At 36.4% G+C, this 57,671-nt stretch carries 47 protein-coding genes and 1 rRNA gene (1 of these 48 running past the window's edge); 20 read left to right on the forward strand and 28 right to left on the reverse strand.

What is annotated here, in order from left to right; all coding sequences use genetic code 11:
- Nucleotides 1–81, forward strand: a 5S ribosomal RNA gene (gene rrf / locus AC0INN_RS20200); the annotation flags it as partial.
- A gap of 198 nt (nt 82–279) precedes the next feature.
- Here rrf and AC0INN_RS20205 read toward each other — a convergent pair.
- From AC0INN_RS20205 to AC0INN_RS20225, 5 genes are all read right to left on the reverse strand, one after another.
- Nucleotides 280–951 (reverse strand): hypothetical protein, encoded by a 672-nt coding sequence (locus AC0INN_RS20205; protein WP_273649863.1) that lies wholly within the window; start codon nt 949–951, stop codon nt 280–282.
- A 68-nt stretch (nt 952–1,019) separates the two neighbouring features.
- The gene (locus AC0INN_RS20210) at nt 1,020–2,306 is read right to left on the reverse strand and encodes a spinster family MFS transporter (RefSeq protein WP_273649861.1); all 1,287 of its coding nucleotides are present in this window, start codon (nt 2,304–2,306) and stop codon (nt 1,020–1,022) included.
- Between the two features lie 35 nt (nt 2,307–2,341).
- Nucleotides 2,342–2,845 carry a DinB family protein gene (locus AC0INN_RS20215; protein ID WP_306614848.1) on the reverse strand — a complete coding sequence of 168 codons (504 nt, stop codon included), beginning with the start codon at nt 2,843–2,845 and terminating at the stop codon, nt 2,342–2,344.
- Between the two features lie 23 nt (nt 2,846–2,868).
- Nucleotides 2,869–3,756, reverse strand: coding sequence for a fumarylacetoacetate hydrolase family protein (locus AC0INN_RS20220; RefSeq protein WP_273649857.1), 888 nt, complete (start codon nt 3,754–3,756; stop codon nt 2,869–2,871).
- A gap of 36 nt (nt 3,757–3,792) precedes the next feature.
- Entirely contained in the window at nt 3,793–4,875 is a 1,083-nt protein-coding gene (locus AC0INN_RS20225; RefSeq protein ID WP_306614850.1) for a cupin domain-containing protein, read from the reverse strand.
- A 251-nt stretch (nt 4,876–5,126) separates the two neighbouring features.
- On the opposite strand from AC0INN_RS20225, the gene AC0INN_RS20230 reads away from it, so the two are divergent.
- The 3 genes from AC0INN_RS20230 (at nt 5,127) to AC0INN_RS20240 (ending at nt 10,757) form a co-directional block, all read left to right on the forward strand.
- A complete protein-coding gene (locus AC0INN_RS20230) occupies nt 5,127–5,720 on the forward strand; it encodes a PadR family transcriptional regulator (protein WP_172280977.1) in 594 nt (197 codons plus the stop codon).
- Nucleotides 5,721–5,944: 224 nt separating this feature from the next.
- Nucleotides 5,945–8,845 (forward strand): SusC/RagA family TonB-linked outer membrane protein, encoded by a 2,901-nt coding sequence (locus AC0INN_RS20235; RefSeq protein ID WP_306614853.1) that lies wholly within the window; start codon nt 5,945–5,947, stop codon nt 8,843–8,845.
- Between the two features lie 10 nt (nt 8,846–8,855).
- Entirely contained in the window at nt 8,856–10,757 is a 1,902-nt protein-coding gene (locus AC0INN_RS20240; protein WP_306614854.1) for a SusD/RagB family nutrient-binding outer membrane lipoprotein, read from the forward strand.
- Between the two features lie 55 nt (nt 10,758–10,812).
- Here the strand turns inward: AC0INN_RS20240 and AC0INN_RS20245 are convergent, their stop codons facing one another.
- The 10 genes from AC0INN_RS20245 to AC0INN_RS20290 form a co-directional block, all read right to left on the reverse strand.
- Nucleotides 10,813–11,340: a hypothetical protein gene (locus tag AC0INN_RS20245; protein WP_172280971.1), complete on the reverse strand. Its 528-nt coding sequence runs from the start codon at nt 11,338–11,340 to the stop codon at nt 10,813–10,815.
- A 9-nt stretch (nt 11,341–11,349) separates the two neighbouring features.
- Complete coding sequence (locus AC0INN_RS20250) at nt 11,350–11,880, reverse strand: hypothetical protein (RefSeq protein WP_306614857.1); 531 nt, start codon at nt 11,878–11,880, stop codon at nt 11,350–11,352.
- On the reverse strand, nt 11,877–14,633 hold the full coding sequence (locus tag AC0INN_RS20255) for a COG1470 family protein (RefSeq protein ID WP_306614859.1): 2,757 nt from the start codon (nt 14,631–14,633) through the stop codon (nt 11,877–11,879). The genes AC0INN_RS20250 and AC0INN_RS20255 overlap by 4 nt, the downstream gene beginning before the upstream one ends.
- A complete protein-coding gene (locus AC0INN_RS20260) occupies nt 14,626–15,426 on the reverse strand; it encodes a WxL protein host-binding domain-containing protein (protein ID WP_273649844.1) in 801 nt (266 codons plus the stop codon). Before AC0INN_RS20260 ends, AC0INN_RS20255 begins: the two co-directional genes overlap by 8 nt.
- Nucleotides 15,427–15,522: 96 nt before the next feature.
- A complete protein-coding gene (locus AC0INN_RS20265) occupies nt 15,523–16,101 on the reverse strand; it encodes a hypothetical protein (RefSeq protein WP_273649843.1) in 579 nt (192 codons plus the stop codon).
- Nucleotides 16,102–16,382: 281 nt separating this feature from the next.
- On the reverse strand, nt 16,383–18,731 hold the full coding sequence (locus AC0INN_RS20270) for a phosphocholine-specific phospholipase C (RefSeq protein ID WP_306614862.1): 2,349 nt from the start codon (nt 18,729–18,731) through the stop codon (nt 16,383–16,385).
- Between the two features lie 81 nt (nt 18,732–18,812).
- Nucleotides 18,813–20,288, reverse strand: coding sequence for a SusD/RagB family nutrient-binding outer membrane lipoprotein (locus AC0INN_RS20275; protein ID WP_172280959.1), 1,476 nt, complete (start codon nt 20,286–20,288; stop codon nt 18,813–18,815).
- Between the two features lie 21 nt (nt 20,289–20,309).
- The gene (locus AC0INN_RS20280) at nt 20,310–23,450 is read right to left on the reverse strand and encodes a SusC/RagA family TonB-linked outer membrane protein (protein WP_306614865.1); all 3,141 of its coding nucleotides are present in this window, start codon (nt 23,448–23,450) and stop codon (nt 20,310–20,312) included.
- Between the two features lie 184 nt (nt 23,451–23,634).
- Nucleotides 23,635–25,194, reverse strand: coding sequence for a BamA/TamA family outer membrane protein (locus AC0INN_RS20285; protein WP_306614867.1), 1,560 nt, complete (start codon nt 25,192–25,194; stop codon nt 23,635–23,637).
- A gap of 169 nt (nt 25,195–25,363) precedes the next feature.
- Nucleotides 25,364–26,152 carry an SDR family oxidoreductase gene (locus AC0INN_RS20290; RefSeq protein ID WP_306614869.1) on the reverse strand — a complete coding sequence of 263 codons (789 nt, stop codon included), beginning with the start codon at nt 26,150–26,152 and terminating at the stop codon, nt 25,364–25,366.
- A gap of 418 nt (nt 26,153–26,570) precedes the next feature.
- Between AC0INN_RS20290 and AC0INN_RS20295 the strand changes: the two genes are divergently transcribed.
- The 3 genes from AC0INN_RS20295 to AC0INN_RS20305 all read left to right on the forward strand — a co-directional run bounded on the left by AC0INN_RS20295 (nt 26,571) and on the right by AC0INN_RS20305 (nt 33,044).
- The gene (locus tag AC0INN_RS20295) at nt 26,571–29,459 is read left to right on the forward strand and encodes a SusC/RagA family TonB-linked outer membrane protein (RefSeq protein WP_306614871.1); all 2,889 of its coding nucleotides are present in this window, start codon (nt 26,571–26,573) and stop codon (nt 29,457–29,459) included.
- A gap of 25 nt (nt 29,460–29,484) precedes the next feature.
- Nucleotides 29,485–30,993, forward strand: coding sequence for a RagB/SusD family nutrient uptake outer membrane protein (locus AC0INN_RS20300; RefSeq protein WP_306614873.1), 1,509 nt, complete (start codon nt 29,485–29,487; stop codon nt 30,991–30,993).
- A 224-nt stretch (nt 30,994–31,217) separates the two neighbouring features.
- Nucleotides 31,218–33,044: an alkaline phosphatase gene (locus tag AC0INN_RS20305; RefSeq protein WP_306614875.1), complete on the forward strand. Its 1,827-nt coding sequence runs from the start codon at nt 31,218–31,220 to the stop codon at nt 33,042–33,044.
- Between the two features lie 94 nt (nt 33,045–33,138).
- Here AC0INN_RS20305 and AC0INN_RS20310 read toward each other — a convergent pair whose 3' ends face one another.
- From AC0INN_RS20310 to AC0INN_RS20325, 4 genes are all read right to left on the reverse strand, one after another.
- Nucleotides 33,139–34,140, reverse strand: coding sequence for a phosphatidylinositol-specific phospholipase C (locus AC0INN_RS20310; protein WP_306614877.1), 1,002 nt, complete (start codon nt 34,138–34,140; stop codon nt 33,139–33,141).
- Between the two features lie 257 nt (nt 34,141–34,397).
- Nucleotides 34,398–35,615, reverse strand: a complete 1,218-nt coding sequence (locus AC0INN_RS20315) for a 3-phosphoshikimate 1-carboxyvinyltransferase (RefSeq protein ID WP_306614977.1) — start codon at nt 35,613–35,615, stop codon at nt 34,398–34,400.
- Between the two features lie 164 nt (nt 35,616–35,779).
- Nucleotides 35,780–36,106, reverse strand: coding sequence for a nucleotide pyrophosphohydrolase (locus AC0INN_RS20320; protein WP_172280945.1), 327 nt, complete (start codon nt 36,104–36,106; stop codon nt 35,780–35,782).
- Nucleotides 36,106–37,512: a hypothetical protein gene (locus AC0INN_RS20325; RefSeq protein ID WP_306614880.1), complete on the reverse strand. Its 1,407-nt coding sequence runs from the start codon at nt 37,510–37,512 to the stop codon at nt 36,106–36,108. Before AC0INN_RS20325 ends, AC0INN_RS20320 begins: the two co-directional genes overlap by 1 nt.
- Nucleotides 37,513–37,697: 185 nt before the next feature.
- Between AC0INN_RS20325 and AC0INN_RS20330 the strand changes: the two genes are divergently transcribed.
- From AC0INN_RS20330 to guaB, 8 genes are all read left to right on the forward strand, one after another.
- Nucleotides 37,698–37,949, forward strand: a complete 252-nt coding sequence (locus AC0INN_RS20330; protein WP_002976190.1) for a type B 50S ribosomal protein L31 — start codon at nt 37,698–37,700, stop codon at nt 37,947–37,949.
- A 588-nt stretch (nt 37,950–38,537) separates the two neighbouring features.
- On the forward strand, nt 38,538–39,698 hold the full coding sequence (locus AC0INN_RS20335) for a GlmU family protein (protein ID WP_273649809.1): 1,161 nt from the start codon (nt 38,538–38,540) through the stop codon (nt 39,696–39,698).
- Nucleotides 39,699–39,796: 98 nt separating this feature from the next.
- Nucleotides 39,797–40,306 carry an RNA polymerase sigma factor gene (locus AC0INN_RS20340; RefSeq protein WP_172280942.1) on the forward strand — a complete coding sequence of 170 codons (510 nt, stop codon included), beginning with the start codon at nt 39,797–39,799 and terminating at the stop codon, nt 40,304–40,306.
- Entirely contained in the window at nt 40,281–40,949 is a 669-nt protein-coding gene (locus AC0INN_RS20345) for a hypothetical protein (protein ID WP_273649806.1), read from the forward strand. The genes AC0INN_RS20340 and AC0INN_RS20345 overlap by 26 nt, the downstream gene beginning before the upstream one ends.
- 62 nt (nt 40,950–41,011) lie before the next feature.
- Nucleotides 41,012–42,295, forward strand: a complete 1,284-nt coding sequence (locus AC0INN_RS20350; RefSeq protein ID WP_172280940.1) for a DUF4252 domain-containing protein — start codon at nt 41,012–41,014, stop codon at nt 42,293–42,295.
- 11 nt (nt 42,296–42,306) lie between these two features.
- Nucleotides 42,307–42,807 carry a DUF4252 domain-containing protein gene (locus AC0INN_RS20355; protein ID WP_273649804.1) on the forward strand — a complete coding sequence of 167 codons (501 nt, stop codon included), beginning with the start codon at nt 42,307–42,309 and terminating at the stop codon, nt 42,805–42,807.
- 26 nt (nt 42,808–42,833) lie between these two features.
- Nucleotides 42,834–43,541: a hypothetical protein gene (locus AC0INN_RS20360; RefSeq protein ID WP_273649802.1), complete on the forward strand. Its 708-nt coding sequence runs from the start codon at nt 42,834–42,836 to the stop codon at nt 43,539–43,541.
- A 167-nt stretch (nt 43,542–43,708) separates the two neighbouring features.
- Complete coding sequence (guaB, locus tag AC0INN_RS20365; RefSeq protein ID WP_172280936.1) at nt 43,709–45,169, forward strand: IMP dehydrogenase; 1,461 nt, start codon at nt 43,709–43,711, stop codon at nt 45,167–45,169.
- Between the two features lie 106 nt (nt 45,170–45,275).
- On the opposite strand, the gene AC0INN_RS20370 is transcribed toward guaB, so the two are convergent.
- The 6 genes from AC0INN_RS20370 to AC0INN_RS20395 all read right to left on the reverse strand — a co-directional run bounded on the left by AC0INN_RS20370 (nt 45,276) and on the right by AC0INN_RS20395 (nt 49,313).
- Nucleotides 45,276–45,452: a bacteriocin-like protein gene (locus AC0INN_RS20370; protein WP_306614884.1), complete on the reverse strand. Its 177-nt coding sequence runs from the start codon at nt 45,450–45,452 to the stop codon at nt 45,276–45,278.
- Between the two features lie 210 nt (nt 45,453–45,662).
- Nucleotides 45,663–46,181, reverse strand: coding sequence for a DsbA family protein (locus AC0INN_RS20375; RefSeq protein WP_273649799.1), 519 nt, complete (start codon nt 46,179–46,181; stop codon nt 45,663–45,665).
- A gap of 5 nt (nt 46,182–46,186) precedes the next feature.
- Nucleotides 46,187–46,651: a redoxin domain-containing protein gene (locus AC0INN_RS20380; protein ID WP_273649797.1), complete on the reverse strand. Its 465-nt coding sequence runs from the start codon at nt 46,649–46,651 to the stop codon at nt 46,187–46,189.
- 110 nt (nt 46,652–46,761) lie between these two features.
- Nucleotides 46,762–46,959 (reverse strand): KTSC domain-containing protein, encoded by a 198-nt coding sequence (locus AC0INN_RS20385; RefSeq protein WP_172280929.1) that lies wholly within the window; start codon nt 46,957–46,959, stop codon nt 46,762–46,764.
- 636 nt (nt 46,960–47,595) lie between these two features.
- Entirely contained in the window at nt 47,596–47,880 is a 285-nt protein-coding gene (locus AC0INN_RS20390) for a hypothetical protein (protein ID WP_306614886.1), read from the reverse strand.
- 362 nt (nt 47,881–48,242) lie between these two features.
- On the reverse strand, nt 48,243–49,313 hold the full coding sequence (locus tag AC0INN_RS20395) for a DUF4407 domain-containing protein (RefSeq protein ID WP_273649793.1): 1,071 nt from the start codon (nt 49,311–49,313) through the stop codon (nt 48,243–48,245).
- 227 nt (nt 49,314–49,540) lie between these two features.
- On the opposite strand from AC0INN_RS20395, the gene AC0INN_RS20400 reads away from it, so the two are divergent.
- Both AC0INN_RS20400 and AC0INN_RS20405 read left to right on the forward strand, forming a co-directional pair.
- Entirely contained in the window at nt 49,541–51,430 is a 1,890-nt protein-coding gene (locus AC0INN_RS20400) for a zinc-dependent metalloprotease (protein ID WP_273649792.1), read from the forward strand.
- Between the two features lie 54 nt (nt 51,431–51,484).
- The gene (locus AC0INN_RS20405) at nt 51,485–51,931 is read left to right on the forward strand and encodes a lipocalin family protein (protein ID WP_273649790.1); all 447 of its coding nucleotides are present in this window, start codon (nt 51,485–51,487) and stop codon (nt 51,929–51,931) included.
- Between the two features lie 3 nt (nt 51,932–51,934).
- Here the strand turns inward: AC0INN_RS20405 and ruvC are convergent, their stop codons facing one another.
- Nucleotides 51,935–52,489 carry a crossover junction endodeoxyribonuclease RuvC gene (gene ruvC / locus AC0INN_RS20410; RefSeq protein ID WP_172280920.1) on the reverse strand — a complete coding sequence of 185 codons (555 nt, stop codon included), beginning with the start codon at nt 52,487–52,489 and terminating at the stop codon, nt 51,935–51,937.
- Between the two features lie 102 nt (nt 52,490–52,591).
- On the opposite strand from ruvC, the gene AC0INN_RS20415 reads away from it, so the two are divergent.
- On the forward strand, nt 52,592–53,083 hold the full coding sequence (locus AC0INN_RS20415; RefSeq protein ID WP_273649789.1) for a hypothetical protein: 492 nt from the start codon (nt 52,592–52,594) through the stop codon (nt 53,081–53,083).
- A gap of 2 nt (nt 53,084–53,085) precedes the next feature.
- Nucleotides 53,086–54,450: a T9SS type A sorting domain-containing protein gene (locus AC0INN_RS20420; RefSeq protein WP_273649788.1), complete on the forward strand. Its 1,365-nt coding sequence runs from the start codon at nt 53,086–53,088 to the stop codon at nt 54,448–54,450.
- Between the two features lie 51 nt (nt 54,451–54,501).
- Here AC0INN_RS20420 and AC0INN_RS20425 read toward each other — a convergent pair whose 3' ends face one another.
- Together AC0INN_RS20425 and AC0INN_RS20430 are read right to left on the reverse strand one after the other, a co-directional pair.
- Entirely contained in the window at nt 54,502–55,023 is a 522-nt protein-coding gene (locus tag AC0INN_RS20425; protein WP_273649786.1) for a 2'-5' RNA ligase family protein, read from the reverse strand.
- Nucleotides 55,023–56,102 (reverse strand): serine hydrolase domain-containing protein, encoded by a 1,080-nt coding sequence (locus AC0INN_RS20430; RefSeq protein ID WP_306614890.1) that lies wholly within the window; start codon nt 56,100–56,102, stop codon nt 55,023–55,025. The genes AC0INN_RS20425 and AC0INN_RS20430 overlap by 1 nt, the downstream gene beginning before the upstream one ends.
- 275 nt (nt 56,103–56,377) lie before the next feature.
- On the opposite strand from AC0INN_RS20430, the gene AC0INN_RS20435 reads away from it, so the two are divergent.
- A protein-coding gene (locus AC0INN_RS20435; RefSeq protein WP_273649783.1) for a pyridoxal phosphate-dependent decarboxylase family protein crosses the window boundary here: on the forward strand, nt 56,378–57,671 show its 5' portion. 116 nt of this gene lie beyond the right edge of the window; only the first 1,294 of its 1,410 coding nucleotides appear in the window; the start codon lies at nt 56,378–56,380; the stop codon falls past the right edge of the window.

Raw genomic sequence — 57,671 nt, forward strand, 5'->3', positions numbered from 1 at the left:
TGTTCCCATTCCGAACACAGAAGTTAAGCCCACCAGCGCCGATGGTACTGCGACAAGCGGGAGAGTAGGTCGCCGCCAGTTTTTATTAAAAGTCTCATACATGAATTTGTATGAGACTTTTTTATTTTATAACTATACCTATACACATCTATACCTACTACACCACACCATAGCAATAAATGATAAACGATAAGGGTCAGTGATCATTTATCATTGATGAATGATAAATGATAAAAGATCATTCATCAAATATCAATCATCATTTATTATTAATGCTATCTATCTAAACTCTTTTCGAAGAAACAATCCAACATTGGTTTTGGTTACAGGGTTTAATCCATACTGATCAAAATCTATAGCAAGTCCATATTGAAAGGCTTTGTTGTCCAATCCTATCCGAAATTGTTGCTGACTTCTACGGTGTAGTTTAAAATCTAACCAGCTGGTAGTGGCCAGTAGCTGGGTAAAGAGCTGATAATCTCGATTGATTGGATACCGATAATTGATCATTACAATAGCTTCCCGCAAAGGAATATTGATTACCATGTAAGAAAGAAGTATTATAGCGGATAATCTTGGAGTACGTTTGGAATATTGTACTGTTAGAAAAGGAGTAATTCCGGTAGTATTAACGAATTTCATTCCGGCACCCGCCGCAAAAGGACCTGCGTAATTATAGGTTACAGCCATATTACTAAATACTTCATCAAAACGACGGTCATCTTTAGTATAGAAGCTGTGTACAGCTGTTATGTTAAGAAGATTAAATTTCTTTTGTCTATCAATTTTTTTTGTAACAATTGTGGACAGCAGTATTTTTCTATAACCTGCATCAATCTCTGTTTGAATTATCGGTGGAGATGGGATACTATCATTGGTGATTTGTGCGTGAAATAAGTATGATAAAAGTAAAAGGCAATAGCTGAAATTTTTTTTATACGAATAAAGCATAGAGATATAAGTTTTAAAATAAACAATTAAAATAGGTTGTATCAAAAACAGTAAGAATAAATCTATCTTTATTCTATTGTATTAATGTCTTTTCTTAGAAGCCCTGAAGCTTTCCAATAAATGATACTTGCTAGCAATGCTACACCTGTTGCAGATAACAATGAATAGCGTATGGCATTAACACTATATGTTTCAGACAAAAGATCATTGAAAAAGCCTGGGACAGAACTGCCAAATCCATGACCGATAAAGTTGCAGGAAATGGTTAATATTGCGGCAGCCAGTGTACGTACTTCAACACGTGTGACTGTCTGAGCTACACCCCACGATACTCCAATATGAAATGCGAGAAAAAATGTTGTCATACCGAGTCCTATAATGGCCATAGCAGCATTTGTGGAAAATAGGAATACAAGAGAAAAGGCGGCACATAAAAATGTTGCTATAGCTGGGATTTGTAAGATATATTTATAATCTTTCTTTCCAAAGGTATTGGAAAGCCATCCTCCAAGAAAGGCACCTGCAAGACCCGTTCCCCCTTTCACCACTCCTACAATCAATCCTATTTGTTTTCCATTAAAGTGATAAATTCTTCTGAGGAAAGTTGCTTCCCACGTACTTAATGCATAAATCACGAAAGCTCCCATAGTGGTTGCGATGAGTACAAGAAGATAACTTTGCCGGCTAAAAATGTCTTTAAGGGCTTCTTTTAAAGGAATTCCAAGCTCTTTTAGTTTGTAATGTTCTTCTGAGCTGCCTCGTAATGGTTCTTTCATTGTTAAACGGATAATGAGAGCAAGTATAAGTCCGGGTGCTCCGGCAAAAAAGAAGGCATAACGCCATCCCAACATTTGGCCTACAAGACCAGCAATGATATAGCCTAACAGTATTCCAATGTGAAGACCTCCGGAATAAATGCTGAAAGCTTTAGGACGCTTTTCTTTCGGGAAAAAATCGGAAAGAAGAGAATGACCAGGAGCAGACCCCATTGACTCTCCAAAGCCAACCATGATCCTGGCAATAGTAAGCTGAAGAGTATTAGCCACAAGTCCGCTAAAAGCAGTCATGGCACTCCATATAGTAAGTCCTGTAACCACAATATTCCTTCTGTTATATCGGTCGGCAAGTCTTGCAACGGGAAAGGTCATGGCAGAATAAAATGCAACGAAAGCGAAGCCTGATAATAAACCCATCACAGTGTCTGATAGGTGGAATTCCTCTCTGATAGGGTCCAAAAGTACATTGAAAATAACCCGGTCCAATAACCCTAGCGCAAATACCAGAGTCAGTAATAGTAGTGCATAATTAGGCTGGGTTTGCCCCAGCCTTTTATGCTCAGAAATTTGAGAGTTCATATAAGTTTTATTTTTTATGTGAATATATTATATCCCTAGTTGATCTGACTCACGACCCTGTTAATTTGAGCAACGTGGATAGCATCATGCTCAACGATAAAATGATCAATAAAATCCCTAAGTTTCATTAATCCGAATTTATGATTCATATGCTGAATTTCCTTTTCTAGGTCGGAAGGGGTCAGCTTTTCAAATAAACGGGTAATTTCGGTATAGCTTTTTTCCAATCTGTCCCGGATTTCTGCTGGTGATGGTTGAATTTTATCCGCTTCTTCTATATTGGCTAAACGAATTGGATTATCCATTTTTCTACCAATAGAAATAGAAGGATCATCCAATACTTTTTGGATTTCGTTTACAAAGAAAATCCGGGCTTCACCAATATGCCAGAATACAATACCAGAAGACCATTCTTCGCTCGAAGGCCTTATATATAGCTTTTGTGTGGGAACAACTTTGTCTAGTAAATCCAAGAATTTTTTTTGGGAATGTTGAAGAGATTCCTTGATCTCCTCAAGAGTTAATGTTGTATTGCTCATAATTTATGTTTTAAGAATCGTATTTATTTAATAGTATTTTGTAGCATGCCGATATTGGTAATTTCTACTTCCACTACATCTCCTCTTTGCATGAATACTTTTGGAGTCCTCCCAAATCCGACACCAGAGGGAGTGCCAGTGGCGATGATGTCTCCGGGATTCAGGGTCATGATTTCTGATATAGCTTCAATAAGGGTGGGAACATCAAAAATAAGATCACCAATAAAAGACTCCTGCATTACTTCTCCATTGAGTCGAAGGGTAATTCTGGAAGCAGCAAGATCTTCTATTTCGTCGGGGGTTACCAGCATAGGGCCTATAGGTCCATGTCCATCGAAGTTTTTTCCCTGCATCCACTGAATAGTTCTAAATTGATATTCACGTACTGTTACATCATTAAAGCATGAATACCCAGCTATATACTCTAAGGCATTCTCTTTTTTTATATTTTTCCCTTTTTTACCGATAATAACAGCCATTTCTGCTTCATAATCTAAAGAGTTAGAGAGGTCTATATACGGAACATCTTGTCTATGTCCGTTTAATGTCGTTGCCATTTTAGCAAATAATACGGGTGTGGAAGGCATTTCTCTTTTCATTTCCATAATATGGTGCTTATAATTCAGTCCCACACATACAATTTTTTCGGGAGATCCTACTATAGGAAGCCATTCAATCTGATCTTCTTTCCAAATCGCATTTTCCGGAAGTTGATTCCAGTTTGCCACAGTATATGCGATAACTTTTTCAGCATCTGATAATCCGGAACTGCTTTTTAGAGATTCTTGTATACTGGGAGGCAGGGAAAGCTTTGCCAGGCGGGCAATTTCATTAAGATCAATGATTTTTTCCTGAACAAAAGCCCCGAATTTGGGCTGTGAAGAGCCCACGGTAAACATTAATAATTTCATTGGATGTATTTTAAAATTTTAAATTGATCAGAAGAATTAGAGAGGACTTTTAAAGACTTCGCGAACGGTTTGATAACCATCGTTTTCGAGATAAGGTTCTTCTCTGTATTTATCGAGTGTCTGCATCAGCGGGGTATCATTTACGGAGAATAGGATTGCATCAGAATCCTCTGAAATGTTACAATGTTCATGATAGGCCCAGGTAGGAATCACAAAGAAATCCCCTTCCGACCAGTTAAATTGTACCCCATCTATCACTGAATAGCCATTCCCTTCAAAAACATAGTATACATTGCTGGAAACATGACGATGGGCTTTGGTATGTACTTTAGGACGGATCATTTGTATTGATGCACCAAAGGTTTTCATGACTGCCTTTCCATTGAATGAATTGACGTATTCCAGGGCAACATCATCATAAGGACTCGCTTCATCTGCTTCTTTAAGATCATTAAGTGCTTTTAGGGTGTCTTTCCATTTAAAAACTGATACCGGAGGATATTCATTATTAGAAGGTTCCCATAAAGGACGGTAATTACCATTGCCATGCTTCAGTACAGACGCATTCATTTTTTTGGTTATTTCCTGTTGATCCAAATGGTAGGATTCAAAAAAATTGGCATTGAGATAGTTGGTAAGCGGAATGTCTAAAGCGTCTAACCAGATCGCATGTTTATCATTGGTAGAGCCATGGTCGTGCCACAGCATGGGGGGATTAAGTACATAATCTCCTCTTTCCAAAAAGATTCTATTTCCTTCAACTGTACTATAAGAACCCTCGCTTCGGATAATGAATCTTGAGGCCTGTGAAATATGGCGGTGTGGAGGAGCGATCTCTTTACCATTTAACCATTGTAATGCCATCCATAAAGTTTCAGTGGCATAAGGTTTTCCATTAAGCCCTGGATTGCTTAATCCTAAAGCACGTCGGTCCCCTCCTTCTTCAAGATTTACGAGCTTTCCGGAAGTTGCTGCCAGTTCATAAAGTTGATCCCATTTCCAAAGCCAGGGGATTGCAGCCGGATTAGGCCGTAGCGGTAATACATCTTGCTCGACAAGCCAAAGAGGAACTAGATTTTGTTCTTTTAGTTTGGAGTATAACGCTGCTTTTTCTTTCATAATATAGTATTTATGATATTATTTTATTTTGTTTTTGCAAAATATGGATTATTGCTTTTATGATGTAAATAATATGGTGATGTTAAATTTAGATATAAATAAATGAATATTCCAAATTAAATTTGAATAAATTTAAATATTTTGATAATGCATTCTTTTTGTATTATTATTTTTAAATAGTATTTAAAGTAATATTTTGAGGTTGATGAAAAAATAGAATTGTAATGAGTATATTTGTATAAAACATCTGTATGTCGACCAAACACATCATTATGTCTATGTTGGAAATAGCCCCTATGACAGGCTACGAAATTGCTCAAAATTTGAGTACTTCAGTAGTTCCGTTTTGGAGTGCTACAGCTAGCCAGATTTATAATGCTCTTAAAAGTATGAAAGAGAGCAACCTGGTAGAAACTGAAAATAGTATCAGGGGAGAAAAAATGAATGTGGAGCAGTATACCCTTACCGACACTGGTCGAAAAGAGCTTGATGATTGGATTCAGGATGATATTCAATATATCCCCATTCGGGAGCCTTTTTTACTTTGGTCTTCTTACATGGAAAAGTGTACTTTAGAACAGGCACTTTCTGTGATAGATAAACATATTGAAAAATTTGAAAAAAGAGCACGCCAGCTTGAAGAAGCTACCTATAAAATACAAACCAATGAGTACAAGCTGATGAAAATGAGATCGGAATCTACTCCAAAAGAGAAGTTTAAAAAAATTCAGATGGCGCGTGCTTTTGCTTATGGTGAAATTGCTGCCAAGGCAAGGTTTGAGGTTGAACAGGCAAAACGAATTCGACAATTTGCCTATTCTTTTTTTTCAGAAAATGATTTGTAAAAGCCTGTTAGGTAAATATTCTGATTTTCCTAATTGTTATAATGCAACAGAAACACGATATTCCGGTTAAAATATAGTGGAATATTTCACTTTGTCGTCATTTTTTTGATTTGAATATAAATGTGTTAGATTCAAATTTATACATTAATTCCTCTTTTTAGATTTTGCTACTTTGTTAAATAGTATTAAAATATTATGTTTGTGTCACATCACATTAATATAATATGAATAAAACACTATTTAGGATTGGTCTACTACAATCTGCATTCTTTTGTTTCAATGGGCTTTATGCACAATCTACAGATTCAATTAAAACTTCAAAAATTGATGAAGTAGTTGTTACTGCATATGGTGTGAAAAAAGAGAAGAAATCTCTGGGATATTCTTTCCAGGATGTTAAAGGACAGGCTTTAGTAGACGCGAAGGAAAACAATGTCACCAATGCACTAACAGGTAAGGTGGCGGGACTTCAGGTTGTAAAGGGCGGATTTGGTCCAGCTTCATCTTCCAGAATCAATATCAGGGGATTCAATTCCTTTGAAGGAGATAGCCAGCCTTTAATTGTCGTGGATGGTATTCCCATTAATAATTCAGCCGGAGTAAAAGGCAGGAGCCAGGACGGGGCAAAGAATAATGATTTGTGGAACCCGGATACTGATATGGGAAATGGTTTAAGTGATATTAACCCTGACGATATCGAAACTATTTCTGTTCTTAAAGGAGGAGCTGCATCGGCATTATACGGAGCAAGAGCTGGAAACGGGGTTATTCTCATCACAACGAAATCCGGCAAAAAGAAAGGAGGAGTAGGCATCACGTACTCCACAAGTTTAGGTTTTGAAAAGATATTTATGAAGCCCGACTTGCAAAGTAACTTTGCTCAGGGAAGCAACGGACTTCCAAATCTGCCAAGTAATCTTGATAATACAAACAGCTGGGGACCTCAGATCGATGGAACAGATATGAAAGTCTATGATAACCTTAAAGGTTTTTTCAGGACAGGTACGAGTGTCCAACATACAATAAGTTTTCAGGAAAACCTGGGCGAGGGAACAAACTTATATACTTCCGGAAATTATTTATACGACAATAGTCAGGTTCCCAACTCGAAGTATGAAAGATGGAATTTTATGGCTAAAATGAATTCTAATTTCGGGGCACAAAAGAGATGGACAACTGATGTGAAAATCCAGTATATAAGTACCAAGGCAAATAATCGTCCTAATGGAGGTTTGGATAATAATACTTATGGTAGTGTCTTATTAATGCCGAGAAATATTGATATAAGAGATTACAAAGAAGGAATGACCGAGAATAACGTTACGCAGAGATGGATAACAAATAACGGAGTTAATCCTTATTGGGCTTCTTACAATAGGTTGAATGAAGATAAAAAAGACCGCTTCTTGCTAAGTGGCTATCTTAAATATCAATTCAATGACTGGCTGAGTGCGGATGTTCGCTTAGGAACGGACTTTTATTCTTTGGATGCCAATGCGAAAACATGGACGGGATCCAGGCTGAATAATTCTTATAATACAAGCCAGGAAAAGTTTTATGAGAATAATTATATAACGAGTTTGAATGCCAAAAAGGACAATATTATTGGAAAATGGGGTGGTTCCTTATCGATATATGGACAAATGATGGAAACAAGGACAAATGCGATCTATCTTTCAGCTCCCAATCTGACTTCTCCCAACTTTTTTAATATCAATAATTCTGTAGGTAATCCCGACATACGGGAAGTTATTTTAAATAAAAAAATCAACTCAGCTTTTGCAGCGGCAGAGATAAATTATGATGGATATTGGTTTATTAATGCTACAGCAAGGAATGATTGGTCATCAACGCTTACGGTAGAAAACCGGTCTTATTTTTATCCTTCTATAAGTACTTCATTGGTTATTACCGATATGCTTGCAAAAATAAACGGGACTAAGCTCAAATTTTTATCTTTTGCTAAAGTAAGAGCTTCTTATGCTGTAACTGGGAACTCGCTGGAAGCCTATGAACTTTACAATACTTTTGAAGTTAAAAAAGATCCTAACGGAAACGTAACAGCAGATCGGAAAAAGATTTTATATGATCCGAACTTAAGGAATGAAAAACTTAAAACATTTGAAGTTGGTCTGGATCTGCGATTATTTAACCGGATTTCACTGGATGTCAGTTATTACAATACCAAAGCAACTGATCAGCTGATCAACCTGCCAATGAATCCTCTTTCAGGGTATGAGAAAAAAAAGATCAATGCAGGAGGTCTGCAGAATCAGGGAATTGAAGTAGTATTCAATACGGATATTGTTAAAAAACAGGATTTTACGTGGAATACGAATGTCAATTTTTCCCAAATGACAAGCAGAATTGATAAGATCGATGGAGAGGTTACTAAATATTCGCTTGGCGGATTTGATGATGTAAGCATATTCGCAGAGGTTGGAAGAAGATATGGTGCTATATACGGCTCCAAATTTAAGAGGGTTGAAGATACAAGCAGTCCTTATTTTGGTAAACTGATCGTAGATGGAAATGGTGCGCCTCAAAAGGAAACCGGTCTTTTCTATTTGGGAAATCAGTCTCCTAAAGCATTATTTGGTTTTACCAATAGTTTTGTTTACAAAAATTTTGGTCTTTCCTTTCAGATTGACGGGCGTATCGGTGGAGAATTTTTCTCAGGAACACAATTAGCATTGCAAAAATCAGGTTTAGCGAAAGATACTGCACCTGGCGGAAAACGCGATAATTTTGTAGTGGACGGAGTCGTTGCCGGAAATAATGGAGGCTTTACAGCCAACACTAAAGAGATTACACAGCAGAATTACTGGGAAGCGGTTACCACAGGAAATTTAGGTATTACAGAACAGAATATTTATGATGCAACGAACATACGACTAAGAAATATTCAGGTTTCTTATAACTTTCCAAAGACAATGTTTGAAAAGTTTGTGATAAAAAGCGCTAAAGTGGCATTCACAGCAAATAATGTTTGGATGATCTATAGTAAGGCAAAGGGAATTGACCCCGAATCAGTGTTCGCTATAAGTTCAAATGCGGTAGGTTTTGAAAACCTTGCCTTTCCGACCATGAGATCATATTTATTTACCATAACCTTAGGATTTTAATACAATACCCATGAAAAAATATATAATTACACTTCTCGTATTAATTTTTGTAGCATTTTCAGGATGTAAAGATTTTGAAGAAATTAATACAGATCCGTTATCTGCCAATATTGATCAGGTGCAGCCTGAATATTTTTTAAACAGTTCAATCTTAGGAGCACAGCAAGATCCCAATATTGCAGAAAGAGTTTTTGTGTTATACTGGAAAACAGCAGCAAGGCAGCATCTCAGTACGGGTATAGCCGGCGGTACGGATAATGATGCGTGGAGTGTGGAATATTGGAAGTATATCTCACAATGGCTGAATAATGCCAATGCTACGATTCAAATTGCCAATGAAAAGAAAGCTAAGGGTCAGGGGCTGCCTCATTATGACAATTTGATTCAGGTTGCCCGTATATGGAGAGCCTATCTAATGAGTGAGTTTTCGGATAATTTCGGACCTCAGCCGATCCAGGCATTTCAGGCAGTTAATCCTGATTTTAATTCTGAAAAAGAAGTATATTACTATATCCTGGAGGAATTAAAAGATGCTGTGGGCAAAATCGATCTTAATCAGCCGGTGCCTGCGGACAATATCTCAAAATATGATCTTGCCTATAAATTAAAATGGAATTTATGGGTTAAATATGCCAATTCGCTTCGCATGAGAATAGCAATGAGAATTTCTGAAGTAGATCCGGCTAAGGCAAAATCAGAATTTGAGGCGGCTGTGGCAACTAATAATTTTATAAGCGTAAGTAGCGAAAATTTTAGTGTCGCAGAAAAACCGGGATGGGATGCTCTTACCGGTGTGATGTCGCGTGAATGGAATTCACAGTTATTATCTGCTACTCTTAACAATCTATATGTTGGATTAGGAGGTATAAATTCTGCAGATCAACTTAGCGCTGATAAGCATAGTGCAATACGGGACGAAGATTATATTGGAATAAGATATGATGAGCAGTTTACAAAACTTACTAATGATCCATCCGCAGGATATTGGCTGGATGGAATTCCGAACAAAATGGATCCTAGGGCATACAAAACATTTTACATTCCCGGTGATTTCAACAATCCTATTTATTCTCTTTATCCTACTTATACCAACGATGCGAAAACCAATTATGGAGAACTGAAATTTTCAGATAATACGACCATTACTGTAAATGCAGTCAATACCTGGAATGCATTTACTATTGGAAACTGGGCCGAAAAAGGACAAAGGAATGGATTACGAGGATTAATTGGCCGTGCACCGGCGTTGGGTAAGCAATACAGGGAAAGCGCTAATTCCAGGATATTTTTTGCGAGCTGGGAATCTTATTTCCTGATTGCAGAAGCTGCTTTGAAAGGATGGTCAACTCCAATGAGCGATGAAGCCGCCTATAACAAAGGGATCCAGGATAGCTTTACTTATAATGGGGTTTCTCAATTTTACGGTCAGTATATTGCTTCTACCGATTATAACCGTGACGGAACTTCTGTTGCATACAGTCATATTTCGGAACCTGGAGCAACACACATAATGAAGTACAAAGATCCGGCGACCAATAATTTGGTCTCAGTCTCTGTTAACTATCCTGTTAATACGATATACAAAAATGGAGCATTTAAAAATGATAAATTAACTAAAATCATTACGCAAAAGTATTTGGCTAACATGCCGTGGCTTCCGCTTGAATCATGGAATGACCACCGAAGGCTGGGATTGCCGTTTTTTGAAAATCCGGCTGTGGAAACTCCCTTAGTTAACTTACCAGCTATTACAACAGGTAATTATATGACGAATTCAATTAAGAATTTTCCTCAGAGACTAAGGTATCCAAGCAGCTTCCGTAATTCGGATCCCGATGGCTATCAGAAAGCTGTACAGCTTTTAGGGGCAGAAGATGCTATACTGACTCCGCTATGGTGGGCAAAACACTAATAAAAATAATTCTTTTTATCCCTGTTCAGACCTTGAGCAGGGATTTTTATTTAAATTATATCGGTCCTATTGTAAAAACTATCCTTGCGTTATAAGTTGCAGCCGGAATTGTTACAGATACTCCTGTTAATTCCAATTGAAGAGGAATATTGCTATATGAGGCAAGAGCTAATACAGCAGTAATTCTGAATAATTCAAGATCAGCTTGGGTAATAGCCTGGTAAGTTGTACCTCCGGTGATGGAGCATAATACGCAAACTGTGGTTCCGTTACCTGTTCTCCTTATATTTAAAACCAGAGAATTATTCCATGTGGGATCCGGTATATAGCGTACCGTTACCTTAGCCGTACCAAGTAATAAAGGGACACTTGCAGCCAGAAGAATTTGATTGGTTGCACTTTCATACGTTCCGGCATAATTTGTTCCTGCTTCAGTGATAGGAGGGATGCTTACGGTCCAGTTGCTGCCACCTACCGTTAAAGATTGTGCATGAGCAGAGCCCGTCAATATGATTAATAAAAAAACACACAGACTACTTATAGCGTGTTTTCCTTTCTTTAAAAAATTCATATTGTATTCCATTTCTTTTTTTTATTCGGTGATGGTATAGGTAATGACTACCGGAGTATTGGTACTCGTTATGCTTCCATAAGTACTGGGAACTAAGCTAATGCTTAGTCTGTGTCCATTGTTAGCTCCGTTTCCGGTAAATGCACCTCCTATGCCTGTAATGATATTAACTGCTGTTGTGGTTAAGGTTACCTGTGCAGCTGGAGTACCCAATGTGCCTCCACCCGAGCCGGATGCAGCAGCAGCTTGTAATCTTATATTGATTCCGGGAATTACCTGGTTAACAGATGCTGTGACTCTCCTTGTGAGGCCACCAGCAGCGATGGCCGAAGTATAGTTGATCCATTTTGTTGTATTTACTGCTGGATTTACCAAAGGCAGGCCTGCTTCAGTAGGGGCTACAAAACTTAATGTGATATTTCCTGCAGGTTCGATATCCAATAATGTTACAATAGGTAATGTCGCAGCAACTGAGATCTGGGAAAAAGCTTTGCCAGATATTGAAATTATTGAAATAAATATCACATAAAATAAGGCTGATAGTGATCTCATTTTTGTTTTTTTATGGTATTATATCCTACTTTTATGCTTTCTTTTTGATACTTAATTTCGGTTTGCTGCTTTACGACATCAATAACAAGGGATTTTGTTTCAGAAGGATGTAAGGTAAAATGAAAGGCATCCATTGATATTTTGTATCGTTTGTCAAGGCCATTTCTATACAACTTAATGTCCCAATCTCCAGGGCGTAAATAGGTGAAATCGAAATTTTCTCCTATATAAGCTATTTTACGATAGGTCTGGTCTCCATTGGAAGCTTCAATAATGATGCTTTCTTTTCTTTTTTTCTCTTTCTTAAGCTGGAACTGAGCAAAACTGAGCTGATTGGGATCCGTAGTTTCCTTAAATTGAATAACTCCCTGAATAGCGGCAGCAGTGGTTAAACCAAAATTAAATATATTCTCTTTATTTGTTAACAATACGGTAGCAGGAAGGCTGATATCCGGAATATCATTAATGTCAGTGGTTGAACGGTCGATTTCTAAAATATAGTCTCCCGGATTTATATTTTTAAAAATGAAATTTCCGTTTTTATCTGTAATGGATAAATGATTTCCCATAGTAAGTCTTATGCCCTCCACTTTTTTAACTCCCAGATTTCCGATATTTCCAGATAGCGTTGTGTACTCTGCAGTTTTTTGTACCGGCATATTCAGACGCCAGGTGTATCGTAATGAAAAAATAAAATCTTTGTTTCCTAATTGTCCTCTCTGCAAAGCATATCTACCTGATACATCAAATTCATGGCCCGGAAAAATCTGCTGATGAAATAAGACCTCAAAAAGGTTGCGGTCATTAAAATACTCTTCAGGGATATAGTTATTCTGATAGAAAATACTAAGATTTGTTTTCGGTGAGAATCTACTTATAACACGGGCACCATAGTATATCTGTTCCTGGTCTTGTAACTGATACCGGGGAGTTATTGCGTAACTTCCAAATACATTGAAGGAGGTTTTCAGCTTTTCAAAAGCCAGATTTACGGTATAAAAGCTGGAATTTCCAGTAAATCCACTCAGGTAATTATCTGTCTTTCCAAATTGCCCCTGAAGATTAACCTGAAAAATACCAATCTGCTGATCAATACTTACCCTTACGAATCTTTCATAATAGTCAAACTGTCTCGGTTCAAGACGATCTTTATATTTCTGATATCCGTTGTATAACATGATAGAACCATTTTTAAGATACCTGTAGCTTATTCCATATTGAAAATAATTTCTGTAAGGAGCTGCTAAAAACAAAGTATCTCTTTGAAAATTTCGGGCATCCTGAACATAATTGGCAAATGCATTGAGCCTGGAGGAGATCTTATACTGGACGTTACCGTTAAATGTGCTTGTATTGCTGAAATATCCTGCAAAATCAGGACTTGATTTCATATACATCAGATTTCCGTTGATTTTCGTGTAGCTGGCAAGAAGCTGAACCATGTAGGCATTTCCTTCCATTCGATCTGTTTTGCTATAGGCTACTTCACCGGAAACATCAAGATTTTTATTCAGTTTGAATTTTCCGGTAGCATAGGGAAGGTGAGCGTTAGAATCTAATCTCAGACCACTGAAACTTAAACTTGTTTTACCGGGTCTTGGAATCTTGTACAAATAACCTGCTGTAATTTCAGATTCTTTATGAAGCCTGAATGTGGAATATACATTGAATTCATCTTTGATATCCCGGAAAAATCTAGGGTGATTGTAAAATCCTCCGATACTGACCTTTTTGAAATTATAACGAATTTCAGCTCCACGGCCATATCGTGCATACTCGGTAAGATAAGAGGAAGAATAGGTCTTGTCTCCCAGATGAACGAAAAATTCATCCCGTCTGTAGTTAATAAAATATTCCTCATATTGGGTGAAGGAATTGAATTCAACCGGGTTGGAAGTTACAGCGTGAAATTCCAATGTCCCTTTATTTTCTTTATCCAGCGTTCCTTTACCATACAATTCACCCTGGAAGCCATCGTGGTATTCTCCTCTGTTTTTCATTCCAATAAAAGCCATCGAGGCGGAAACCGGTAAACGATGGTATATATCATCTTCATCAGGTTTAACAGAAATAATTTTCGTACTGCTGTAAGCCGTTTGGGTTTCTGCCGGATGATCCACTGAATACACGGACAGATTAAGATTTTGATATTCATTTTTACCCAGATCCGGATTTGTGACCTTACTGATGTTGATTACTTTTGCTTCGCCTGGAGGTAAAAGGAGAGTTGCATCGTGATTTACCACGGCATTTTTACTTTCCAGGATCAGTTTTTCAGTAACATTTCCACTGTTTTTAAGTAGAAAAGAGGAGGTGATGGTTTCACCTGCTTTTACGAATTCCGGAGAATTGATTGCCGTTACTGAAAGCTTTCTGACCGGGAGAACATTTATTTCTGCCGTTTTAATAAATTGATCGGTTTTATCACTTCCCAGACCTCGTAATGTTATGGTATATTTTCCCTGCGGTGTTTCTGTGGCTATACGCAATGGGACCAGATATAGGTAAGTTTCGTCGCCTGCAATTGAAACTTGATTCTTCTTTAAAATGGGAATAATGTATTGATTTGAAGTTTCAATGACAATATCATAAACCTTATTCTGAGAAGTCGTATTTTCCAGGGAAAAAGAAATAGAAGAAGCCGTTCCCGGTAGTATACTATCTTTTTTATTGACAATTTCTCTGGATTGTTTTTGTGAAAAAATAAGTACTGGGAATAGTATGAAAAGATATAAGGCCCAATTTCTAGTCATTTTTTACTTCTAGTTCCACATTGATAGCAAATGCGTTTTCATCTTCATCTGTTGCAATGATGACTGCAGTATATTTATCGGGAGGCATTTTACTGATATCAATAGGAAAGGATTTGGAGGTTTGCGGTAATAGTCCCATTGCCTGTGATGAAAATGTTCCTATTTTCTCACCATTCTTTCGGTTGTATATCTCAACGGAAGCCGTTGATCTGCAATAGATTGCTCCCTGGTTGGCGATGGCAATTTTTAATATTTGTCTGCCCTCTTCTTTTTCAACTTTAATATTTTCAAACTTTAGATCCGGTTTTACCTTTTCGGAATCAAAATCAGTTATGATCTGGATGGCATACCTTACAACAGAAGTAATATTAATTCCCTGCTTACTATCACTCGGTTTTATTTCATCTACAGGTTCAACGATGACAACACTCCAGTAACTACCGGGAGAATTTAATTGATTAGGAACGGTAATTTCATAAAAGACCTCTGTTTTTTCTTTAGCCTTTAAAGTAAGAAAGGTTGTATTAAGCCTTATCCAATCCGTATTGGTCCTTTCATTCGTATGCGGAGTTGTATAGTAGATAGAACCATTTGACTGGTAACTGAAGTCCTGTAAAAATATTTTCACATTTTGAGGTTTGTCACCGGTGTTTTGCAAGGCTATTTTTCCTTTGTAAATCTGTCCGTTTTCTACCTTGTAATTATGCGAAAGCCCATTAAGCACAACGATACCCGCATGCAAAAATAGGTAAGGTAAGATCAGGAAAGTAAGAAGAAAGATTCGCTTTGTCATTCTTATTAAAAATTTTAAGTTGAAGATCATGCAATAGATGAACAAGAAGAAACTGACAAAGCGATTTCTTCTTATTCAAATATGTATTTTCAGATATTAATTGTCCGAAATAGTATAAGTCACAGTAGCAACAGTTGTCGCTGTAGCTTGTAGATCAGCGTAAGCTGCAACTCCGCCAGGTCCACTTCCTGCTGCAAGGGCATACGTAAGATTATGGCCGTTATTAGCTCCATTTCCGGTATAAGCACTTCCGATCCCAGAGATAATTGTCTGGTCTGCTGCACTTAATGTAATCAGAGCTGATGGCGTTCCTAATGTTCCCGCACCAGCACCTGTTGCCGCTGCTGCGGTAACTTGAATGTCTATCCCGGGAACTAAAGCATTTAATCGAACGGTAACATTACGGGATGGATCTGCAACTGATTTTATTGAAGAGTAGTTAAGCCAAAGTGTTGTATTGGCAGGGCTTGCAACAATAGGTTGTCCAGCTTCTGTAGGAGCTGTAAATCCTAAAGTAATATTTTTGGTAGCCGCAGGTTCAATATCAACAAGCGCAACTTCCGGAACGGAAATCGTAATGGTGTGATTGTCGGTGTTGGTATCTTGTGCGTTTACATGGGCTGAAATGGCCAACGCAACTAAAGATAATGATAATGGAAGTGTGAATTTTTTCATGGTAGTTAGTTATTATTAATTTTCAAGTGAAGTTAATAAAATAAAGAGAAAGTATAAAAGATTTTATCTTTTTTATGACTCCTTACCTCCTCATTTCTAATGCGAAACATAATGAATTTTTATCACAAAATAGAGAACTATTTGATTGTTGTTATTAATAATAATGCCTAATTTTTTTATATCCGATTAAAAAATAATTCAATATTTGAGAAAATGAAAAAGAAAAAAAGTCTCACAATGCTGTAAGACTTTTGTATATTTTTTTGAAATTTCAATTGAAATTATGCCCAATGTGGATCAGAAATAGAAACTTTTCCTGTCTCTACTCTTCCTGAAAAGTGCCAGATGTGATCGGATGAACTTATTTTTATGTCATACCAGCCTTTGTTCTTTTTCAGGTTAAGGGTTATTTTTTCTTCATCTTTACTAAGCGCAATTTTTTTATAGGTCTTTTCATACAGATCTTCTATATCCATCATGATATTTCCATTTTTCTTCTTTTTAAATATCAATTGAGCTTCATTATTTTTCGTATCATTAAGCATTTGTATCTCTACTTCCGGTTTCTGCTGACCTTTAAATTTCCTGAAGAAACCATTGGGTCCAAAAACTTCATAATCATAATTATCCAGATAAACAGCGTGTGACAATGTTTGTTTTGAGTATAAAGCATAGGAAAAATAATAATTACCATGATCATCTAGCTTTGTTCTGTCGTAGATTAATAATGGAACTCCTGCCTCCTTCAGGTTCTCCATTTTAATACTGTTATCTGCGAGATTAACATGGTAATTGTAAGGGAGTGCATTGGATGGCTTTATCCCTCTCTCCTGAATTTCCAGTAATGCATGAGATAGCTCATGTTCAGAATGCCATTTCAGATCAGGAACAGGCTTATTCTTGGCTGCATTAATGGTTTTGGTATATTCTTTTTGATTCAGATAATCCATTTTTGGGACCGTCACATTTGAATCATTAAAAGCAGAAGTCAAATCTCCACAAATGGCTCGTCTCCAGTCACTGATATTGTCTATGGTGACATCTTTACTGAATTTTTTCCTGATGAATTTCTCAAGAAACTGTAATACAGAAGTATGATCGGAAACCTCAGAATTTACAAAACCCCCTTTTGTCCATGGGGAAGCAATGATCATCGGAACCCTGTAACCAAGTCCAACAGTTCCTTCAATACGTTCATAATCTCTCAATTGAGATGACAGCATATATTCCTGATCTTTATTAACATATTCTACTCCTTCTTTTCCATTCATGTCTACCGGCTGACTTGGATTTAGTGGCGGAGAAAAGGGTAAAACATGATCAAAATATCCGTCATTTTCATCATAATTGATTATAAAAATGGTTTTTTTCCAGGTTTCAGGATCCTTCGTCAAGATATTTAGAACTTCAGAAATATACCATGCCCCATACCAAGGTGATCCCGGATGGTCCGAAAAGTGTTCCGGAGCAACCAGCCATGAAACCAAAGGAAGCTTTTTCTCTTCAACGTCCTTACGGAACTGAAATAATACATCTCCTTTAGGAACTATTAGTTTTTCTCCATGTTCATCATTTCCTGTTTCCAGATTCCAGAAATCAGGGTCTCCTGAATTATTGGTAAATGCTTTTTCATGAAGGTTTTTTTCCATTTGGGATAATTTTGCATAGTTATCAGGATGATACTTTACCTGATCTTCCTTCAGTTCAGCTATAAGTCTCTCCAACCTTTCTTTCTGATTAGGATTCTTCTCGATTTCCTTCTGCAGGTAGCTGATCATATGGGGAATATGCTTATAATATCCTTTAGAGAATTTTACGTTGAATGCCGAAAACCATTCAATGGGATTGTCTGTAAAATTGCTCAGCCAGGCTTCCTGTTCTCCGGACATTCCTTTTGGAAGACTGATTTCATTCTGATATATTTTCCATGAAACATTTTGTTCTTCCAGTATTTCAGGGAAGCTTTTCCATCTTGCCTGTCGGTTACTGTCATAATCAATATTTTCATTATAAACATTTGCTTTTACTTTGCCGTTTTGTTGCTCTCTTAAAGTACCTGACCAATGAAAAAGCCTGTTCGGCGTTGTGCCGGTAAGCGATGAGCAGAAATATTGATCGAATACGGTAAATGCATCTGCAAGCTGGTAATAGAAGGGAAGATCCTCACGATTATAATACCCCAATGTCAGGGGTATATTCTTGTAATCTTTATTTCCAGAAGCCTTAAACTGTAACCATTGATCATATTTTCCTTTGTTAAAAGCTTTCTGCTGGTCGGACCAGGAGTGAGGTAATGAGCTCATCCATGTGGATTTCGTATTTCTTAAGTCTAAACGTGCCGGAGCAGCGTACTTTCCGTCATTTCCTTTCTGAAAAAAAACAGAATGCCCGTCTTGTTTTACAAATGCTTTTTTATCAAGGAATCCTCTTACCCCTTTCAATGATCCAAAGGCGTGATCAAATGAGCGGTTTTCCTGCATCAGAATAACCACATGTTCGGCGTCATAAAATGTAGACAAGGCAGCGGGTTCTATTGTGAGCGCTTTTAAAATGGAAGGGTGCAAAACACTTGAAGTTCCTAAACCTGCCAGTAACAAACCTGATTTCTGTAAAAATTCTTTTCTGTTCATGCTGAAATAAAATAAGAAAGAAACCGCAAGATAAAAGTATTTCCCGCGATTTCTTTCAAGTAAATTAAAAATGTTAGAGTTTTATTGTAACCACCAAGGTTTGGAATTGATATTATCTGTTCCTCCATATTGAGCTGCTAATGCGGCTTTCAGGTTTACACTGTTGTAGTTATACTCACTTTGAGGATATCGGAATCGTAAAGGTGCAGCGACCCCAGTTTGTAAAGGATAATTGGGATAGCCGGTTCTCAGATAATCATAATAAGATGTCCATTGTGACTGGTGGAACATCGTCATGTACTTCTGGGTCATAATTCTTTCCAGTTGGCTGGATAACGATGCGGAATTATCATATGCCACTAAAGGAGTAGCTAAATAATTATTCACATTAAATCCTGAAAAATAAAGATTTGGATTTTTTACATATGTCTGATAAAAACTGAAACTTGCTTTAATCCCATTGTCATAATGTGTTTTTGCAGATCCTGAAATCCAGCCTCTTGCAGTGGCCTCTGCCAGAATAAATTCCAGCTCGGAATAACTCAATACCGAAGAAGGTTCATTCGTCGGATCTTTATAAAACCGATCATTGATTTTGGAGATATTTTTTGCAGCCACTAATGCAGCATTATCAGAATAGGGGGAAACAGGATTTCCTCCATTATATCCTGTAAAATCAGTAATAGGTTTTCCTGCCTCTTTTGCTGCGGTAGTTTGGGCAGCAAATGTGAATAGTCTTGGATCCTGTCTGTTTTTAAAGAAATTAATAAAATAATCGGCCATATACAAACTTGAACCGTAACCACTGTTATTAAACATTGTGTATCTGCTGTCAGCGGCATCTGCAAATTTAAGCTCTCCATTATCCGTAATAGAAGACATCAAAGGCTGGCTTCCTGCAATAGAGGCAAATTCTGTGGCAATATTATAATTCCCTACAGTAGTTTTTTTAGAAAGGGTAATTAAAATCTTAAGACGAAAAGAGTTAATCAGTTTTTTCCACTTCGTTGCATCTCCCTGATAAATAATATCACCTTCTATCTTATCGTTGCTGTTAATAAGGTCATTGGCCTCTTTTAATTCTGTTAATATTCCGGACATTACGGCTTCCTGACTATCATATTTAGGCTGGGTAATTCCAGACTCTCCTTTTACTGCTTCAGAATAAGGGATGCTTCCGGACTTTAAACTTAAGTTGAAAAAATAATAAGCCCTGAAAAATTTACCGATCGCGATATAATTTTTATTATTGATTCTCTCAGCCTCCTGCATCATTTTAACCGTATTAAGAAGACCATTGGAATAGACCTCAAAAGATGAGTCGTTCCATTTCATGTATTGATAAACATTTTCTCCGTCTATTCCGATCATCATCCTTGAAGCATACATATTATCACCATTTACCTGGAAAGCAGACTGTGAAACGTAAGTTAAAAGAGATTTAGGATCAATAGTAGCCTGATCATTTGGATTTTCATTGATTTTATCAAGGTTGCTTTCGCATGATGTAAGGGCGAATGCTCCTATAACAATTAATGATTTTATAATATTTTTCATTTTGACTGAAATGTTATTTAATTAAAATTTAAGGTTAAATCCAACTCCAAACCATCTGCTCGATGGATCCTGGATATCATTTCCTGTTTTTATCTGGAAATCAGGGTCAGAGTATAGATTTTTGGATTTTTTCCACATTGCAAGATTATATCCGGATATATTTACCGTGAAGTTTTTTACAAATCCTTTTGGATTAAGCAAATAAGAGAAGTCGTATTCCAGAACCACAGATCTAAGCTTTATAAAGGTCCTGTCAAAGACATTGGCGAATTCTTCACTTTCATCCTGTGTCACCCTTGCCTGATACGGATAGTTTTGTGCCCAGTCCTGAAAACTGATAGGTTTTGTGTGCGGAGTATAAGTGCCGGTAGCTGCATTATAATTTACACCGTCAGGAATAAAATAATAAGTTCCCGGATTTGCATATTCCTGGTCTCTGTAAGCTACAGAATTCGGATGTTTTCCTCCCCACCACATTTTCTCAACCACCTGAGATCTCATTACTCCGCCTATACTTCCGTCAATACCGATATTTAAACTCAGTTTTTTGTATTTGAATGTGTTATTAAAGCCGAACGTCCAATCCGGATTGAAATGTCCTAAATTCGTAGGAGTGGTTGCTTTAGTTGGCATTCCTGTTTCTGCATTCAGGATTACTTTTCCATCCGGAGACTTTTGCCATGTATAGTCATAGTAAGAATCCATTCTTTCACCTAGCTTAATGTTGTTATAGTTAGGCATGTTGTCATAAATAGATGTTAGTTTTTGTTCATACTTACTCCAGTTGATCAAAGATTTCCACATAAAATCTTTTGTCTTTACAGGTATCAGCCCTAAAGAGATTTCAACTCCTTTTGTAGTATATTCATTACCATTTACATATTGAGATTTGAAACCTGAAGATTCAGCACTCGGAAATTGTAGGATATTATTGTAATCCAAAGTTCTGAAATATGTTGCATCCAGTGTTATTCTATTTTTAAATAATCCGGCACTAAGGCCTAGTTCATAAGATTTAGTCTGTTCAGGCTTTAGTGAGTTTTCATAATTTAAAGTTGTAGGATAATAATTGGTTGGATTACCATTAAAAGTAATTCCATTGTTATTCATATAATAGTTTCTGATCGAGTAGGGCTGGAAATCGTAAGCCACTTTCGCCCAGGAAGCGGATAATTTCAGAAGGTTAATGGCTTCAGGCATTTTTACAAGATTCGAAATCACAGCGCTTAATGATGCAGAAGGATAAAAATAAGACCTGTTCGCTTTTGGTAATGTAGAAGACCAGTCATTACGTCCGGAAACATTGATGAAAAAGGCATTATACAATCCAATATCTACAGTTGCATATGTACTGTAAATCAATTTTTCTTTGAGGTAATCATAATACTTTATAGCTCCGATGGAATTTGATAATTCGTACAGTTCAGGAATCTTCAAACCGTCTGTTGAGGCATTATCTACATTATTTTTATAATAGAATGTGGATGCCCCGGCATTGATGGCAAAATCGAAATTTTCAGAGATCTTTTTCTTATAAGTTGCTAAAACATCAGAGTTGAGGTTCCAGGTTTTGGTGTCGTTCAGAATGTATCCGCCACTTCGTGGAGCACTGTAATTGAAATATGAATAAGGACTTAATATTTCCTGCTTATTGTGGTTTTCAACAATAGATATCTTACCTTTAATTGAGAAATCTTCCGTTGCCTTATACTCTAAACCTGTCTGTGCGTTAATAACATTGGTCCTGTTTCTGTTCTTGTAATAGTTGGCTCCAAACCACGGGTTATTATACCATGCGTAATTCCAGTTGGCTTGTAAAGTCCCTTCCTTTCCGGGCACCCACATGTGGTTTTTCAGATCCCTTCCGTCTACGTCACCTCCCATCCAGATAAGAATAGTGTACATATGGCCACTTGGGTTATAATCGTAATTGGGAATGTTTGGGGTAAAAGTCTGGGTGAAATTAAATTTTGTATCAAAGATTAATTTGTCCGTCAGGTGGTTTTCTGAAGAGAAGTTGATCCCATAACGCTGTAAATAAGCTTCGGGAATTCTGTCGTCATAGTTCATGAAGTTCCCGGAAAGCCTGTAAATATCTTTATTATTTTTATAGCTTACGGAAAAGCTGTTGTTGTTTATGACAGCTGGCTTTAGAAATGTTTTTAAATTATCATGATATTCCCAATCAATAGGAACCCTTTCATATCTTGATTTATCATTGTACTGACTTCCTGCAACGGTTCCATACCACGGAATGACCTGCCCTGTAACTTTGTCCCTGATCGGACTGTTCCATTGCGCTATTTTTAGTCCGGGAACAAATTTCGGACCCCAGATCATGTCTCCGTCATTCACTCCTCCGTCTGCTCCATCCCAAAATTCATACTTTCCGTGAGAGCCGTTTCCATATTGAGTCTGGGTCTTCGGAAGATTGGTAAACCCGGAAGTAATCATTGTGTTTTGAGAAAACTCTACTGTAAATCCTTTCTTTTTAGCACTTTTGGTAGTGATAAGAACGGCTCCGTATCTACCTCTGGAACCATATAATGCAGAAGCTGTTGCTCCTTTTAATACGTTAATATTGTCAATATTGTTAGGATCCAGATTCTGAAATACTTCCTTTTCTACAATAACCCCATCTATAACAAATACCAGATTGGAATTTCCTCTTAATGTAAATTGAGGTGCCTGCTGCATTCCCGTAGGATTGGAAACATTCAAGCCTGCAACCTGGCCGGAGAATAAATTTCCAATACTCGGAGTGGTGATGGACTCAAATTGTTTTGTCCCCACTTCCTGTGTGGAATAGCCGATTTTTTCTTTCTTTTTGGCAATCCCTAAGGCAGTGATCACAACGCCTTCGATTTGTTTTTCATTTACTTTTTTTAGAACAATGGAATATTGTCTTCTCGAAGAAACTTCTATAGTGTAGGATGAATAATCAGGTGAGAAAAACTCCAGAATATCTTTTGGATTTGCTGAAATGGTGAAATTTCCATTTTCATCTGTAATAGCTGTTTTCCCAGTGTTTTTATCGGTGATGTTAACACCGGAGACTGTATTGCCGTTTTCGGATTTTACATTTCCGGAAATGTTGACTTCTTGAGCAGTTAGATATAGGGGGAGCAAAAAAATTGCAAAAGTAGCTAAAGTCTTCTTCATTTTTTTGAGGACAAATTTAGCGCTGCATTGTTACCTATATCTTAATGATATATTAAGATAAAAATATCATTTGGTGATCTGTATCAAGAAAAGTTAATATAATTATAAAACAGAAAAGCCAAGTATATCACTTTTTTACTTTACTATAAATGGTTGTTTTTTTAAGTAATAAAGGCATTTTTCATTAGAATCTGCTTAAGATCCCCCAGTGGATTTTAATGTCATTAAACTTGAATGGATTTCCGAACTCATTACCGTTTGAAATCTGGAAGCTCATGAGCCCTATCGGAATAAAGAAATTAAATCCTAATCCAACACTATATAGCTTGGGTTTTACATTTAAGGATTTGTTGTTAAGCTGCCCATATTGTCCAAAGAAATCAAAAAAAGCCTGGCTTCCGATCAGATAGCGGTATTCTAACCCGGCATAATAGTAAAAATCAGCGGCAAGGGATTTTTCATTAAACCCGCGCATGGAATTCCATCCTCCAAAACGATACAATTCGTTGGCTGAAAATTCTATTTTTGAATCCATCATGGCGCCCTCTGCCTTTATGTTGAGGAAGTGATTGCCTGAAATGTGATAATTATGTTCCCCGAAAAAATAGAACTGATTTTGGTTGGCTTTAATATTATCTTTAGTATATGTTGTCGTAAGGAAATCGTAACCGGCGTTTATTTTTGTTTTGTAGAGGAAAAGATCGATGTCAGTAGGCTCTGTCATATCAAGCCATACTCCGATCCCCTTTTTGTTGTAATCTTTTCCCTGAACATATAAAGTGTCGATAATACTTGATGTTTCAAAAGTTCCTCTGAGACCTACTTTATACCTGTTGTTGATGTGATAGTATAATGCAGGCAGTAATTTTACATTCGCAAATGTTGAATCCTGCCGGAAGATATTGACCTTCATATTGAGGCCGACATTCGATTTAAATAGATACGGAATATCTGTTTGTAAGTCAAAAGTTTGTCCTTTGTCAGGATTTCGCTGCCAATATAAATTGATCGTTTCAAAACCATTGAACATATTCCTGAAGTTCACATTCAATGTTCCGTTCAATGTGAACTTGTTCGTTTTATCATTCCCGAAACCAATAACCCCATCAAACGTATTGGTCTTTTTCTTTTCCATGAACAAGTAGATCTGGGTGGAATCTTTTGTAAAGAGCGTTTGAGGAGGACGTTCCAGTGAAACAAACGGATGACTCTGAAAATTTTTATTAATGGCAATCAGATTTTTATCATCATAGGTTTTTCCTTTAAAATCTTTTTCAAGGTTTTTGATAAATCGCTTAGGAACTCTTTCATATCCTTTTACAACAAAACCATCGATCGTTCTTTTATCATTCTTGTTGATTTCAAGTTCAACCATTGGATAGCCGTTCTTCTGGCCTTTGTATTTGGACTTGATCCGGCTGAATGAATACCCGTCATCAACGTACCTCTTATTAATGCTCTTTTTGGTTGAATCTAAATTTTTAGTAAAAAAATCTTTTTTGATCTTCAGTTTATCTACAATTGAATCTGAGATACTGACATATGTTTCATTGAAGTTTTTTCCTTTATCATAAATGATCTCCGTACTATCCCCTTTTACTTTCACCTCCTTAAGCTGGGTGAAAAAATAGTTGTTCTGAGCCAGAGAGTCAAGGAATTTTACTGCCGAAGCGGAATCTTTTACTTTTTTTGTTTGTTTGGTTTGGGTATCTGTAAGCCAATAGACTTTTTTTTGCGCTTGCACAAAAACGCAAAACAATACAAAAAATATTTTCAGAAATAACTTCAATACTCCATTTATTTAAACCATTCAGAAATCCGGTGAAGTGAAAATTGCCGCTCAATCACAATTTTGCAATTATAGATTTAACGATTTTATTATTTTTCCTTTCCTCACTCAATACTAACCGGAATTAATCCAGTTTATTGTATTTTTTCATTAAATTTTCATAAGTTCCCTGTGGAAGAATCCATTTCAAAGGAACTCCTATTTTCTGACCGAATTTTCCAAAATAATAATGGGCTTTCCACTTATTTTTTGTCAGAAGGTTTTCAATATATTCTGCGACTTCTGATGGTTCTGTTCCGTCACCGACATGAGAATTCATCAATGCATACACTTTATCAAAGACACTTTTATAAGGTTCGGAAACTTTAGTTCTCACCCTGTTTTCTGCAATATTGGTTTTGATGTCTCCTAAATGGAGAGAGCATACATCGATGTTCCAGGGATATACCTCATAACGTATTGCCTCAGTAACCTTATCCAAAGCCGATTTCGAAGCCGAGTAAAATCCTCTGAATGGCAGTCCCATTTCACTTCCGATACTCGATATATTAATGATTTTTCCGAATTTGTGTTTACGCATTACAGGCATTACTGCACTCATCATCTGAACAGAGCCTACCAGGTTAAGGTTGAACAGCTTCAGGATATCTTCTTTCGAAGAATCTTCTACAGCTCCTACCATTCCCATCCCGGCATTATTGATCAGCACATCAATTCTTGTTTCTGTTTTTAAGATTTCAGTTATGGCATTGCCCACTGCTGTGTAATCTGTAATATCGGTAGGAATAGACTTGAAATATTGACTTTCAGTATGTTTTCTGCTCAATCCATATACATGATGTCCTTTCTTTCCCAAATATTCTGCTAAAACGAAACCAATTCCTGATGAAGTTCCGGTGATGATAATGGTCATTTCTTTTTATTGCTTTTAGAATTGTTGTTATTCATATTTTCCGGATACTGATTATTGACAAGTTTTTTATATTCCTCATCAGACAGCACCGGACTCGTATTTTCAGCAAATGTAAAAAAAAGAATAATGAACTCTGTAACTTATTCTTCCTGAAAATACAGACTAAAGATAAATACCAATAGGTGGATAGATTGATACACACTTTTGTTACAGGGATAAAACTTAAAATAAACTTAACCTTAATGATGTAGGGAATACGTAATTAATGTTTATTTTATCAATATTTATTTGATATGTAGTGTTTTATGTGCGGGTTTTAACCGATTGAAAAACTATTTCTTAATAGAAATATAAAAAAATGTTAATAACCCTAAGGAGTATGCTGTTCTAATTTTGCATCCGAAATCAAAAGCATGAAATGACTGTACTGAAAACTCCTGTCTCGGTGGCCTATTTAACAGGCCGCGGACTACTAATCGGCGCACTGTGTATGTCTCCGGTGTTGCTATCTCAGAAAAAAGACAGCTTAAAAGAAAAATCAATCGATGAGGTCGTCGTCGTAGGATACGGAACACAGAAAAAGAGTAAAGTATCCGGTGCTGTTTCCGAAGCCTCATTAGATAAGCTCACTTCAAGATCACTATCCGGCATCGGTGAGGTCCTTCAGGGAAAAGCTCCGGGAGTAACCGTTGTTAACGAGGGTGGAGATCCAAACGGCTCCCCGAAGGTAAATATCCGTGGTTTAGGAGGAATCAACGGTGAAACCCCACTTTATGTGGTGGATGGTGTGGTGTTTAACGGAACTCCGGCTATTAACCCTAATGACATTCAGGATATATCTGTACTTAAAGATGCTTCTGCAGCTATTTACGGAGCAAGATCTTCCGGAGGAGTAATTCTTATAACCACAAAAAGGGGGAAGAAAGGATTGCTGACCGTAGATTTTGATGTGAAGTATGGTGTTAATAAAGCGTGGAGGTTGAAAGAATCATTAAATGCTGCTGAATTTCAGGATGTGATGCGTCAGGCCTTTGAGAATGCAGGTAAACTAAGCAGTTTACCTTTGGCATTTAATGCGGATAAATATCCGGATGGAAGAGTAACAAGGACCGACTGGATGAAAGAAATTTTTCGTACGGGAACGATCCAGGAATATAATCTTAACGTAAGTGGGGGAAGTGAAAAATCCCGTTTTTTTGTTGGGATGAACCATAGGAATCTGGAAGGAATATTATTGAATACCCAGGCAAAACGATATAATTTCAGAGTTAATTCTGAGCATAAGATCAAGGATTGGTTAACCATCGGAGAAAATATGTATTATAATTACTCAGATGGAAATACCGCGGATACCAAAAGTGGATATACAGGGGCATTGGTAGCCGCGATGTATTATCCGCCAAATGTTCCTGTATATACTCCGACGGGAGCCTTTTCAGGATTACCAATTGATGTGGCTGGAGGTTACGGAGATATGATCAATCCAGTAGCCTATCTGCAAAGAATCAGCATAAGAAATCCTACCCATGAAATTCTCATCAATCCTTATGCTGAGGTTACTTTAGCTAAAGATCTTAAGTTCCGGTCGAATTTTTCTCAGACATTTAAAATAGGGACCATTAAGAATTTTACGTACAGAGTTTTGGAAGTAGGAAAGATTTTCGATACCAACAATCTTGAGTATCAGTCAAACAACTCTTCGACAGCCCTTGCAGAACAGCTTCTTACGTATAAAATAGCTCTTGACAAGCATAATTTTGATTTTCTGGGCGGTTTTACATTTCAGAAAACAATCGATGAAGGTTTCCTGGCGAAAGCCTATGATTTCCGAAGCGAAGTAGAAGTTTTTCAACACCTTCAGAATGCTGCGGATACCAATAAAGATGTTTCCAGTTATAAATACCAGCAATCCCTGGTATCCCATCTTGCCAGGATCAACTATGACTATGCCGGTAAATATGTGATCAGTGTATTGGGAAGAAGGGATGGATCATCCTTAGTTGCGAAGCAAAACCGATTTGCCAATTATTATGCTCTTTCAGGAGCCTGGGTAATGTCCAGGGAAAATTTTCTACAAGACATTTCCTGGCTTTCAAGCTTAAAATTAAGAGGCAGCTACGGGATACTGGGAAATCTAGGTGGGATTTCACCTCAGGCTGTTAATCCTTTAATGATCAGGGATAATAATGTGATTTTCGGGCAGGACCCTTCTCAAAACATTGCATATTATGCTACTACCAGACCCAATCCGAATTTGAAGTGGGGAAAATCGGAACAGACGAATTTTGGATTGGATGCTTCTTTCCTTAAAAACAGCCTTTCTTTACAGTTTGATTATTTCGTCAAAAATTCCAAAGACCAGATATTCAATGTAAGTTTACCAAGTACTGCTACCTATAATAATCAATATGTAAATGCTGGTTTATTTCAGGATAAAGGCTATGAGTTGGGAATTAATTATAACAGCAGAAGTACAGGAGACTTTTCCTATTCAATAGGAGCAACATTCAGTCAACTAAAAAATACGGTGAAGCAGCTGGCCGATGTTAATGAGATTTTTATTAACAGCAATGGAGTGCGTGGAGTACTGAAACCCACCCGTATAAGGGTAGGAGAGTCTTTGTATTCCTACTACGGATACAAAACCGGAGGCATTTTCCAAACACAGGAAGAGATCAATAATTATAAGGATGCGAACGGAAATCTCATCCAGCCCAATGCTAAGCCGGGAGACATCAAGTTCCTGAAAAAAGAAGGAAATACAGGAGTGCTGAATAATGATGATTTTGTAAATCTCGGAAATCCCTATCCCAAGTTTTCGTACGGACTTTCCTATAATATGACCTGGAAAAATTTTGACCTCAATGTATTTTTTCAGGGAGTGTACGGGAATAAAATTTTCAACGGACTGAAGTTTATTTCATTAAATCCTGGAGGAACAGGACAGAACTACAATATGGACAGGGAAATTCTTAACGCATGGACACCACAAAATACCAATACGGATATACCTAGACTCGTTCAGGGAGATCCAAGCGGGAATTACTCTAAAGTATCGGATTTCTACGTAGAAAATGGGTCCTACTTAAGACTGAAAAACCTTACCATCGGTTATTCCTTGCCTAAAGAATTGTATGGAAAGCTTGATGTGACAAAGCTGAGAATTTATATAACAACAAATAATTTGTTTACCATCACCAAATATACAGGCTTTGATCCGGAAGTGGGGATGGATACGTATGGAGTGGATACAGGAAGATATCCTCAGGCTCGCTCATTTATTTTCGGGGTGGAAATAGGATTGTAATTTTTTAACACTAAAAAAAGAAAAGATGAAATTTTTAAAAAATATATTTTGGATATCAGGGATTGCAGTCGTGCTTTCATCCTGTACAAACGAGTTAGATGTTCAGCCGGAAGGGACACCTACCGAGGCGAGTTTTTGGAAAACAGAGAATGACCTGATCACCGGAGCTAATGCTATGTATAAGCCTTTGTCCGATAGTGAGTTTTATGGGAGAGGTTTATTCTGGTTCATTAATGCCAGCGATGATATGGTTACAGGACGATCAAAAAGTGAAGCCGATAATGCAAAGAATTTCAGCAGTAATTATATTGCTGCAGGTGATCTAGAAACTCAGTGGAATAAAAGATATAATGTAATAGGTGTTGCAAACCGTGTCATTCGGAACATCGATAATATTCAGACTACAGCTGCCGTAAAAAATAAATATCTGGGAGAGGCTTTATTTATGAGCAGCCGGATGTATTTTGAATTGGCATATAACTATGGAAATGACAAAGCTGGAGTTCCTATTATCGATAGAAATAAAGAAGCCGATCCTAATCCGATCCCGAGAGCGGCCAATGTAATGGAGAACTACAATTATATTGTAACCGATCTTAAGAGGGCCGCAGAATTATTGCCTGCACAGGAAGAACTGCTGGCAAAAGACTTCGGAAGACCTCACAAAGTGGCTGCGTGGGCACTTCTGGCGAAAGTGTATTTATTTATGAAAGACTGGCAAAATGCTGCATTTTGGGCGAATGAAGTAATGACAAAAGGAAACAGAAATCTACTGAATAATTACGCTGATGTTTTCAAAGCTGAAAATAATTATAGCTCGGAATATATATGGTCTATACCGAGTACCCCTAAATTTAATTCGGTAGGCAGTATTCTTCCTGGCGTTATGCTTGAAAATAAAGGATGGGGATTGTATAATGGTTGGGGATATTTTCAACCTACCAAAGAATTATATGATGAATATGAAGCCGGAGATCTAAGAAGAAGTGCAACAATTCTGAAATTGGGAGATCAGTTCACATTTAACGGAAGTGTAAGAACATATGCTTCTATCAATTCCCTTACCGGATATCAGTTTAATAAATATATGGATGCATTTAAGTACGCATTAAACAGTGGGCATGTAAGCGCTAATGGAGATTATCCGTGTACCGACCTTGCTGTTCCGATTATGCGTTATGCTGAAGTTATTCTGATCAAAGCAGAAGCAAAAATTATGATGGGACAGAATGCGGATCAGGAAATTAATATGATCCGTAACCGTGCAGGATTGGCTTCGAAAAACGGATGCGCATTGGCTGACCTGAAGCACGAAAGACGTTGCGAATTGGCAGGTGAATGGGCTGACAGGCACCGGGATCTTGTGCGTTGGGGGGATGCTCAAAGTACTTATGCACAGCCTTTACATGGAATTAATGGACAGGTAGTATGGGCTGCCAGAAATTTCAATCCTTCGGTTCATAATGTGTGGGCAGTGCCACAGGTTGAAATAGTGAACAGTCACGGGATCATCAAACAAAACCAAGGCTGGTAAAACTTTAGTTAATAATGATAAACTATACCATTGCTGAAACTATGCAGTGGTATAGTTTAAACTTTTATTTTTTATGGTCATCATTGGTTTCAGATTGAAACGAAGGGATATTGAATTTTTTATCTTGATAAAGATGAACAATGCAAAAATAGAAATCACAATTTAACAGATTGCCTTTTTGCTTTCAGTCTCTAAACCCTTTAAACAGGTCTTTTTAAAATATTATGAAACAAATAAAAATATGGGCTTTGTTAGCCACCGCCATTTTTTCACAAAATCAGGCACAGAATTATCTGAACTATACTGTAAGTAATGCACACTCACATAATGATTATGAACAGAAAGTACCATTCTGGGAGGCATATTATGCAAACTTTGGTTCTGTTGAAGCAGATGTTTTTCTTGTTAATGGCAAGCTGTGGGTAGCCCATACAGAAAAAGAATTATCTCCTGACAGGACATTGGAAAGCCTCTACCTGGACAATATTTCAAAACAAATCAAACTCAATAAAGGAACGATTTATCCGGATTCTTCTAAAAAACTACAATTGCTTATTGATATTAAGCAAGATTATAAAACAAGTCTCAATGCTTTGTTAGCAACGTTGAAAAAATATCCTGAGATTACGGGTAATTCCGGAGTCAAAATTGTAATAACCGGTAACAGGCCTCAGCCTGCTGATTTCAAAAATTATCCGGATTATCTTTTTTTTGATGGGGATCTTGATAAAAAATATACTTCTGACGAGCTTGGAAGAGTCGGACTATTCAGTGCAGATTTGCAGGGGCTGGTAAAGTGGAATGGAAAGGGAATCCCCAGGGATGAAGAAACCGAAAATATAAAAAAGGCTGTGGAGGTTGCTCATGCCCGGCAAAAGCCAGTACGTTTTTATGGAGCTCCGGATTTCCCTAATGCATGGGTGAATTTTATAGATTTGGGAGTGGATTACATCAATACCGATCACATTCCCGATCTGAAAAAATTTCTCAATACCATTCCTAGGAATTTTTATAAAAATACTAAAGAATACACTACATATGCACCTACCTACAAAACGGATGGTGTAGTTAAGAATGTTAAAAATGTGATTCTTTTAATTCCGGATGGTACCTCTTTGCCCCAGTATTATGCTGCCTTTACAGCGAATAAAGGAAAGTTAAATGTATTTAATATGAAGGCTACCGGATTGTCTAAGACCAATTCGTCCAATGCTTATATTACGGATTCTGCTCCGGGGTCAACAGCATTTGCTACGGGAGTGAAGACGAAGAATACCTTCGTTGGAGTTGATGAAAGAGGCAATTCTATTGCACAAATTCCGGATATCATTGCCGGCCAGGGAAAGGTTTCAGGATTAATTTCTACCGGAGACGTCACAGATGCTACACCCGCGGATTTTTATGCACATTCAGATAACAGAAATAGCTCGGAGCCAATCCTGAAAGGCTTTGTGAATTCCAAAACCAAGATTCTGATTGGCGGTCCTACCAGTGGATTGACGCCGGATAATGTTTTGAAAATTAAAGAAGCAAAAATAGATACTTACCAGGATCTAAAATCTGTGAAGAAAATCAATAACCGAACATTGATCATTGATCCTCTGGCTTCAAAAAGAATAACCGAAGGAAGAGGAAATTGGTTAGCCGATGCCTTTGACCTTACCCTAAATGATCTAAAAGAAAATAAAAATGGATTTTTCATGATGGTTGAGGCATCCCAAACAGATGGCGGTGGACATAGTAATAATATTGAGCAGCTTGTTACAGAATTATTAGACTTCGATCATGTGGTAGGAAAAGCCATGAAGTTTGCGGATGAAAATAAAGAAACATTGGTGATTGTTGTAGGGGATCATGAAACCGGAGGACTGACACTGCTTGACGGAAGTCTTAAAGAAGGATGGATTTTCGGAAATTTCAGCACCAATGACCATACTTCCATTCCATCTACTGTATTTGCTTATGGCCCCAATTCTAAAGAATTTACAGGATTGTTTGAAAATACTGAGATCTTTAGTAAAATACTCAGCGCGTACGGAATAAAAAAGTAAAGCTTTTATTGGGAATAATGTAATAATCATTAAAAAAGTCGCAGCCTTTAATCAATAAAGGCTGCGATTTTATTTTTCAGTTTTTTTAAGAAATCTAGTTGAAGTTAGTTTTAATAATCAATTCTGAGAGTTCCGCACTGACAAAATCTATTGGCATTATTCCGTAAGTTCCCTGTGGGCTGTTCTGAAATAAAGTTTTAAGTTTAGGATTAATAGTATTGGAAACTGTAGGAATACTGGGAATTCCAAATATTAAGGGTTTGTAACCACTTGTAAAATTAATAAAAAGTTTACTGCTGGTATCATTTTTAGCCTCATTGTAAAGAGCAGAAATCTTATTCCATTTATCATCATTATTACTTACCTGATAATAATCCTGAACTTTTAATGAAGCATTGGAATTATTAATTTCAAAGGTTGTATTATCTGCCCATGATGTAGCGTCAATTCCTTTAGCTGTTTCTGCTGAAAACCTTCTTAGTAATTTTATTTTTCCTCTCACAGATCCTAAAGTAGGAATATGAGTTCCAAGATCCCATCTTGAAGGGTTTTTCTGGATGTAAGAATCAAATGTTTTCTCAAAGGTTCTTGTTGTATCCGAAGCATTATATTCTTCTTTTACAGACATGATGATGGCCTCTGTAGGATGACTGTCTAAAAATGAGTAGCATGCATTAAGAACATCATCAAAATTTAAATTCTGATAAATAGCACCATGATGGATAGCAAAAGAATTATCAATATGTCTGCAACGGACATCCAGAAAACGGACTCCTGCATTGAGTTGCTCGCTGATGGTAAGGTTTTGGGTCTTTGCCGTACCACTGTTCGAAGGAACCTCTCTCATTGCTCCTGAATCGTGAGTGCCGGGGATAGAAATTTTAGAAAGGGAAGTATTATCCTCTAATCCGGACATCCAGTTGCTGATACCAATAGTGGCCAGAGTAACTTTACCGGTATTCTTTGCCTGAATACTGAAGTTCTTATCATCAGAGTTCATAGCGGTTAGATTTTCTGAACATGAAGAAAGCATCGTTGAGGTAGCTGTAATACCGAGAAGGAGAATCGCAAGATGTCTCACATTAAATTTGGACATAGTTTAAGTATTTTTATTTAAACCTAAAATAAGCATATATCTATTATAAGGGAGTTAAATGAATTTTAATAGATAATTAAGTTATGATGTTTAAATGTAGAAATTCTCCTAAAAGGCAAAAATTACAGAATTGCTGAAATTGCAAAAATCGTCTGTTTTCTAAATTAACTTGAGTAGCGTATTGTCCATATAAACACAAAACGACGATCTGATGAAAGGACCGTCATTTTGTGTTGTCGTTTGAAATATTCTTTACATTACGATATAAGAATTGTGGAAAGATCTTTCCAGAACATAGGATACGATTTTTCAACCACATTTTCTTCCTCTATAGTAAGCTCTTTGATCAGGCAGAATGGAGCGAAACTCATGGCCATCCTATGGTCCTGATAAGTTTTGATCGAAATATTTTCTTCCGGTTCTCCAAAACTCACTGATTCGATTGTGAAATCTGTAATTTCAGTGTCGGTTCCTATTTTTTTTAGTTCGTTATATAAAGCCTGTAATCTGTCTGTTTCCTTAACCCTTAAGGTTCCAAGACCTGAAATGGCGAAAGGAATTTTTAATGCAGCTGCCGTTACACAAAGAGTTTGCGCAATGTCGGGGCAGTCGTTCATATCCAGTTCAATTTTTTCCGGAAAAGAAAAGTAAGGGTCAGCCTTTAAAGTAATTTTATGTTCTTCTTCCGAAAAAGTCGTTGTAATTCCAAAGAACTTCTCATAGATGTTTGCTATTGCAGAATCTCCCTGAGTGGATTGTTTATAGAAGCTTTTCAGATGAATAGTCTTTCTTCCCAATGCACAGATAGAGTAGAAGTATGAAGCAGAGCTCCAGTCACTTTCTACTTCATAATGGATAACAGAAGATGGGTTTGCAAAAGGTTCTACTTTAATCACATTGCCTGTAAAAGTAGCTTTAATGCCAAATCTGGTAATAATATCAAGCGTCATTTCAATATAAGACCTCGATGTGATATCGCCGACAAGATTGATCTCCAAACCATTTTCCAGCTTCCCTGCAATAAGAAGTAAAGAAGTAATAAACTGGCTGGAAATATTGGCAGGAACATTCACCACAGATTGTGTGATCCTCTTACCCTTAATTCTTAAAGGAGGAAAACCTTCGTTCTCCATATATTCAATATCTGCTCCCAGATCACGCAAAGCATTGACCAGGTTTTTGATAGGCCTTTCTTTCATTCTTCCGGATCCGGTAAGGATAGTATCCCTGCCCTCGAGGATAGAAAAATATGAAGTAAGAAAGCGCATGGCGGTTCCGGCATGATGAATGTCCACCACTTCAGAATTTTCTGATAAGGCTTTCGTAAGCATTTCTGTGTCCTGGGAATTGGAAAGATTTCCGATTTGTATGTTATTAAACAGGCTTTCCAAAATCAACAAACGATTCGAAATACTTTTCGAACCGCTGATTTGTATGGTTTGATCTCCTTCTAATTTTGATTTCTCTAACTTCATTGTTTCTATAGGTTTCAGATTTAAGTCATCAGATTTCAGACGGTTATTGTCTGTTATCATCAACGTAGTCTCTGTTTCAATTTTATTATTCTGATAAGACTCAGTCTTATAAAAGCAGATGATAAGCTAAGTAAAGTCCTTTGTATATATTATATCTGAAATCTTTACTTCAGTTTTTCATTATTCTGATGGCGGTCTTTATCGCGATCCGTTTTTAGCTTCATTTTTTTGTCGAAAGCTTCCTGTAGATTTACCCCTGTTTGATTGGCAAGGCATAAGGTTACAAAAAGAACATCCGCCAATTCTTCACCCAAATCTTTGCTTTTGTCACTTTCTTTTTCACTTTGCTCACCATATCGCCTCGCGATAATTCTGGCCACTTCACCTACCTCCTCTGTCAACATTGCCATATTGGTAAGTTCATTAAAATAACGGACACCAATTGTTTTTATCCATTCATCAACCTGCTGTTGTAAATTCGTTATTTCCATTACTGATAAGCTCCAAGAGTTGGTTGGGTAGTTCTCGATACATTGGCTATATCTGTTGGAACCGTTGCTGCTACTGCAACATTTCCTTTATTTTTAGCCGGGGAGGTAGTCTTTACTCTTAAATTCTGATGAGCAATAAAATAATTGACAAATTGCGGGTCTTCATTTTTTAAACTCTGAATGACATTAGTATTGCTGTCAAAGTTAAAGCCGGCTTCCGAAGTGTTTGAATACTTTAGCAGGCAGTTTTGGAACTGAAAATTAAATAACTGTCCTGGAGTTTGTTCAAAATTAATTGAATTATCCCTGTCGGAATATACAATACTGTTTCTCACATTAAGTTGTAATGCGCCTTGTTCTGTTTGCCCAGCATCATTTTTCCATTCATTGGTAGCAAAAATTCCGTTACGGTTGGAAGAAGAAAGCGTTTTCGAATAATTGGCTATGGTAACGTGTGTATAGTTATGGTTTCCTCCTTTAAAAATACCTATTGCAGATTCCCCGCAGTTATTCATAACAAGATTTTTTCCATTCACTGTTGAATTTACAGCATATATACCATATTCCTGAAATGTATGAATAAATGAATTGCTGATTGTGGCATTCGTCTGCTTCATCTCCAGTCCTCTTGTTCCTCCGAAAAGTCTTCCGTAATTCATATTGAGGGTAGATCCTGCTTCCATACGGATTGAATTCCAGTTTTTAGGAATAGTATCATAGTACGGATCATTCCTGTCACCCCGAAGAACAACCTCATTGTTCAAGGTTCCGTTTATATTTAATGTAGCACCTGTGCCTACTTTCATTCCGCTGTTTTTATGGAAATATACTTTAGTGCCGGGTTGAATATCCAGAGTAACATTCGGATTTATCGTAAGGTTACCATAAATAATCTTCGCTTTTGTGTTACTCCAGGTTGTATGATTACTGATCACATTAGGGTTGGTTGGAGTCTGGATAAAGAATTCAGCATCCTGAACTACAGAAAATAAAGTGACATGCTGTTGTCCCGCTGGACTCGTAAATATCACACGGTCTTCAGCAATAGCCTCCGGACCGGTAGCTTGTGGGGCAATTTCAACAAAAATATAAAGACTGTCTTTTTTTCTCAGGGGAACATCTTTAAAATCGTATCCTGCCTTTCCGTCTACATTGATTTTATATAAAGAAGCTGCTCCTTTTTCAAGATTAATTCTGGGAATAGAAATATCTTTGTCTTCATTATTATATACTTTTACAACATAAGTTTCAGAGCGTACCTGGTGATAAACCGTATCACAAAACACAGTGTCCCTGGAAAATCTTAATTGCTGTGAAGGAGCATCAAAGCTGATATCATCTTTATTACATGATACCGCCATCAGAAGCATCCAGAAAGAAAAAGCCAGTAATAATTTGAATTTCATCGAAATTAAAGTTTAATATAGATTCCAAATTTAACGAAAATACTTTAAATTTCTTATCAAGAAAAAAATATTGGACTAGCTATTTGGATATTAGAAAAAATATTGTATTTTTGCAGCCTAAAATTAGCAGAGAAATATCCATTACTATTTCGAAAGCAAACTTTAATTTTTTTAAAAATTGTATTATGAAAAACGGAATTCACCCAGAAAATTATAGACTTGTTGTTTTCAAAGATATGAGTAACGACGAGGTGTTTCTTTGCAAGTCTACTGCAGAAACAAAAGACACTATCGAGTATGAAGGACAAGAGTACCCTTTGATCAAAATGGAAATCTCTTCTACTTCTCACCCTTTCTACACTGGTAAAGTAAAGTTAGTAGATACTGCTGGTAGAGTAGATAAATTTATGAACAAATACAAAAAATTCGCTAAGTAATTTTTTGACATTTAAAGATATTAAGGTCTTCCAAAATTTTGGAAGACTTTTTTTTGAGGTGAGATTCTTTTTAGGAGCTTTTTCCCGCTATCCACTCTTACTCCTCACGCCAGGGCAAATCCAATACTTGTTGCGGGGTATCCGCTTCTATCGGGGCTAGGTTTTAATGATAATTGATAAATGATGAACAGTTGTCAATATTATAAATTCACAATCATATTTTTACAAAAGTCTACAAGGGTTCATGAAACAAATGCAAAAATCTGTATGAATCTGAGAAGATCAGAGGTCTAAAATATAATATATAGTAAGTAACTAATAATGCTCACTTTGATCATTAAAAAAACAGATTTCTACCGAAATTGCAGCGGTCATTTATTAAAAGATAAGATCAGCATTTACGCTCGCACTTCATACCTCGGATCCCGCATCCCCGAAATACCTTTTCTAATTTCTCATATGTTTTTGTATTTTTGTTCTGAGTAGAAATAAGGAGCTCATATCCGGAAAATAACACCACCACAAGTACGGTATTACTTCCAGTTTCAAGCCTTTGATTTCTAACTTCTAACCTCTAACTTCTTAAAAATGCAATTAGTATTTTCAGATGCACAATATTGGGAAGACTTTCTTCCCCTTACTTTTACCCGCCCCATTGCAGAAATGCGTTGCGGAATCCTGACATTTTCAGAGAGATGGCAGAAATTATTGGAAAACTCTGAAGTTTCCTATTTCACAGAAAATTACCTTCAGGAAAAATTTAAAAACCCGGAAGAAAAAGAAAGTCTTTTTCTCGTTACTAATTTTCTACCTACTGAGCAGGTCCTGCAACAAATAAAAGACCTTAAGCAAGGTGAAGCTTTAGTATACGAAGACGAATTGATTGCGGCAAAAATCAATATGAAAGGGTTTTCCCTGAATCAGATTGAAAAAATGACTGATATCAAAGAAGAACTTGTTTTCTTTAAAAAACCTAAAGACCTGTTTACCTATAATCATAAGGCGATTGATTTTGACTTTGATCTCCTTACCAAAGGAAGAACCTCTCAGGAACTTTCCTCCACCAATGGATTCTTAGGAGATAAAAAAGATTTATTTATTGAAGAAGGGGCACAGATAGAATTCTCAACACTCAATACAAAAACCGGAAAGATTTATATCGGAAAGAATACGGAAATAATGGAAGGCTGCCATCTTCGTGGTCCTATTGTCCTTTGTGACGATTCTAAATTTAATCTGGGGGCAAAAATTTATGGTGCAACCACCATTGGACCTCAGTGTAAAATAGGAGGAGAGGTTAATAATATTATTGTATTCGGGTATTCCAGTAAAGGTCATGAAGGATTTGTCGGAAATTCGGTAATCGGGGAGTGGTGTAATTTCGGAGCGGATACCAATTCGTCAAATATGAAAAATAACTACGGAACAGTAAAATTCTGGAGCTACAGGACGAAGGCATTTGAAGATACAGGATTACAGTTTGCCGGGCTGATCATGGGAGATCATTCCAAGACAGCAATCAATACCCAGCTGAATACAGGAACTGTAATTGGTGTTGCTTCCAATATTTTTAAAGAAGGTTTTCCTCCTAATCTCATAGAGAATTTTTCCTGGGGTGGATTTAAGGGAGATGAACGATTTAAATTGGATAAAGCTTACGAAGTGGCAGAAAGAGCAATGGCCAGAAGAAAAGTGGCTCTCACAGACGAAGATAAGAGGATTTTAAAATATATTTTTGACAGCTATTAACCCTGATTATAAAAAAAACTTCATTTTTTTGAAGTTTTTTTATTTTGTGATGTAATAGAATTTAATTTTTGATTGTCTTACTCATAGAAACAAAACTTATGACCCAAGAGACCTTTAAGAATACGGTGTTTATTCTCAAAAACGAGATGTATCGTTTTGCGAAGAGGTTTGTCATGAGCAGTGATGAAGCAGAAGATGTGGTGCAGGATCTTATGGTAAAGTTTTGGCAGAAAAGAGAAGAACTGGAGCAATTCGGAAATTTAAAATCATATGCATTAAAATCCGTTCGGAATGAATGCCTTAACAGATTGAAGCATCATGATGTGAAGGCTGGTTTTGCAGATATGCAGATTCACCGGTCGGAACTTTACAGTATGGATATTAATAACCTTAAAGAACATATTATAGGATTTATTAATGAACTTCCTGAAAAACAAAAGATGGTTATCCATTTGAAAGATGTAGAGGAATATGAAGTATCTGAAATTTCAGAGATGCTGGAAATGGAGGAAAATGCAGTAAGAGTAAATCTTATGCGTGCAAGACAAAAAGTAAAAGAACAAATCTCACAACTGATGAATTATGAACAACGATCAATTTCAAGATAAGTACGACGAAATCTTCCGTGATATGAAGGAAGAAAAGATGGATTGGGATTTTGAAGATTTTCTTCAAAAAGCAGAAGGTATAGATAATGATGATCATAAGATCATTCCTCTGGAAAAGAAAAAACCTTCTTTTCCCAAATGGTTCTGGATGGCTGCAAGTGTAGTATTGCTTGTAAGTGCAGGATTGATCTTCAATTACTACCAAAATGTTCCGGTAGCAGACCAGTCAAAATTGGTAGAAAACCAGATCAAGCAACAAAAGCAGGATTTCATTGAAGAAAATCATGAACCAGAACGGCAGGTCGCTGTAAACAGTGCAGACAGTATTGCAGCAATAAAAAGTGATTCTGTCTTTCAGAGAAACACAGTTGCGGAAAAAGATGTTCTGGATGAGATTCTTCCTAAAAGAGGAAGACTGAAAAAAGAAGTAAGACCAAAATTTACAGATAATTCTTCTTATAGAAAATTGAATGTTGCTTCGAAAGATTCTACAGGCTACAATAACAATTATGTTATTGTAAACGGAAAAAGGATCGATAATGTTGAAGAGGCTATTAATGTGACTAAATATTCATTTCAAATATTTGCAAATAATGTTAGCGAAAAGTTAGTACAGCCAAAAGTAATGGATGATAACTATTAACAAAAAAAGAGATTACTCCCTGATCAGGTATTAATTATCAGCTTAAAATTAAAAATTGACTCATGAAAAAAATATTGATAATATTCGCACTTGCCTTCTCCCACTTCTTTACAGTATATGGGCAGGATGACAAATTCGATAAACTTTTTGAAAAATACCAGCAGGTAGAAGGTGTAACTTCTATTAAAATTGCAAAACCCATGTTTGGGATGCTTAGCAGCCTGAATATCGATGATTCTCAGCTGGATCAGATCAAACCATTATTGACAAAGATTAATGGATTAAAGATTCTGATTACAGAGAGCCCTGAAAACGTAAACTCTCCGGGAGGTAAAAAAATACAAAGTAATATCTCCCAGATCAATAAAGATATTTCTACCTATTTAAATAACCTGAACTATAGCGAAGTGATGAGCGTGAATAGTAAGGAAAGCAAAATAAAATTTCTATCTTCAGGAGCAAAAGAAGGAATATTGGATGATGTCCTGTTGAGTATTGACAGTGGTGATGGCGGGAATGTTTTAGTAATGCTGGATGGGAAACTATCAATGGATGATCTCAGTAAGATTATAAAATCCAGTGAAACAAAAGTAAGCTCGAGTACCAATACTACACGAAGCAGCTTTACTTCAGAGAGTAGTACTTCATACCTTAATGGTGAAGCAAGAAATGTGGGTGAGTTCTCAGGAATTCAGGTGAGCACGGGAGTAAATCTCGTTTATAAGCAGGAAAGCCCGACAAGTGTAAAGGTTATTGCAGATGCGGATAAGCTTCAATATGTAATCACCAAAGTAGAGAATGGTATTTTAAAAGTTTATGTTGACAATAAGGGCGAACGAAATGTCAGATTTAAAAACTTAAGTGTAAATGTTTCTTCTCCAAGAATGAGTAGTGTGAAAGCATCTTCCGGAGCAAACTTTACAGCAGTAAATCCGGTAAAGGAGAACCGTATGGATATTGATGCTTCATCAGGATCTACAATCAAAGGAAAATTTAATGTTTCTGGTACCACAGACGTGAGTTCTACTTCAGGAGCCAGTATAAAAATAAGTCTTAATACTTCGTCCGTCGTTGTTAAAGCTTCAAGTGGGTCAGATACCATACTTGAAGGGCAGGCAACTTCCGGAGTTATTGATATAAGCAGTGGTGCATCTTGTAAAGCAGAAAACTTAAGATTAAGTGAATTGGAAGTGGAATCTACATCCGGATCCAGTCTTACCATCAATGTAACGGATAAGCTTAAGGCTAAAGCATCTTCCGGAGGATCCATTAAATATAAAGGAAATCCGAGAATTGATTCCAATATCAGTAAGGTTTCCGGTGGAAGTCTGAGATCCATAAACTAAACCTGATGACCATGAAAAACTTACGAACCATTTTGCTTGCAGCTTGCACGGTATTTTTGCTTCAGTCTTGTGTAGTGTCACACAAACCTAATATGGAATTCTTTTCGGACTCAGGCTATGATTTTAAAGGAGCAAAGTTTGAAAGCGTCAATGTACCCATGTTCCTGGCAAAACCTTTTATCAGAAAAGCATTAAAAGAAGAAGAGGATGGTGAGGCTACCGCTCAGTTGGTAAAGAAAATATCAAAAATAAAAGTATTGACGGTAGAAAACGGAGATCAGGAGATGTTAGCAGATTATGCAAGATATCTTAATAATAACAATTATGAAGACTGGGCGACCATAAAACATAATGGAGATAATGTAAATGTTCGTGTAAAGCAATCCGGGGAAACCATAAAAAATATGCTGATCACGGTAAATTCAGATAGAGAATTGGTATTCGTGGGTGTAAAGGGGAATTTTACTCCGGATGATATTTCAAAATTCATTAATTCAGCTTCAGATAAATAATTTATTTTTAACAATAAATTATTTACATGGAAAAATTAATCAGAGAAGTGCGCATGCTGAAGATATATGCAGCATCGCTTACAGTAGCTTTTGTTCTTTTGTTTTTTTTGGCTTTTAAAAGCAGCAATGATCACCAGAGGTTCGAAGAAATTGATGTTGAAAGAATTAATATTGTCGAAAAAGACGGAACACTCAAAATGGTAATCAGTAATAAAAAACGACAGCATCCAGGATTACTGAATAACAAACCTCTTAAAGCAAGAGAAAGGGAAGCCGGACTGATTTTCTTTAATTCTTTAGGTGATGAATGTGGAGGATTGGTATATGATGCCGATGAAAAAGGTTCAGGAATGGTATACTCTGTAGACCAGAGGAAAACGGATCAGATCATGCAACTTCAATATAGTGAAGGTATTGGGGCGGATAAAAAAAGATCATACGGACTCAAACTTTGGGACAGACCGGATGATTTCCCGCTCGAAAAAGTAATAAGGTTTGATGATTCTTTACAAAAGCTTAATGACCCAATAGCGCTGAAGAAAGCTTTTGCCAAATTGAAAGAAGAAGGAAAATTGGGGAGTGAGCGTTTTTTCGCCGGAAAAACAGCGAATGGCGATGTAGGACTTTTTATACGGGATGATAAAGGACGCATACGTCTTAAGATCTATGTAGATAAAAACAACCAGACGCATATAGAGAGTGTCGACGAAAAGGGACAGCTCACGGCTAAATAAAAAATATATTATATTTAGTTCATATAACTCATTTTATTTTGTACAAACCGCTTTTTATATAAGGGCGGTTTTTTGATTTAACTTATTGATTATTAATTTTTATTTAAACTATTAAAAAGGATTTTCATATCTCACTAAAATAGCCTAATTTTGCAAAGAAAGTAAAGATGTCTATTCATAACAAAATTGTAGAGACAGCCATCACTTTCGATGACGTTCTTCTAGTCCCTTCTTATTCAGAAGTTTTACCTAACCAGGTATCATTAAAATCAAGACTTACCGATAAAATTACCCTGAATGTTCCGATAGTATCTGCTGCGATGGACACAGTTACTGAAGGTGATCTGGCTATTGCATTAGCAAGAGTTGGTGGACTTGGTTTCATTCACAAAAATATGACGATCGCAGAACAGGCGGCACAGGTAAACCGTGTGAAACGTTCTGAAAATGGAATGATCTCTGATCCAGTTACCCTTTCAAAAGATCATACTTTAGCTCAGGCTAAAGAAATGATGTCCAAATATAAAATTTCTGGTTTACCGGTTGTAGATCCAAATAATGTTCTTATTGGGATCATCACAAACAGAGATGTTAAGTATCAGGAAAATCTTGATATGAAAGTTGAGGAGATCATGACGAAAGAAAACCTGATCACTTCCGATAAAAACACCAATCTTGAAAAGGCTAAAGAAATCCTTCTTAAGAACCGTGTTGAAAAACTTCCTATTGTAGACAAAGACAATAAATTGGTAGGATTGATTACGATTAAAGATATCGACAATCAATTGGAGTATCCTAATGCGAATAAAGATCAGAATGGCCGCCTTATTGTAGGTGCCGGAGTAGGAGTAGGAGAAGATACCATGGACAGGATTGCAGCGCTCGTAAAGGCAGGTGTTGATATTGTAGCGATTGATTCGGCTCATGGACACTCCAAAGGAGTTTTAGATAAGATTTCTGAGATCAGAAAAGCATATCCGGATCTGGATATCGTGGGAGGAAATATTGTAACTGCTGAAGCTGCAAAAGATTTGATCAAAGCAGGAGCAAATGTTCTTAAAGTAGGTGTTGGCCCGGGTTCAATCTGTACAACCAGAGTAGTAGCAGGAGTTGGGGTTCCTCAATTATCTGCGATATATAATGTCTACGATTATGCTAAATCTAAAAATGTAGCAGTAATTGCTGACGGTGGAATTAAACTTTCTGGGGATATTGTAAAAGCTATTGCGAGTGGGGCAGGAGCGGTAATGCTTGGATCTCTTTTAGCAGGAACTGATGAAGCTCCGGGAGAAGAAATTATTTTCCAGGGTAGAAAGTTCAAGTCTTACCAGGGAATGGGAAGTCTTTCGGCAATGAAAAGAGGAGGAAAAGAAAGATATTTCCAGAGTGAGGCTAAAAAATTCGTTCCTGAAGGAATTGAAGGTAGGGTTCCCCATAAAGGAAAACTGGAAGATGTGATTTTCCAATTAACCGGTGGACTTAGAGCAGGAATGGGTTACTGTGGAGCAAAAGATATTGAGGCTTTACAGAAAGATACAAAAATGGTCATGATCACAGGAAGTGGATTGAAAGAATCTCATCCGCACGATGTGATTATCACACAGGAAGCTCCTAATTATTCCTTATAATTGTAGTAATAATAAGATTAATATAAAAAAGATACGGCTGGCTCATTATTGAGCCAGCCGTATTTGTAATTTAATAAATAAAATAATTTTTGAATAAAAGGACAAATTACTGTGCAATACAAGATCCTGGTGGAAGATCTGCTATTCTTCTGCAACCGCCAGGTCCACAGCAGAAAAGCTCTGCATCACCACAGCCGAAATTAGGTAACTCAGCATTACACATTTTAAATCCTCCCTTAATTGTTTTCAAGCTTTCTCTTGAAATTTTTTTTGAATTTTTCATAATAAGTTAATTGTTTTAGGTTTTGTACAACGTATCAAATGTAAATTTTTTTTTCACAATTTGAATGAATTTCTTAAAAAAAGAGAGTTACTAAGGAAAATAATAATTTAAAAATCAATTGTTCTATGCGATCATTTCAGTGAAGAAAATATATGATATTCCTCAATATGGCTTTTATCCAAAATCTATTCGGAAAATAGTATAGTTAAACTAAGAAACTAGGTCAATGAATGAATCATACGTTCCGTCATAATCTTCCCATTTTTGTCCATTGACGAAAAAAGATGGAGTGCCGTTTACTCCACTGCGTACACCGCCTTCAAAGTCAGCCTCAATCTTTGCCTGAAGTTCTTCGGTGTTAATTTCATTTTCGATTTTATTCACATCCAGTTTCAGAACTTTTACACACTCTTTGAGTAGTGCTTCGTTCAATATATTTTGATTATCATAGATGAGGTCGTGCATTTCCCAGAATTTTCCTTGTTTTCCTGCTGCCTCGGCAACTGTTGCGGCTGCCATGGCATATTCATGGGCATCAGTCAAAGGAAAGTTCCTGAATACAAATGCTACATCATCACTGTTTTCCTGAACAAATCTTCTTATTAAAGGAAAAGCGTGTCCACAATACGGACATTGATAGTCACCATATTCTACTAAAACTATTTTCGCGGTATCTGGATTTCCCTGAACATGGTCGTTAGGACCAATGGGAATTCTTAAAGTAGACATAAATATTATTTTTGTTTTAAATTTTCTAAAGCATCAATGATTCCGTCAGCTCCCGGATTAATTCCATCGGGTGATAAGTAGCTCCACTGGATGATTCCGTCAGGATCAATAACAAATAGTGCTCTTTGTGAAGTTCCGTTATCTTCATTATAGACGCCGTAAGCTTTTGAAATTTCTCCCTTGGGGTTGAAGTCTGCCAACAGGGGGAAGTGTAGTTTTCTGTTTTCCATGAAAGCATCATGGCACCAGGCGCTGTCAACAGAAATACCCAGGATATCTGCATTATATTTATGAAAAATGGAAAGCATTTCATTATATAGGCTCACCTGATCACCACAAACCGGACTCCAGTCTGCAGGATAAAAAACTAAAATCAGGTTCTTTCCTAAAAAATCAGAACGTTTTAGTTTCTGGTCGGGTGTGGCATGGAGCTCAAAATCCGGTGCCGGGGTTCCTTGTTGTAGTATCATATTTTTGTGATTGGTTGTAAATTCTTTGAATGAAAAACTAAAATTAGGAATAAGAAATTAATTCATAGCCGATAACGACTTAAATTATTGTTAAAATAAGACGCAGAATGTTATTTTATTCTGGTATACTTAAATTTCTTTTTGATAACCTTATTAAGAAATGTCCCTTTAGAAGTAAAAGCTTTGAATTGATCAACAATGATCTGGGGTACTTTCAAATAATCATAAACTGCTCCCGACTGATATACAATTCTTAGTATTTCAGTTTCCGGAAAATATTCATAACTATGTACAACTGAGGAAGGCATGGTATAGGAACTGCAAAAAATATTCCTATTTAAGGATATAGAAAACTGTTGGATTATGATTTTTAGGGTGTACTGAAATATTCGAAAGGTATTTTAAAATAGAGATCCGAGACAATTTATTTTCTTGGATCTGTTTATAATCTGCTATTATTTTTTGAGTAAATTTTTATATAAACTGTGTTACTTGATGTAAATGATAGTTATTTAATTTGCAATAAAGTGTAAAGCGTTATTAATACAATGCATATAGAACTTAAAAAGAATAACACCCATTTTAATTTACCGATTTTAAAATAATATAGAAGGGCTAGTATTATGACATCAAAAATAAATCCGACAAAGAAGTACCTCACACTAAAATAAAAGATATAAGCATATGTCTCGGTTCCATAGCCTTCAAGAATAGAAATTATTACAAGAGGTATTAGAAATAACAAAATATGATATATTAAGGTAAATAATATTATTTTTTTCACTCTGGATTATTTTTAGTTAATGGTATTTTAACTTGTTGTCACATTATAATAGACAAATAAAAATAAAAATAATGACAGCCCCGAGAAATTAAGTTTCTAGTAGCTGTATCTTTAATTTACTTTTTATGCAAAAAATACCATTTAATTAAAGGCAATGTAATTATTTGATCTGAACTTGTTCAAATTTGTTGTTTTTTTCCTCTTTATTTTTCGTTAAATCTTCAAATAACAAATAAAAGGATATTAATACTATAACACTTCCGATGAGCATACCCCCTAAAGTACGCCAGTATGTCATCCTTTTTAAATTATTATTAGGAGTAGATAATAAACTTTCTTTTTTAAAACTTTTAGATAATAGATATGAAATTACGACAGTGCCAATACCTACTATTAAGAGAAATAGAAATTTAATTATGAAATGCTTATCTAAATACTCTTCCATTTTGAATTTATTTAAACTGTTCTAATCTGATTGCTTCATTTAGCGCTTCTTGTAATGCCTAGTTAGGAAATCCTGAGAATTGGATTTGATATCTTTTTGCTATATCATTTCTTGTGATAATTTGATAGTTATTGTGCATAGAGTCAATATACTCAAGTAGAGTTTTTTTATTCTTTTGTATTTTAAGATTTTGCAAATTTAACCTTTTTTAAGAGTACTTGATTTCACTTTGAAAAGAATTAATAAGAATTACATCTTTAACTCCAAGGCAAAAATACTTTTGAGTAACGACAGAATATAACGTTTTAAAATAAAAAAGACCTTTCATAAACATGAAAGGTCTTTTTTGATATAATTTAAAATTATTTATTCAGATTCTCTTTAAAATCATCGATTCTATAGTCGGTAAGGGCATTGCCTTTTTCAATTTTTTCCTTGGAGTACAATCGAAAATCATTTTCTGTTTTTTCCAAAAGATGATCATAGGGACCAACATGGGAAATTAACTTAACCAATACCGGAGAAATTTCCAGACAAATGAAAAGCCCCATAATAAAGGCTGCAGCTAAACCTATGATTGCGGAATTTTTTCCTAACTCATCCAGCGCCTGCAAACGGGCGGCAAATCCATTGAACTTATCCTCAAAGGTTTCAGTAGATTTTCTTTCGGTTTCCAAATTAGTGTATACTTTTGAAATTTCTTTATCCAGATATTCCAACCTTGGAGCTACTTGTTTTTGGTAACTCTCAAGATCCTGACGTCTTTGCTCCTTAAGCTCCTGTTTTCTTTTGGCATTAGATCCGAAACCTACTTTTCCACTCGTTAAGCCTGATTGTTTTCCCAGGATTTCTTTTTCTAGCTCTACAGCTGCCGAATCATAAGACTTTTGGTATTGTGCAATCTTTTCTGATATTTGTTTTTTCTCAGTTTCAAAAGGGCCGCTTTGCTGAAGAATTCTGCCGGTGATTTCACCCTGAAGCTGCTTTTTATTTCGCTGGATGATCGTGTTCAGCTGTTTATTGACTTCCTTTTCAAAAATTTTAAGCTCTAAAGGTTTTGAAATGATAATTCCTAAAAAAGTAGCCAAAACCAGACGTGGAATAGCCATGAGTATCTGATTCCACCATGTTCCCGTTTTTTTGATGGAGGAAACAATGTAACGGTCCAGGTTAAATATCATTAATCCCCATAAAATTCCAAAACCAACAGATGTCCATATATTATCAAATACAGTATACATGGCATAACCTGCGGAAAGTGTAGCGAAAACTGCAGTAAATAAAACGATACCTCCGATACCCGAAAATTTATTCCATTCACTTGGTGTTTTCCTTAAAATATGGATGTTTCCTCCGGAGCATACCATCAGAAACTTCTGGAACCAATTTATTTTATGATTCACCTGATTTATAGTTTGTTGTTGATTTTTCATTATTGAAAATTTATACAAAAGTAATACTAAAAATCATACCAATGCTAAAGATAGTATTATGTTTTACCAAGTATGTTTACTTGTTTTATTTATATTACTGTTAGACAATAAGTTATGATTTTTACATATTAACATAATAAAATTCTTTACGTTTTTTCAATATATTTTGTCAATTTGTTAAAATAAATAATAGTTTTGCATCGAATAAATTAAAAAAATAGTTGAATATGAAGAGAATAGTTCTATGTTTTGCGTTGATCCTTTGGGTTAATGCATTTTCTCAAAATGTGCAAAATATTTGTGGTTTTGATCAAATCATGTCGCAAATGGATGCTAAACACCCTGAACTAAAGAAAAACAGGGAGATTGTAGAAGCCAGATTAGCTTCCATGAATAAGCAGTCTTATCTTAATAAAGTTGGTGCCAGCACTTCGTGGAATGGGCTTTATACCGGACAAGTTTATGAAATCCCTGTTGTAGTACATGTTATTGAATCTCAGGCAACTGCTAATGCAAATTTACATGTTACTGATCAGGAGATTATTGACTGGATCGACAGAGCTAATAGTATGTATGCTACAACTTTTGGCAATGGATTTTACCCTGAAGGTTCCGGACCAACTGGAGGAGCAGTAATTCCTTTTAAGCTCGTATTAGCTAAAAGATCACCTAGCTGTACTCCTACTACCGGTATTGTAAGATATAATGGAAGTACTATTCCAGGTTATGATACAAGGGGAGTTAAGATGCAAAGTTCAAGTGGAGCCAGCGATAGCCAGATTAAAAATGAGTTAGCGCACCATTGGCCGGAAAATTCATACTTTAATATTTATGTAGTGATCGGTTTTGATGGCCAGCAGCAATTATCTTATGGATTAATGGGATACGCAAAATTCCCGGATTCTTATGCTTATGATTATGAAAGCTTTATGAAGGTGGCAACCATTAAAAATCAAAATGATACGACATTAACTCATGAACTTGGACATGCTTTTGGACTTTATCATACATTTCAGGGAGTTTCATATACTGATCAATCAAGTTGCCCTCCTAGTAATGATTGTGCAACAACAGGAGATAGAGTATGTGATACTTCACCATCTAGAAGCATGTATGGTGTTGCTGTTCCTAACAATACTGCTATTGATCCATGTACCGGACAAAACTACGACGGAACTCAATATAATGTTATGAATTACACTAATTCTAACCGTAAATTTACGGAAGGACAAAGAGACCGGGCTATTTTGTTAATGATGGAGTATAGAAAAGATCTGCTTAACTCTACAGCGGGTAAAGATCCGTCGATTGTTATTCCTTCGCCAGTTTCTGTAGTTGCAGCCCAATGTAATCCGCCAAGTACAGCGCACCCTACCAATAATAATTTTGCGATCGGTGCTACCAACGTTAAATTTGGAACTATAAACAGTACTACTAATGGCTACGATTCAGATGAAGCAACTCCTTCATATTATGATGATTTTGCTTCTGCAAATTGTATCAGGCCTGCATACTATACCGAAATACCGTCAACTACAGGAACGGAGCTGAAAGTAACTTATGCATATACTTTTAGTCAGGCAGAAAAGTTTAGAACAAAAGTCTGGATCGATTATAATAACAATGGGTCTTTTGAAGATAGTGAATTGGTCGTAAATCATTTATCAGGCAATTTGACCGGAACAGGGATGACCGTTACCAACACCATTACTCCTCCTGCCAATGCTGTGAAAAATACTTATTTGAGGATGAGAATTGCAGTGGATGCTGCGACGTATAATTCAGTAAATCTTCCTGATCTTACCCCTTGCTCTCAGTTACAATATGGGCAAATGGAGGACTATGCAATTAAGATTTTAGAAGCATTAGGAACATCTGAAGTTAAAGGAAGTTCGGAAAGTAAAATTGTTTATACAAAATCAGAAAATAAACTTCAACTGATAGGAAGTAAAAATGTAAGTTTTGGAGATTACCAGATCTATGACATGAGTGGAAAAGTATTGCAGAAAGGTACTTCTAAAACGAATGAAGTTCAAATCAACCAAACATTACCGAAAGGAGTATACATTATCACTTACGGTGATAAAAAAGAATCAAAGAAATTTATAAATAACTAATAGAGTAGAAGGCCCTTTAAAAAAAGGGCCTTTTTTACTAAAAGATGCTAAACAATGAAAAGATTAATTTTCTTATTATGCTGTAGTTTTATGCTAAGTTGTCAATCACAATCTCCCGCAGTAAAAAGAAAGAGTCCGGAGAGTGATCAATATTACTTTATCGGAAAATGGAAATTAGTTGAAGAAACCTATAAAGATGGAGAGATAAGTAAAATGTATCCACTTCACGAATGTACAAAGAAGACCACTTTATTATTCGAAAAAGAAAATGGAAATATTTTTTTTATTAAAAAGTATGCAAATGGAAAAAACTGTGAGATAATAAGTTCGTCAGCAAGAAATTTAGTGACGATTAATAAAAATTCATTCTCATATATGGATGCAGATCTAAAAGAAAATAAACAATTTAGAATCATTTCGAAAAACAGATTTTCCATTCTTTATAATGATATCATCTATGGAAAGGTTACTGCTATAGAAGATATTTATGAAAGACAGTAACGCTTATTTTAAACGGTCAGGATTCTGCTTTAAAAAACTTTCCCATCCGGAATAAGATTTTGTATCAGCAATTGTTCCTGAATTAAAATGATGACAAACAGCTACGGCAAGACCATCAGAAGCATCCAGATATTTTGTTGGAAATTCTTTTAGCTTCAGAAGGTTTTGAAGCATCCCTGCTACCTGTTCTTTGCTGGCATTCCCATTTCCTGTAATAGCCATTTTTATTTTCTTAGGTGAGTATTCGGTAATCGGAATATTTCGATGAAGGCTCGCTGCCATTGCTACCCCTTGTGCACGTCCAAGTTTTAGCATACTCTGAACATTTTTTCCATAAAATGGAGCTTCCAGGGCAACCTCGTCCGGATGATACTCATCAATTAAGGCTAAGGTTTTATCAAAGATGTATTTTAGCTTTGTTTCATGGTTGGGATATTTTTTCAAAATAAGCTCGTGGATGGAAACCATTTCCATCTGACCTTTTTTAATGGAAATAATCCCAAAGCCCATTATGGCAGTTCCCGGGTCAATACCTAAAATTATCTTTTCTGCAATCATTTCGTCAAAGATATGACTTTCTGAATTTTTTCCCTTAGAAAAAAAACAGTAAAAATAAATCTTATTTTGGTGAAATCTTCTTAACTTCATCAAAAAATGATTATGAAAAATTTACTAACCTTTTTAATTCTTCCGACTTTTGTGCTGTATAGCTTTCTGACAGTGAAAGACTTAAGATATGGGGGGTCATCTGAGAATGTTAATTGTCAACAAGACAAAAATCAAATTGTGTACCTGTTTTTTAAGGTAGAAAAAACGAAATCCGGTCCTGAAAAAATTACCCTCGAATCAAAGAAAATTACTGAAGGAAAGTTGAAATCCATCCCTTCTTTTGACAGAAATTCAGCAGGTCTTGGTGATTTTATTATATCACTTACTGATGCCAGCGGAAAAGAAATTGTGAAACAGCTGGTGGAAGATCCTCTGAATCAGAATCTGGAAAGTTTTGATAAAGACGGAATCGGAAGACACAAAGTTTCCTCGGATAATGCTGAATTCAGTGTGCGCTATCCTCATTCCGGAGAAATCCAGATCGTGAAAGTGGAAAAAGTTACCCATGCAGGAAATCAATTATTATTTAACCAAAAACTATAGCCATGAAAAAAACTTTATTTCTCCTATTAGTAAGTTCATTGTGCTTTTCACAAACCTTTCAGACAGTATCTCTGCTTAATAACGGTTCAAACTCTAACCGGATCAATATCGCAGTATTGGGTGATGGATTTACTTCTGCTCAGCAAACTAATTTTGTGAATTCTGCACAGTCTACGATTAACTATCTCTTTACGAAAAGCCCATATACAGAATATAAAAATTATTTTAATGCGTATGCTGTAAAAGTAGTGTCAACAGAAACAGGTGTAAAACATCCTGGAACAGCAACGGATGTTACAGAGCCGGTTATTCCTGTTTCCAATCCCAATAATTACCTGGGCTCTTCATTTGACTTTGGTGTACACCGCTGTATTTACAGCAATAGTACAAATAAAGTAGCGCAGGTTCTCGCAGCTAATGTTCCTGATTATGATATTACGTACGTTCTGGGTAACTCTACAGAGTATGGCGGATGCGGAGGTGCTTATGCATTTGCGTCGCTAAATGGCTCTTCAAATGAGATTGTAGTACATGAACTTGGGCATTCCTTTGGAAAGCTTGCGGATGAATATTGGTTTGCAGGAACAGGGGAATCACCTAACAAGACACAAAACTCCAATACATCAACCATCAAATGGAAAAACTGGTTAGGATTAAACAGTGTGGGAGTGTATCCTTATACCGAAAGCCCTTCATGGTACCGTCCACATCAAAATTGTGAAATGAGATATCTAGACAGACAGTTTTGTTCCGTTTGTAAAGAGGCCATTATTGAGAGAATACATTCATTAGTATCACCGATTGACTCTTATACACCAGCCAACAGCAGCAATGTGAATGGTAATGCCGCCGTAACATTTACTGTAAATGAAGTTTTGCCAATCCCTAATACATTGGTCAATTCCTGGACTCTCAATGGAACGGCTCTTTCTTCAACGAGTAATACCTTAACAGTTTCTCCGTCACAACTGAATAGCGGTCTTAATACCCTTATTTTCTCTGTTACCGACAACAGTCCTTTAATAAAAGTTAACAGTCACAATACGGTTCATTTTGCCACGGTAACCTGGAAACTGAATAAGACCTCAACGTTAAGGATGTCTGAAATTAAAGCAGAAGAAAGAAGATTCGGAATCTATCCGAATCCGGCAGAGAATGAATTCTACATCAAAGGTAACCAGGACTTTTCAAAAAATGTAAAAGTAGCATTGTATGATGGATCGGGTAAATTGATTCCTGTCAAATTTGAAATAAAAAATGCTTCTACAATCTTTGTTAATATCAGTACTATTCCTTCTGGAATCTATACTTTAGCTGTAAGTGAAGATGAAGGTCTGATCATTTCACAAAAAATTGTAAAAGAATAAAAGTAAACGAAAATATACATAAAATTATGAATCGGCCCAGTGGCCGATTTTTTATTGTAGTTTCTTTTCTCTGATGGGTACCCATTTTCCGTCATATCTCAGAAGCAGAATTTTATCAACGGTAAATTTATTTTTGTAAGGTTTGTTTTGATACACCTTCCAGGCTTTCAGGTAATTTTCAAAGCTCAAATCTCTGTATCCAACGGTCATATGAGGGTTGAAGGAGCCTTTGCCAAAGCTAAACTGTTTTTTTACACGATGGTAAATATCTATAAGACCCGGATTGTATTCAGGATGTACAAAGATCACCGGATTTTTTGGATTCGGAAAACTTCCAAAGCCATTGAGAACGATTTCGAATGGAGATAGGGAAGTATCTATTCTTTCAAACGCTTCAATAATATCATTCTCAAGCTCTGTCTCTCTTGAAAATGGAGGTAACAAGGTGATATGAGCATCATTTTTAACCGCTTTTGAATTTTGATAATGGTAAGCAAAGTCTTCTTTGAAGAGTTTTATTTCATCAATGATCCGTTGAGGAGGATAAATAGCAATGAAATATAATTTTTTCATTACAATTCATTTTTATTATTACTTGTTCTTATCATTTGTTGTCTTAAGTCGATAACCGTGTTTTCAATAGCATCTGTGATTTTTTTTACCTCAATATGCGGTCTGAAAACTGAAGCTTTGCCCTTTGCCTCATCAGCAATATTAGACAATATAATGACTGAAGTTTTAGTGTATGGGTAATAAATGTTTAGGGAAGGAGAACCCATAACATAGCCACTGTGGAAATAGGCTGTCGGTTCGCCTATATTGAGCATTATACCATATCCGTAACCCATTTTTCCTAAAATATCATGATGTCTTTCGGAACTTTTAGAGATGAATTTCTGAAGGGTTTCCGGTTTCAAAACTTTACCACCATATAGAGCGTTATTCCAGCGGCGTAAATCATCTATGGTAGAAAGAATTCCACCTGCAGGGATCCCAATTTCTTTTCCTCCCAATCTGCGCGGCATATTAGGAACCCTTTCCGCATTCTTCTTATTTCCAATATAAGCACTTGCGAAATTCTTTCCCTCAAAAACATCTCCTGTTGAAGAATTTTTCATTCCTGCCTTTTTAAACAATTCCTGGACGTTTTTGTCATAAGAGTTTCCCGATACTTTTTCAACGATTTTTCCCAATGCATTAAAGCCATCATTGGAATAGAAAAAACCCGATCCACTTTTGAATAAAAGCTTACCTCCCAGCGTATTTAATCCGGAGGTATGGTTCAGAAGCTGACGGATTGTAATATTTTCGTATTCTTTTGTTTGAAATTCCTTGAGGTATCTGGAAACCTTATCTTCGATATTCAGCTTGTTTTGTTCCATTTCAAGTAAAACAAGAACTGCCGTAAATTGCTTACTTACAGAGCCGATGGCAAAAATAGTACTGTCGTTGATTTTTGTTTTATTTTCAAAGTTAGAGAGCCCGCTTTCTTTTTTATATAATTGGGTAGAATCCTTGAAAACAGCAATACTTCCGTTAAAATTAAATCGTGAAAATACAGAGTCGATCTGTTTTTCCAAAAGTTTTTTCTCGAAGGCAGTAATGGTGGAGTCTACAATTGCATTCCTGTCAACCGTTTTTATAGATTCCATCGAATTCTTGCATGCGGTTAATGAGAGTGTAAAAATGATTAATGGGAACAATAAGTGGGAAAATTTCAGCATTTGTTTTTTAATTTAAAGCTACAGCATCAAAAAGGATGCAAACCATGCCAAATAAATAGAAAAAATGATGTGAGAGCTCCGGGACCGATTTTTAAATTATTGTAATCAAGGGAAAAGCTCTGCCAAATTATGAAAGACCTGTAAATTATATAAACTAAATTATTACAGAAAGTAATATTTTTGAATAGATTATTAATTCAAAAATGGAAAAACATCTTGAAAATGATTTGTCGGAAATCGGCAACTTATTAGAAACTATAAAAAAGCAGGGGCTGGCTTATCTGGATGCTTTACCCGATAGAAAAACATCCGTTGATTCAAAGGAATATGCTTCCGAAGACAAAGTACCAGAGTCCGGATATGGAACAAAAAAGGTGTTGGAAGTTTTTAATGAAAGATTTGAACCGGTTATGGTTGGATCATCAGGTCCCAGATATTGGGGCTTTGTTACAGGAGGTTCCACTCCTGCTTCTATTGCCGGAGACTGGCTGGCTTCTGTTTATGACCAGAATACCCAATCAACAAAAGGGCAGGGAGGTATTTCTGCGATTATAGAGCTGGAAACCATACAATTAATGCTCGATCTTTTGGGGCTGCCGAAAAATTTTCTCGGTGGCTTTGTAACCGGAGCAACAATGTCTAATTTTACCTGTCTTGCAGTAGCAAGACAATGGTTAGGAAGAGAAAAAGGAAAAGATATTGCAAAAGACGGCATTTCGATACCCATAAAAGTGCTTACCGCGACACCCCATTCTTCAAGCCTTAAATCACTATCACTTTTAGGGATAGGAAGCGGAAATATTGTGAAAATTAAAACAATAGAAGGGAATAGGGAAGCGATGAATATAGATGATCTAGAAAATCGTATCATTGAATTAAAAGAGGAGCCATTTATCCTGATCTCCAGTGGTGGAACTGTGAATACGGTAGATTTTGATGATTTTAAGGCAATAGCTGAACTTAAAAAAAAGCATAACTTCTGGTGGCATATTGATGCTGCATTTGGAGGATTTGCCGCTTGCTCAGATGAAACCAAACATCTTTTGGAAGGCTGGGAGCAGGCTGACAGTATTACTGTGGATTGCCATAAATGGTTAAACGTTCCTTACGAAAGTGCAGTGTTTTTCGTAAAAGATCAGTACAGGTTATTACAGGTAGAGACATTCCAGAATTCCAATGCTCCATATCTCGGGGATCCATTGGAAAACTTCAGTTATCTGAATTTCCTTCCTGAAAACTCAAGAAGGTTAAAAGCCTTACCTGCCTGGTTTTCAATAATGGCCTATGGAAAACAAGGGTATCAGGAAATAGTTGAGAATAATATAAGATGGGCCAAACAGCTTGGTCATTTTATAGATAGCAGTTCGGATTTTAAACTTCTGGCACCTGTCCGTCTGAATACGGTGTGTTTCACTTTGAAAAATGAAGCTGATCAGGATAAGGTTAATGAATTCTTAGAAAAATTAAATAGTACAGGAAAAGTATTTATGACGCCTA

The organism is Chryseobacterium subflavum (assembly GCF_055762745.1).

Coding starts and splice junctions, on each gene's coding strand:
- AC0INN_RS20205 (WP_273649863.1), bottom strand. CDS start 951: ATGCTTTATTCGTATAAAAAAAATTTCAGCTATTGCCTTTTACTTTTA.
- AC0INN_RS20210 (WP_273649861.1), bottom strand. CDS start 2,306: ATGAACTCTCAAATTTCTGAGCATAAAAGGCTGGGGCAAACCCAGCCT.
- AC0INN_RS20215 (WP_306614848.1), bottom strand. CDS start 2,845: ATGAGCAATACAACATTAACTCTTGAGGAGATCAAGGAATCTCTTCAA.
- AC0INN_RS20220 (WP_273649857.1), bottom strand. CDS start 3,756: ATGAAATTATTAATGTTTACCGTGGGCTCTTCACAGCCCAAATTCGGG.
- AC0INN_RS20225 (WP_306614850.1), bottom strand. CDS start 4,875: ATGAAAGAAAAAGCAGCGTTATACTCCAAACTAAAAGAACAAAATCTA.
- AC0INN_RS20230 (WP_172280977.1), top strand. CDS start 5,127: ATGTCGACCAAACACATCATTATGTCTATGTTGGAAATAGCCCCTATG.
- AC0INN_RS20235 (WP_306614853.1), top strand. CDS start 5,945: ATGAATAAAACACTATTTAGGATTGGTCTACTACAATCTGCATTCTTT.
- AC0INN_RS20240 (WP_306614854.1), top strand. CDS start 8,856: ATGAAAAAATATATAATTACACTTCTCGTATTAATTTTTGTAGCATTT.
- AC0INN_RS20245 (WP_172280971.1), bottom strand. CDS start 11,340: ATGGAATACAATATGAATTTTTTAAAGAAAGGAAAACACGCTATAAGT.
- AC0INN_RS20250 (WP_306614857.1), bottom strand. CDS start 11,880: ATGAGATCACTATCAGCCTTATTTTATGTGATATTTATTTCAATAATT.
- AC0INN_RS20255 (WP_306614859.1), bottom strand. CDS start 14,633: ATGACTAGAAATTGGGCCTTATATCTTTTCATACTATTCCCAGTACTT.
- AC0INN_RS20260 (WP_273649844.1), bottom strand. CDS start 15,426: ATGACAAAGCGAATCTTTCTTCTTACTTTCCTGATCTTACCTTACCTA.
- AC0INN_RS20265 (WP_273649843.1), bottom strand. CDS start 16,101: ATGAAAAAATTCACACTTCCATTATCATTATCTTTAGTTGCGTTGGCC.
- AC0INN_RS20270 (WP_306614862.1), bottom strand. CDS start 18,731: ATGAACAGAAAAGAATTTTTACAGAAATCAGGTTTGTTACTGGCAGGT.
- AC0INN_RS20275 (WP_172280959.1), bottom strand. CDS start 20,288: ATGAAAAATATTATAAAATCATTAATTGTTATAGGAGCATTCGCCCTT.
- AC0INN_RS20280 (WP_306614865.1), bottom strand. CDS start 23,450: ATGAAGAAGACTTTAGCTACTTTTGCAATTTTTTTGCTCCCCCTATAT.
- AC0INN_RS20290 (WP_306614869.1), bottom strand. CDS start 26,152: ATGACCATTATCATCACCGGAACTTCATCAGGAATTGGTTTCGTTTTA.
- AC0INN_RS20295 (WP_306614871.1), top strand. CDS start 26,571: ATGACTGTACTGAAAACTCCTGTCTCGGTGGCCTATTTAACAGGCCGC.
- AC0INN_RS20300 (WP_306614873.1), top strand. CDS start 29,485: ATGAAATTTTTAAAAAATATATTTTGGATATCAGGGATTGCAGTCGTG.
- AC0INN_RS20305 (WP_306614875.1), top strand. CDS start 31,218: ATGAAACAAATAAAAATATGGGCTTTGTTAGCCACCGCCATTTTTTCA.
- AC0INN_RS20310 (WP_306614877.1), bottom strand. CDS start 34,140: ATGTCCAAATTTAATGTGAGACATCTTGCGATTCTCCTTCTCGGTATT.
- AC0INN_RS20315 (WP_306614977.1), bottom strand. CDS start 35,615: ATGAAGTTAGAGAAATCAAAATTAGAAGGAGATCAAACCATACAAATC.
- AC0INN_RS20320 (WP_172280945.1), bottom strand. CDS start 36,106: ATGGAAATAACGAATTTACAACAGCAGGTTGATGAATGGATAAAAACA.
- AC0INN_RS20325 (WP_306614880.1), bottom strand. CDS start 37,512: ATGAAATTCAAATTATTACTGGCTTTTTCTTTCTGGATGCTTCTGATG.
- AC0INN_RS20330 (WP_002976190.1), top strand. CDS start 37,698: ATGAAAAACGGAATTCACCCAGAAAATTATAGACTTGTTGTTTTCAAA.
- AC0INN_RS20335 (WP_273649809.1), top strand. CDS start 38,538: ATGCAATTAGTATTTTCAGATGCACAATATTGGGAAGACTTTCTTCCC.
- AC0INN_RS20340 (WP_172280942.1), top strand. CDS start 39,797: ATGACCCAAGAGACCTTTAAGAATACGGTGTTTATTCTCAAAAACGAG.
- AC0INN_RS20345 (WP_273649806.1), top strand. CDS start 40,281: ATGAACAACGATCAATTTCAAGATAAGTACGACGAAATCTTCCGTGAT.
- AC0INN_RS20350 (WP_172280940.1), top strand. CDS start 41,012: ATGAAAAAAATATTGATAATATTCGCACTTGCCTTCTCCCACTTCTTT.
- AC0INN_RS20355 (WP_273649804.1), top strand. CDS start 42,307: ATGAAAAACTTACGAACCATTTTGCTTGCAGCTTGCACGGTATTTTTG.
- AC0INN_RS20360 (WP_273649802.1), top strand. CDS start 42,834: ATGGAAAAATTAATCAGAGAAGTGCGCATGCTGAAGATATATGCAGCA.
- guaB (WP_172280936.1), top strand. CDS start 43,709: ATGTCTATTCATAACAAAATTGTAGAGACAGCCATCACTTTCGATGAC.
- AC0INN_RS20370 (WP_306614884.1), bottom strand. CDS start 45,452: ATGAAAAATTCAAAAAAAATTTCAAGAGAAAGCTTGAAAACAATTAAG.
- AC0INN_RS20375 (WP_273649799.1), bottom strand. CDS start 46,181: ATGTCTACTTTAAGAATTCCCATTGGTCCTAACGACCATGTTCAGGGA.
- AC0INN_RS20380 (WP_273649797.1), bottom strand. CDS start 46,651: ATGATACTACAACAAGGAACCCCGGCACCGGATTTTGAGCTCCATGCC.
- AC0INN_RS20385 (WP_172280929.1), bottom strand. CDS start 46,959: ATGCCTTCCTCAGTTGTACATAGTTATGAATATTTTCCGGAAACTGAA.
- AC0INN_RS20390 (WP_306614886.1), bottom strand. CDS start 47,880: ATGGAAGAGTATTTAGATAAGCATTTCATAATTAAATTTCTATTTCTC.
- AC0INN_RS20395 (WP_273649793.1), bottom strand. CDS start 49,313: ATGAAAAATCAACAACAAACTATAAATCAGGTGAATCATAAAATAAAT.
- AC0INN_RS20400 (WP_273649792.1), top strand. CDS start 49,541: ATGAAGAGAATAGTTCTATGTTTTGCGTTGATCCTTTGGGTTAATGCA.
- AC0INN_RS20405 (WP_273649790.1), top strand. CDS start 51,485: ATGAAAAGATTAATTTTCTTATTATGCTGTAGTTTTATGCTAAGTTGT.
- ruvC (WP_172280920.1), bottom strand. CDS start 52,489: ATGATTGCAGAAAAGATAATTTTAGGTATTGACCCGGGAACTGCCATA.
- AC0INN_RS20415 (WP_273649789.1), top strand. CDS start 52,592: ATGAAAAATTTACTAACCTTTTTAATTCTTCCGACTTTTGTGCTGTAT.
- AC0INN_RS20420 (WP_273649788.1), top strand. CDS start 53,086: ATGAAAAAAACTTTATTTCTCCTATTAGTAAGTTCATTGTGCTTTTCA.
- AC0INN_RS20425 (WP_273649786.1), bottom strand. CDS start 55,023: ATGAAAAAATTATATTTCATTGCTATTTATCCTCCTCAACGGATCATT.
- AC0INN_RS20430 (WP_306614890.1), bottom strand. CDS start 56,102: ATGGAATCTATAAAAACGGTTGACAGGAATGCAATTGTAGACTCCACC.